This is a genomic window from Pseudomonas sp. MDT1-85 (assembly GCF_054898065.1).
In genome coordinates, this window is the sequence record NZ_CM142715.1 from 2,117,141 (window position 1) to 2,173,424 (window position 56,284).

General features: G+C 58.6%; 57 protein-coding genes (2 of these 57 cut by a window edge). 37 read left to right on the plus strand and 20 right to left on the minus strand.

The genetic code is table 11. The annotated features are described in order from the left end of the window. From fleN to ACYZT2_RS09625, 13 genes are all read left to right on the plus strand, one after another. Positions 1–794, plus strand: partial view of a flagellar synthesis regulator FleN gene (fleN, locus tag ACYZT2_RS09565; RefSeq protein ID WP_008001746.1) — the 3' portion only. Its footprint begins 37 nt before the window's first position; the window shows 794 of its 831 coding nt (coding positions 38–831); its start codon lies off the left edge, out of view; the stop codon is at positions 792–794. Continuing rightward, positions 791–1,531, plus strand: a complete 741-nt coding sequence (fliA, locus tag ACYZT2_RS09570; RefSeq protein ID WP_007894214.1) for an RNA polymerase sigma factor FliA — start codon at positions 791–793, stop codon at positions 1,529–1,531. The genes fleN and fliA overlap by 4 nt, the downstream gene beginning before the upstream one ends. 168 nt (positions 1,532–1,699) lie before the next feature. Then, complete coding sequence (locus ACYZT2_RS09575; protein ID WP_008072643.1) at positions 1,700–2,071, plus strand: chemotaxis response regulator CheY; 372 nt, start codon at positions 1,700–1,702, stop codon at positions 2,069–2,071. Positions 2,072–2,101: 30 nt separating this feature from the next. Next, positions 2,102–2,890 (plus strand): protein phosphatase CheZ, encoded by a 789-nt coding sequence (locus ACYZT2_RS09580; protein WP_461971616.1) that lies wholly within the window; start codon positions 2,102–2,104, stop codon positions 2,888–2,890. A 53-nt stretch (positions 2,891–2,943) separates the two neighbouring features. After that, a complete protein-coding gene (locus ACYZT2_RS09585) occupies positions 2,944–5,184 on the plus strand; it encodes a chemotaxis protein CheA (RefSeq protein ID WP_461971618.1) in 2,241 nt (746 codons plus the stop codon). Between the two features lie 49 nt (positions 5,185–5,233). Further along, positions 5,234–6,364, plus strand: a complete 1,131-nt coding sequence (locus ACYZT2_RS09590; RefSeq protein WP_461971620.1) for a protein-glutamate methylesterase/protein-glutamine glutaminase — start codon at positions 5,234–5,236, stop codon at positions 6,362–6,364. Next, entirely contained in the window at positions 6,364–7,104 is a 741-nt protein-coding gene (locus ACYZT2_RS09595; RefSeq protein ID WP_461973054.1) for a flagellar motor protein, read from the plus strand. Before ACYZT2_RS09590 ends, ACYZT2_RS09595 begins: the two co-directional genes overlap by 1 nt. A gap of 12 nt (positions 7,105–7,116) precedes the next feature. Beyond that, positions 7,117–8,010 (plus strand): flagellar motor protein MotD, encoded by an 894-nt coding sequence (motD, locus tag ACYZT2_RS09600; protein WP_008072648.1) that lies wholly within the window; start codon positions 7,117–7,119, stop codon positions 8,008–8,010. Positions 8,011–8,053: 43 nt separating this feature from the next. Beyond that, on the plus strand, positions 8,054–8,842 hold the full coding sequence (locus ACYZT2_RS09605; protein WP_030130563.1) for a ParA family protein: 789 nt from the start codon (positions 8,054–8,056) through the stop codon (positions 8,840–8,842). A 117-nt stretch (positions 8,843–8,959) separates the two neighbouring features. Continuing rightward, entirely contained in the window at positions 8,960–9,835 is an 876-nt protein-coding gene (locus tag ACYZT2_RS09610) for a CheW domain-containing protein (RefSeq protein WP_461971623.1), read from the plus strand. Between the two features lie 83 nt (positions 9,836–9,918). Continuing rightward, the gene (locus tag ACYZT2_RS09615; protein ID WP_007980742.1) at positions 9,919–10,404 is read left to right on the plus strand and encodes a chemotaxis protein CheW; all 486 of its coding nucleotides are present in this window, start codon (positions 9,919–9,921) and stop codon (positions 10,402–10,404) included. Further along, entirely contained in the window at positions 10,405–10,800 is a 396-nt protein-coding gene (locus ACYZT2_RS09620) for a DUF2802 domain-containing protein (RefSeq protein WP_461971626.1), read from the plus strand. 214 nt (positions 10,801–11,014) lie between these two features. Further along, entirely contained in the window at positions 11,015–12,496 is a 1,482-nt protein-coding gene (locus ACYZT2_RS09625) for a hypothetical protein (RefSeq protein ID WP_461971628.1), read from the plus strand. A gap of 248 nt (positions 12,497–12,744) precedes the next feature. On the opposite strand, the gene ACYZT2_RS09630 is transcribed toward ACYZT2_RS09625, so the two are convergent. The 4 genes from ACYZT2_RS09630 to fliK form a co-directional block, all read right to left on the minus strand. Then, the gene (locus ACYZT2_RS09630; protein WP_461971630.1) at positions 12,745–13,392 is read right to left on the minus strand and encodes a hypothetical protein; all 648 of its coding nucleotides are present in this window, start codon (positions 13,390–13,392) and stop codon (positions 12,745–12,747) included. A gap of 72 nt (positions 13,393–13,464) precedes the next feature. Further along, positions 13,465–15,195, minus strand: coding sequence for a hypothetical protein (locus tag ACYZT2_RS09635; RefSeq protein WP_461971632.1), 1,731 nt, complete (start codon positions 15,193–15,195; stop codon positions 13,465–13,467). Between the two features lie 379 nt (positions 15,196–15,574). Beyond that, positions 15,575–15,904, minus strand: a complete 330-nt coding sequence (locus ACYZT2_RS09640) for an EscU/YscU/HrcU family type III secretion system export apparatus switch protein (RefSeq protein ID WP_461971634.1) — start codon at positions 15,902–15,904, stop codon at positions 15,575–15,577. Next, positions 15,901–17,472 carry a flagellar hook-length control protein FliK gene (gene fliK, locus ACYZT2_RS09645; protein WP_461971636.1) on the minus strand — a complete coding sequence of 524 codons (1,572 nt, stop codon included), beginning with the start codon at positions 17,470–17,472 and terminating at the stop codon, positions 15,901–15,903. The genes ACYZT2_RS09640 and fliK overlap by 4 nt, the downstream gene beginning before the upstream one ends. A 198-nt stretch (positions 17,473–17,670) precedes the next feature. Here fliK and ccmA point away from each other — a divergent pair, with 198 nt between their 5' ends. The 10 genes from ccmA (at position 17,671) to ACYZT2_RS09695 (ending at position 25,050) form a co-directional block, all read left to right on the plus strand. Further along, positions 17,671–18,306 (plus strand): cytochrome c biogenesis heme-transporting ATPase CcmA, encoded by a 636-nt coding sequence (gene ccmA / locus ACYZT2_RS09650; protein ID WP_461971638.1) that lies wholly within the window; start codon positions 17,671–17,673, stop codon positions 18,304–18,306. Further along, positions 18,303–18,971, plus strand: coding sequence for a heme exporter protein CcmB (gene ccmB / locus ACYZT2_RS09655; RefSeq protein WP_427626715.1), 669 nt, complete (start codon positions 18,303–18,305; stop codon positions 18,969–18,971). The genes ccmA and ccmB overlap by 4 nt, the downstream gene beginning before the upstream one ends. Positions 18,972–19,045: 74 nt before the next feature. After that, positions 19,046–19,801 carry a heme ABC transporter permease gene (locus ACYZT2_RS09660; protein ID WP_461971640.1) on the plus strand — a complete coding sequence of 252 codons (756 nt, stop codon included), beginning with the start codon at positions 19,046–19,048 and terminating at the stop codon, positions 19,799–19,801. Next, the gene (gene ccmD / locus ACYZT2_RS09665; RefSeq protein WP_007894243.1) at positions 19,798–19,974 is read left to right on the plus strand and encodes a heme exporter protein CcmD; all 177 of its coding nucleotides are present in this window, start codon (positions 19,798–19,800) and stop codon (positions 19,972–19,974) included. The genes ACYZT2_RS09660 and ccmD overlap by 4 nt, the downstream gene beginning before the upstream one ends. Then, the gene (gene ccmE, locus ACYZT2_RS09670) at positions 19,971–20,426 is read left to right on the plus strand and encodes a cytochrome c maturation protein CcmE (RefSeq protein ID WP_461971642.1); all 456 of its coding nucleotides are present in this window, start codon (positions 19,971–19,973) and stop codon (positions 20,424–20,426) included. Before ccmD ends, ccmE begins: the two co-directional genes overlap by 4 nt. Before the next feature lie 3 nt (positions 20,427–20,429). After that, positions 20,430–22,433 (plus strand): heme lyase CcmF/NrfE family subunit, encoded by a 2,004-nt coding sequence (locus ACYZT2_RS09675; protein WP_461971644.1) that lies wholly within the window; start codon positions 20,430–20,432, stop codon positions 22,431–22,433. After that, positions 22,430–22,966, plus strand: coding sequence for a DsbE family thiol:disulfide interchange protein (locus tag ACYZT2_RS09680; protein ID WP_008073023.1), 537 nt, complete (start codon positions 22,430–22,432; stop codon positions 22,964–22,966). Before ACYZT2_RS09675 ends, ACYZT2_RS09680 begins: the two co-directional genes overlap by 4 nt. Further along, complete coding sequence (locus ACYZT2_RS09685; protein WP_007894247.1) at positions 22,963–23,436, plus strand: cytochrome c-type biogenesis protein; 474 nt, start codon at positions 22,963–22,965, stop codon at positions 23,434–23,436. The genes ACYZT2_RS09680 and ACYZT2_RS09685 overlap by 4 nt, the downstream gene beginning before the upstream one ends. Beyond that, positions 23,429–24,631 carry a c-type cytochrome biogenesis protein CcmI gene (gene ccmI, locus ACYZT2_RS09690; protein ID WP_461971647.1) on the plus strand — a complete coding sequence of 401 codons (1,203 nt, stop codon included), beginning with the start codon at positions 23,429–23,431 and terminating at the stop codon, positions 24,629–24,631. The genes ACYZT2_RS09685 and ccmI overlap by 8 nt, the downstream gene beginning before the upstream one ends. A 14-nt stretch (positions 24,632–24,645) precedes the next feature. Next, positions 24,646–25,050, plus strand: a complete 405-nt coding sequence (locus ACYZT2_RS09695) for a hypothetical protein (protein ID WP_461971649.1) — start codon at positions 24,646–24,648, stop codon at positions 25,048–25,050. A gap of 56 nt (positions 25,051–25,106) precedes the next feature. Here the strand turns inward: ACYZT2_RS09695 and ACYZT2_RS09700 are convergent, their stop codons facing one another. Further along, on the minus strand, positions 25,107–25,682 hold the full coding sequence (locus ACYZT2_RS09700; protein WP_461971651.1) for a PIN domain-containing protein: 576 nt from the start codon (positions 25,680–25,682) through the stop codon (positions 25,107–25,109). Continuing rightward, positions 25,679–26,146, minus strand: a complete 468-nt coding sequence (locus ACYZT2_RS09705) for a helix-turn-helix domain-containing protein (RefSeq protein ID WP_008073029.1) — start codon at positions 26,144–26,146, stop codon at positions 25,679–25,681. The genes ACYZT2_RS09700 and ACYZT2_RS09705 overlap by 4 nt, the downstream gene beginning before the upstream one ends. 258 nt (positions 26,147–26,404) lie before the next feature. On the opposite strand from ACYZT2_RS09705, the gene ACYZT2_RS09710 reads away from it, so the two are divergent. Then, positions 26,405–26,617 carry a type II toxin-antitoxin system HicA family toxin gene (locus ACYZT2_RS09710; protein WP_461973056.1) on the plus strand — a complete coding sequence of 71 codons (213 nt, stop codon included), beginning with the start codon at positions 26,405–26,407 and terminating at the stop codon, positions 26,615–26,617. Then, positions 26,617–27,021, plus strand: a complete 405-nt coding sequence (locus ACYZT2_RS09715; protein ID WP_305505369.1) for a type II toxin-antitoxin system HicB family antitoxin — start codon at positions 26,617–26,619, stop codon at positions 27,019–27,021. The genes ACYZT2_RS09710 and ACYZT2_RS09715 overlap by 1 nt, the downstream gene beginning before the upstream one ends. Before the next feature lie 95 nt (positions 27,022–27,116). On the opposite strand, the gene ACYZT2_RS09720 is transcribed toward ACYZT2_RS09715, so the two are convergent. The 9 genes from ACYZT2_RS09720 to gcl form a co-directional block, all read right to left on the minus strand. Continuing rightward, positions 27,117–28,322, minus strand: coding sequence for an MFS transporter (locus ACYZT2_RS09720; RefSeq protein WP_461971653.1), 1,206 nt, complete (start codon positions 28,320–28,322; stop codon positions 27,117–27,119). Between the two features lie 587 nt (positions 28,323–28,909). Next, the gene (locus tag ACYZT2_RS09725) at positions 28,910–29,908 is read right to left on the minus strand and encodes a sulfate ABC transporter substrate-binding protein (protein WP_461971655.1); all 999 of its coding nucleotides are present in this window, start codon (positions 29,906–29,908) and stop codon (positions 28,910–28,912) included. 228 nt (positions 29,909–30,136) lie between these two features. Beyond that, complete coding sequence (locus ACYZT2_RS09730) at positions 30,137–30,961, minus strand: ion transporter (protein WP_461971657.1); 825 nt, start codon at positions 30,959–30,961, stop codon at positions 30,137–30,139. A 21-nt stretch (positions 30,962–30,982) separates the two neighbouring features. After that, positions 30,983–31,897, minus strand: coding sequence for an urea transporter (locus tag ACYZT2_RS09735; protein WP_461971659.1), 915 nt, complete (start codon positions 31,895–31,897; stop codon positions 30,983–30,985). Positions 31,898–32,194: 297 nt separating this feature from the next. Then, positions 32,195–33,610: a pyruvate kinase gene (pyk, locus tag ACYZT2_RS09740; RefSeq protein ID WP_461971661.1), complete on the minus strand. Its 1,416-nt coding sequence runs from the start codon at positions 33,608–33,610 to the stop codon at positions 32,195–32,197. Beyond that, positions 33,600–34,880, minus strand: a complete 1,281-nt coding sequence (locus ACYZT2_RS09745) for a glycerate kinase type-2 family protein (protein WP_461971663.1) — start codon at positions 34,878–34,880, stop codon at positions 33,600–33,602. The genes pyk and ACYZT2_RS09745 overlap by 11 nt, the downstream gene beginning before the upstream one ends. A 149-nt stretch (positions 34,881–35,029) precedes the next feature. Continuing rightward, positions 35,030–35,920, minus strand: a complete 891-nt coding sequence (locus ACYZT2_RS09750) for a 2-hydroxy-3-oxopropionate reductase (RefSeq protein ID WP_007894261.1) — start codon at positions 35,918–35,920, stop codon at positions 35,030–35,032. Between the two features lie 149 nt (positions 35,921–36,069). Then, entirely contained in the window at positions 36,070–36,852 is a 783-nt protein-coding gene (gene hyi / locus ACYZT2_RS09755; RefSeq protein WP_461971666.1) for a hydroxypyruvate isomerase, read from the minus strand. A gap of 145 nt (positions 36,853–36,997) precedes the next feature. Beyond that, entirely contained in the window at positions 36,998–38,773 is a 1,776-nt protein-coding gene (gene gcl / locus ACYZT2_RS09760) for a glyoxylate carboligase (RefSeq protein WP_038979660.1), read from the minus strand. A 267-nt stretch (positions 38,774–39,040) separates the two neighbouring features. Here gcl and ACYZT2_RS09765 point away from each other — a divergent pair, with 267 nt between their 5' ends. Both ACYZT2_RS09765 and ACYZT2_RS09770 read left to right on the plus strand, forming a co-directional pair. Next, positions 39,041–39,481 (plus strand): GlcG/HbpS family heme-binding protein, encoded by a 441-nt coding sequence (locus tag ACYZT2_RS09765; RefSeq protein ID WP_461971668.1) that lies wholly within the window; start codon positions 39,041–39,043, stop codon positions 39,479–39,481. A gap of 211 nt (positions 39,482–39,692) precedes the next feature. Further along, positions 39,693–40,151 carry an REP-associated tyrosine transposase gene (locus ACYZT2_RS09770; RefSeq protein ID WP_461971670.1) on the plus strand — a complete coding sequence of 153 codons (459 nt, stop codon included), beginning with the start codon at positions 39,693–39,695 and terminating at the stop codon, positions 40,149–40,151. Positions 40,152–40,181: 30 nt separating this feature from the next. Here ACYZT2_RS09770 and ACYZT2_RS09775 read toward each other — a convergent pair whose 3' ends face one another. Continuing rightward, the gene (locus ACYZT2_RS09775; protein ID WP_461971672.1) at positions 40,182–40,790 is read right to left on the minus strand and encodes a TetR/AcrR family transcriptional regulator; all 609 of its coding nucleotides are present in this window, start codon (positions 40,788–40,790) and stop codon (positions 40,182–40,184) included. Positions 40,791–40,924: 134 nt separating this feature from the next. Between ACYZT2_RS09775 and ACYZT2_RS09780 the strand changes: the two genes are divergently transcribed. Further along, entirely contained in the window at positions 40,925–41,839 is a 915-nt protein-coding gene (locus ACYZT2_RS09780) for a DUF808 domain-containing protein (protein WP_461971674.1), read from the plus strand. 168 nt (positions 41,840–42,007) lie between these two features. On the opposite strand, the gene ACYZT2_RS09785 is transcribed toward ACYZT2_RS09780, so the two are convergent. Beyond that, on the minus strand, positions 42,008–42,796 hold the full coding sequence (locus ACYZT2_RS09785; protein ID WP_461971676.1) for an MlaA family lipoprotein: 789 nt from the start codon (positions 42,794–42,796) through the stop codon (positions 42,008–42,010). Beyond that, entirely contained in the window at positions 42,789–44,087 is a 1,299-nt protein-coding gene (locus tag ACYZT2_RS09790; RefSeq protein WP_461971678.1) for a serine/threonine protein kinase, read from the minus strand. Before ACYZT2_RS09790 ends, ACYZT2_RS09785 begins: the two co-directional genes overlap by 8 nt. Before the next feature lie 224 nt (positions 44,088–44,311). Here ACYZT2_RS09790 and ACYZT2_RS09795 point away from each other — a divergent pair, with 224 nt between their 5' ends. After that, positions 44,312–44,680 carry a hypothetical protein gene (locus tag ACYZT2_RS09795; protein WP_461971680.1) on the plus strand — a complete coding sequence of 123 codons (369 nt, stop codon included), beginning with the start codon at positions 44,312–44,314 and terminating at the stop codon, positions 44,678–44,680. A 113-nt stretch (positions 44,681–44,793) separates the two neighbouring features. Here the strand turns inward: ACYZT2_RS09795 and ACYZT2_RS09800 are convergent, their stop codons facing one another. Next, entirely contained in the window at positions 44,794–46,389 is a 1,596-nt protein-coding gene (locus ACYZT2_RS09800) for a glycoside hydrolase family 17 protein (RefSeq protein ID WP_461971682.1), read from the minus strand. A gap of 286 nt (positions 46,390–46,675) precedes the next feature. On the opposite strand from ACYZT2_RS09800, the gene ACYZT2_RS09805 reads away from it, so the two are divergent. The 3 genes from ACYZT2_RS09805 to ACYZT2_RS09815 all read left to right on the plus strand — a co-directional run bounded on the left by ACYZT2_RS09805 (position 46,676) and on the right by ACYZT2_RS09815 (position 49,679). After that, entirely contained in the window at positions 46,676–47,527 is an 852-nt protein-coding gene (locus tag ACYZT2_RS09805; RefSeq protein WP_461971684.1) for a glycine betaine ABC transporter substrate-binding protein, read from the plus strand. Positions 47,528–47,712: 185 nt separating this feature from the next. Further along, complete coding sequence (locus ACYZT2_RS09810) at positions 47,713–48,024, plus strand: DUF485 domain-containing protein (protein WP_038979676.1); 312 nt, start codon at positions 47,713–47,715, stop codon at positions 48,022–48,024. Next, positions 48,021–49,679, plus strand: a complete 1,659-nt coding sequence (locus tag ACYZT2_RS09815) for a cation acetate symporter (protein WP_461971686.1) — start codon at positions 48,021–48,023, stop codon at positions 49,677–49,679. The genes ACYZT2_RS09810 and ACYZT2_RS09815 overlap by 4 nt, the downstream gene beginning before the upstream one ends. Before the next feature lie 365 nt (positions 49,680–50,044). Here the strand turns inward: ACYZT2_RS09815 and gltA are convergent, their stop codons facing one another. Continuing rightward, on the minus strand, positions 50,045–51,334 hold the full coding sequence (gene gltA / locus ACYZT2_RS09820) for a citrate synthase (RefSeq protein ID WP_461971688.1): 1,290 nt from the start codon (positions 51,332–51,334) through the stop codon (positions 50,045–50,047). Between the two features lie 362 nt (positions 51,335–51,696). On the opposite strand from gltA, the gene sdhC reads away from it, so the two are divergent. From sdhC to ACYZT2_RS09845, 5 genes are all read left to right on the plus strand, one after another. Then, on the plus strand, positions 51,697–52,071 hold the full coding sequence (gene sdhC / locus ACYZT2_RS09825) for a succinate dehydrogenase, cytochrome b556 subunit (RefSeq protein ID WP_305448808.1): 375 nt from the start codon (positions 51,697–51,699) through the stop codon (positions 52,069–52,071). Further along, positions 52,065–52,433 (plus strand): succinate dehydrogenase, hydrophobic membrane anchor protein, encoded by a 369-nt coding sequence (gene sdhD, locus ACYZT2_RS09830; protein ID WP_008071469.1) that lies wholly within the window; start codon positions 52,065–52,067, stop codon positions 52,431–52,433. Before sdhC ends, sdhD begins: the two co-directional genes overlap by 7 nt. Before the next feature lie 3 nt (positions 52,434–52,436). Further along, complete coding sequence (gene sdhA / locus ACYZT2_RS09835; protein WP_461971691.1) at positions 52,437–54,209, plus strand: succinate dehydrogenase flavoprotein subunit; 1,773 nt, start codon at positions 52,437–52,439, stop codon at positions 54,207–54,209. A gap of 11 nt (positions 54,210–54,220) precedes the next feature. After that, complete coding sequence (locus ACYZT2_RS09840) at positions 54,221–54,925, plus strand: succinate dehydrogenase iron-sulfur subunit (RefSeq protein ID WP_461971693.1); 705 nt, start codon at positions 54,221–54,223, stop codon at positions 54,923–54,925. A gap of 276 nt (positions 54,926–55,201) precedes the next feature. Beyond that, positions 55,202–56,284, plus strand: the 5' portion of a protein-coding gene (locus tag ACYZT2_RS09845; protein WP_461971695.1) for a 2-oxoglutarate dehydrogenase E1 component. It continues 1,749 nt past the right edge of the window; 1,083 of the gene's 2,832 nt are visible here — the first part of the coding sequence; it begins with the start codon at positions 55,202–55,204; its stop codon lies beyond the right edge, outside the window.

Here is a 56,284-nt window from a genome sequence, read left to right on the forward strand (position 1 = left end):
CCGGCGGCAAAGGTGGCGTCGGGAAGACTAACGTGTCAGTGAACTTGTCCCTGGCTCTAGCTGAGCTCGGCCGGCGCGTCATGCTGCTGGATGCCGATCTGGGACTGGCGAACGTCGACGTCCTGCTGGGGCTGACACCCAAACGTACCCTGGCCGACGTGATAGAAGGCCGCTGTGAGCTGCGCGACGTGCTGTTGCAAGGGCCCGGCGGTATTCGTATCGTCCCGGCCGCGTCCGGCACCCAGAGCATGGTTCATCTGAGCCCGGCCCAGCATGCCGGCCTGATCCAGGCTTTCAGTGACATCGGCGACAACCTCGATGTATTGGTGATCGACACCGCTGCGGGCATTGGTGACTCGGTGGTCAGTTTCGTGCGCGCCGCCCAGGAAGTGCTGCTGGTGGTGTGCGACGAGCCGACCTCGATCACCGACGCCTACGCGTTGATCAAACTGCTTAACCGCGACTACGGCATGAATCGTTTCCGTGTCCTGGCCAACATGGCCCAGAGCCCGCAGGAGGGCCGCAACCTGTTCGCCAAGTTGACCAAGGTCACGGATCGTTTCCTCGACGTCGCCCTGCAATACGTCGGTGCGGTGCCTTACGACGAAAGCGTGCGCAAGGCCGTGCAGAAGCAACGTGCCGTCTACGAAGCCTTCCCGCGTTCCAAGTGTTCCCTGGCGTTCAAGGCCATTGCGCAGAAGGTCGATACCTGGCCGCTGCCGGCCAACCCGCGTGGACATCTGGAGTTTTTCGTCGAGCGCCTCGTGCAACAGACCGCAGGACCCGTCCTATGACAGCCAGTGGCTACAACCTCTACAAGAAGTCGGCACGTGACGCGCAGTACGAGCTGATCGAGCGTTACGCGCCACTGGTCAAACGCATTGCCTACCACTTGCTGGCGCGTTTGCCGGCCAGCGTCCAGGTCGAAGACCTGATCCAGGCCGGGATGATCGGCCTGCTTGAAGTATCAACCAAATACGACGCCAGCAAAGGCGCGAGTTTCGAGACGTACGCGGGCATTCGAATCCGCGGCGCGATGCTCGATGAAGTGCGCAAGGGGGACTGGGCGCCACGTTCCGTTCACCGCAATACCCGCATGGTCAGCGACGCGATTCGCTCGATTGAAGCTAAAACCGGCCGTGACGCTAAAGATCACGAAGTTGCGGCCGAACTCCAATTGAGTCTCGACGATTATTACGGGATTTTGAACGACACCCTGGGCAGCCGGTTATTCAGTTTCGACGATCTGTTGCAGGACGGCGAACACGAAGGGCTGCACGAGGATGGCGCCAGTGCTCATCTCGAGCCGTCACGCGATCTGGAAGATGAACGCTTCCAGGCGGCGCTGGCGGACGCGATTGCCAATTTGCCGGAGCGTGAGCGACTGGTGTTGGCGCTGTACTACGACGAAGAGTTGAATCTCAAGGAAATCGGTGAGGTCCTGGGGGTCAGCGAATCTCGGGTCAGCCAGTTACACAGCCAGTGCGCGGCCCGTTTGCGGGGGCGTTTGGGGGAGTGGCGAGCGCGCTGACAGGCAGTGTGGGGACACTGCGAACGAGGTTGGTACGGCATTTTGCTGCATCAGCCACGGCCCGTTGTAATCCATACAACTGTTGAGTGTTACGCCGAATTGATTGAACGGCGCGTTCAGGTGCTGCGCGCGTTTTAAGACTGCTTGGAGGTCGAATTGGACAAGAATATGAAAATCCTCATCGTTGATGACTTCTCAACGATGCGGCGGATCATAAAAAACCTGTTGCGTGACCTTGGGTTCACCAACACGGTCGAGGCGGATGACGGTATTACCGCGATTCCGGTCCTCAACAGCGGGAGCATCGACTTTCTGGTAACGGACTGGAACATGCCCGGCATGACCGGTATTGATCTGCTGCGCCACGTGCGTGCCGATGAAAAACTCAAACACCTGCCGGTGTTGATGGTCACGGCCGAAGCCAAGCGCGAGCAAATCATCGAAGCCGCTCAGGCGGGTGTGAACGGCTATGTGGTCAAGCCATTCACGGCTCAAGCGTTGAAAGACAAGATTGAAAAGATCTTCGAACGCATCGGTTGATGTGCAAAGCCAGTCCGTCACGGGGGAGCTATGGAGCAAAACGAATCTTCACAGGGCGATTTCGAATCGACCCTGAAAAAACACGCGGTCGAACTGGTCGAAAGCCTTGAAAAAGGCAGGTTCGGCGACGCTGTGCAACTGATCCATGAGCTCAACCAGACCCGTGACCGCGGCCTGTACCAGGAAGTGGGCAAGCTCACCCGCGAGCTGCATAGCGCGATCGTCAATTTTCAGATTGACCCGCACATGCCGCAAGCCGAGGAAGTGTCTCAGATCACGGATGCCACCGAGCGCCTGGGTTATGTGGTCAAGCTGACCGAGGCCGCGGCCAACCGCACCATGGACCTGGTGGAAAACGCCACGCCGCTGATCAACAGCCTGAGCGACGAAGCTCAGGCGCTGAGCACGGATTGGGGACGGTTCATGCGTCGCGAAGTCGGGGCTGAAGAGTTCCGCGAGCTGGCCCGGCGGGTCGACGGTTTCCTGACACGCAGCAGCGAAGACAACCGCGTCGTGTCGAGCAACCTCAACGACATTCTGCTGGCCCAGGATTACCAGGACCTCACCGGTCAGGTGATCAAACGCGTGACCCAGTTGGTCACCGAAGTTGAAAGCAACCTGCTCAAGCTCGTGCTCATGGCCAGTCAGGTCGACCGCTTTGCGGGTATCGAACATGACCGTGAAGCGATGCTGGCTGAAAAAGATCCGCAAAAACATCTCTCGCAGGGTGAAGGTCCGCAGATTCATGCCGATAAAAGAGAAGACGTTGTGTCCGGTCAGGACGATGTGGACGATTTGCTATCCAGCCTAGGATTTTAAATTTTAGAATTTTAGGTTTTTTAGGTTTTTAGACCTGTAGGAGCACCCCCTTAATGAGCTTCGGCGCCGATGAAGAGATCCTTCAGGATTTCCTGGTTGAGGCCGGCGAGATTCTAGAGCAACTGTCCGAGCAGCTGGTCGAGCTGGAAAGCCGACCGGATGATGCGGATTTGCTCAATGCAATTTTTCGCGGTTTTCACACTGTAAAAGGGGGCGCCGGCTTCCTCCAGCTCAATGAGCTGGTGGAGTGCTGTCACATCGCCGAGAACGTGTTCGACATCCTGCGCAAGGGTGAACGACGCGTCGACTCGGAACTGATGGACGTGGTTCTCGAGGCATTGGACGCGGTGAACGGCATGTTCAGCGAAGTCCGCGAACGCAGCCCCATCACGGCTGCCACGCCTGAGTTGCTTGCAGCGTTGGCCCGTTTGGCCGAGCCGCAAACCGCCGACGAAGCGGCACCTGTCGCGCAAGCGGTGCAAGCACCTGCCGCCGAAAGCGAATCAGGTGACATCACCGATAACGAATTCGAACAGCTGCTGGACTCGCTGAACGCCGTCAAGGCTCAGGCCGAGGCTCCCGTGGTTGCTTCGCCGCCTGCCGCTGATGCGGCCACCAGTGACGAAATCACCGATGCCGAGTTCGAGTCGTTGCTCGACCAATTGCACGGCAAAGGCCAGTTCGCCGCCGATGCAGTGGTCGCGGTGCCCGCCGCACCGGCGGCCCCGAAAGCGGCAGGCGACAGCTCCGACATCACCGACGACGAGTTCGAAGCACTGCTCGATCAGCTGCACGGCAAAGGCAACTTTGCGGTTGATGCGCTGGAATCGGCGATTGCTTCGGCCCCGGTCCCGGCTGCGCCAACCGCTAAAGCGGCCGGCAGCGATCTGATCTCCGATCACGAGTTCGAATCGCTGCTCGACGAATTGCATGGCAAGGGCAAGTTCACTGAAGTGGGCACCGGTTCTGCTGCTTCCGCAGTAGCAACCCCAGTTGCCAAGGCACCGGCACCTGTCGCCAAAGCGCCCGAGCCAAAAGCCGAAGCACCCAAGCCTGCCGCCGCTGCTGCACCGGCGCCTGCTCGTGCCCCGGCTGCGCCGCCACCGGAAAAACCGGCCAGCGAAGCCGAGACCACCGTGCGGGTCGATACCGCGCGTCTCGACGAAATCATGAACATGGTCGGCGAGTTGGTGCTGGTGCGTAACCGCCTGGTCCGTCTGGGCCTCAACAGCGGCGACGAAGCCATGTCCAAGGCCGTGTCGAACCTCGACGTGGTCACGGCCGACCTGCAAACCGCGGTCATGAAGACCCGGATGCAACCGATCAAGAAAGTCTTCGGGCGCTTCCCGCGTCTGGTTCGCGACCTGGCTCGCCAGCTCAAGAAAGAGATCAACCTGGAGCTGGTCGGCGAAGAAACCGACCTCGACAAAAACCTCGTCGAGGCCCTGGCCGACCCGCTGGTCCACTTGGTGCGTAACTCGGTCGACCACGGTATTGAAGAGCCGGCCGAGCGTGAAGCGATGGGCAAGCCTCGCAGCGGCAAAGTGATCCTGTCCGCTGAACAGGAAGGCGACCACATCCTGCTGTCCATCTCCGATGATGGCAAAGGCATGGACGCCGATGTTCTGCGCGGTATCGCCGTGAAGAAAGGCCTGATGGACAAGGATGCGGCGGACCGTCTCAGCGAGTCGGATTGCTTCAACCTGATTTTCGCTCCGGGCTTCTCGACCAAGACCGAAATTTCCGACGTCTCCGGGCGCGGCGTGGGCATGGACGTGGTGAAAACCAAAATCGCCCAGCTCAACGGCACCATCAATATCTATTCGACCAAGGGCAAGGGCTCGAAGATCGTCATCAAGGTCCCGTTGACCCTGGCGATCATGCCGACGCTGATGGTCATGCTGGGCAACCAGGCGTTTGCGTTCCCGCTGGTGAACGTCAACGAGATCTTCCACCTCGATCTGTCGCGCACCAACGTGGTGGACGGCCAGGAAGTGGTGATCGTGCGGGACAAGGCGCTGCCTCTGTTCTACCTCAAGCGCTGGCTGGTCAGCTCCGCCGCTCACGAAGAGCAGCGCGAAGGCCATGTGGTGATCCTTTCGGTGGGCACTCAGCGGATCGGCTTCGTCGTCGACCAGTTGGTTGGCCAGGAAGAAGTGGTCATCAAGCCATTGGGCAAAATGCTTCAGGGAACCCCGGGCATGTCCGGCGCCACCATCACCGGTGACGGCCGCATTGCACTGATTCTCGATGTTCCGAGCATGCTCAAGCGTTACGCCGCACGGCGTATTTGATTCTGGGGGAGCGGGGCGACTGAGCCTCGCCCCGTCTAACGGAGTGTTTATGGCAGTCAAAGTCCTGGTGGTGGACGATTCGGGGTTTTTCCGCCGCCGCGTCTCGGAAATTCTTTCAGCGGATTCGAATATCCAGGTTGTCGGTACGGCGACCAACGGTAAAGAGGCGATCGATCAGGCGCTGGCCCTCAAGCCAGACGTGATCACCATGGACTACGAGATGCCAATGATGGATGGCATCACGGCGGTGCGGCACATCATGCAGCGCTGCCCGACCCCGGTGTTGATGTTCTCCTCGCTGACTCACGAAGGCGCGCGGGTCACCCTCGATGCGCTGGACGCCGGCGCGGTGGATTTCCTGCCGAAGAATTTCGAAGACATCTCGCGTAACCCGGAGAAGGTCAAGCAACTGCTGTGCGAAAAGATTCTCAGCATCTCGCGCAGTAACCGTCGTGTCAGCACCTACAGCGCTCCGGCTCCCGTGGCCGCACCAGCCCCGACGCCTGCGCCTTCGAGCGTCAGCAGCTACGGCAGCAGTGCGCCCGCGCGTCCGGCACCGGCGCCGATTCCGGCTCGCAGCCATGCTGCGAGTCCGTCCTCTCCGGCACCAAAACGCAAAGCCTACAAACTGGTCGCCATCGGTACTTCCACCGGCGGTCCGGTCGCCCTGCAACGGGTGCTGACGCAGTTGCCGGCCAACTTCCCGGCGCCGATCGTGTTGATCCAGCACATGCCGGCAGCCTTCACCAAGGCCTTCGCCGAGCGTCTGGACAAGTTGTGCCGCATCAGCGTCAAGGAAGCCGAGGATGGCGACATCCTGCGTCCGGGCCTGGCGTTGTTGGCGCCGGGTGGCAAGCAAATGATGATTGACGGCCGCGGCGCGGTAAAAATCCTGCCGGGCGACGAACGTCTGAACTACAAACCGTGCGTGGACATCACCTTCGGTTCCGCGGCCAAATCCTACGGCGACAAAGTTCTGGCGGTGGTACTGACCGGTATGGGCGCCGACGGTCGTGAAGGCGCGCGTCTGCTCAAGCAGGGCGGCAGTGCGATCTGGGCTCAGGACGAAGCCAGTTGCGTGATCTACGGCATGCCAATGGCGATCGTCAAAGCCGAACTCGCGGACGCGGTGTACAGCCTGGACGATATCGGCCGACATCTGGTCGAGGCATGTCTCTGATGGATGTACTCAGCCTTATCGGGATCATCATGGCGTTCGTCGCCATCATCGGCGGCAACTACCTCGAAGGCGGGCACCTCGGCGCGCTGGCCAACGGCCCGGCGGCATTGATCGTACTCGGTGGGACCATCGGCGCGGCGCTGCTGCAATCGCCGATGAGTGCCTTCAAGCGCGCTATGCAGATTCTTGGCTGGATTCTGTTTCCACCTCGCGTGGACCTGGCCGGCGGCGTTGACCGCGTGGTGAACTGGAGCCTGACCGCTCGCAAGGAAGGTTTGCTCGGTCTGGAAGGGGTGGCCGACGCCGAACCCGACAGCTATTCGCGCAAAGGCTTGCAACTGCTGGTGGACGGCGCCGAGCCGGAAGCGATTCGCAGCATTCTGGAAGTGGATTTCTACACCCAGGAAAGCCGCGACATCGAAGCCGCCAAAGTCTTTGAAAGCATGGGCGGCTACGCGCCGACCATCGGCATCATCGGTGCGGTGATGGGCCTGATCCACGTCATGGGCAACCTGGGCGATCCATCGCAACTGGGCAGCGGCATTGCCGTCGCCTTCGTCGCCACCATCTATGGCGTGGCCAGTGCCAACCTGATGCTGCTGCCGATTGCCGCCAAGCTCAAGTCCATCGCGTTGCGGCAGTCGCGTTATCGCGAGATGTTGCTGGAGGGCATTCTGTCGATCGCCGAAGGTGAAAACCCTCGCTCTATCGAGTTGAAGCTTCAGGGCTTCATGGATTAAGGGAATAACTTCATGGCTCGTCGCAGGCAACCTGAAGAACACGTCAATCACGAACGCTGGCTCGTTTCCTACGCCGACTTCATTACGTTGCTGTTCGCTTTCTTCGTGGTGATGTACTCGATTTCTTCGATCAACGAAGGCAAGTACAAGGTCATTTCCGAGGCGTTGATCGGGGTGTTTACCGATTCCGATCGCGCCCTCAAGCCGATCCCGATTGGTGACGAGCGACCGAAGACCGTGACCCCGGCCAAGCCGCTGGTCAAGGACAGCGAACAGATCGACGCAGGCATCGCCCAGGCCGCCAACGATCCGCTCAAAAGCATTGCCGATGACATCAGCGCGGCGTTCGGCGACTTGATCAGCTCCAACCAGATGACCGTGCGCGGCAATGAGTTGTGGGTGGAGATCGAGCTCAATTCCAGCCTGTTGTTTGGCAGCGGCGACGCCATGCCCAGCGACATCGCCTTCAACATTATCGATAAGGTCGCCGCGATCCTCAGGCCGTTCGACAACCCGATCCACGTCGAAGGCTTTACCGACGATCAACCGATCCGCACCGCGCAATACCCGACCAACTGGGAGCTGTCCTCGGCCCGTTCGGCGAGCATCGTGCGCATGCTGGCGATGCAGGGTGTGAACCCCGGTCGTCTGGCGTCGGTGGGTTACGGCGAGTTCCAGCCGGTAGCCAATAACGCCACCGCCGAAGGCCGGGCGCGTAACCGTCGGGTGGTGCTGGTGGTTTCACGAAATCTCGATGTACGCCGCAGCCTCACCGGTACCGGAACCGCCCATGCGCAACCGGATGCCGCGTTGAAGCGGGCTGGCACACAAACTGCACCGGCTCCGGTCAAGTCGCCGGGACGAGAGAGCGCCGTCAATTCTCCGTCACCCGCATTAATACGTTGAGCTATTTCTCGGTCGACCTTTTCGACCGGGAGGAACAATCCGAATGAGAGTCTGGGCAGTCGCCAATCAAAAGGGTGGTGTCGGTAAAACCACTTCCTCCATCGCTTTAGCCGGTTTACTGGCCGAGGCGGGTAAGCGCGTGGTTGTGGTCGATCTCGACCCGCACGGCTCCATGACCAGCTACTTCGGTTACGACCCCGACAGCCTGGAACACAGCAGTTACGACCTGTTTTTGCACAAGGGCAGCGTGCCGCAAGGTTTGCCCGGTCAGTTGCTGATGCCCACCAGTGACGAACGCATTTCCCTGTTGCCATCGAGTACTGCGTTGGCGACCCTTGAGCGTCAATCGCCGGGCCAGAGTGGTTTGGGCCTGGTGATCGCCAAGAGCCTGGCGCAACTTTGGCAGGACTTCGATTACGCCGTGATCGACAGCCCGCCGTTGCTCGGCGTGCTGATGGTCAATGCCTTGGCGGCCAGCCAGCAGTTGGTGATCCCGGTGCAGACCGAGCACTTGGCGGTCAAAGGCCTGGAACGCATGGTCAACACCCTGGCGATGATCAACCGCTCGCGCAAACAGGCGCTGCCGTTCAGCATCGTGCCGACCCTGTTCGACCGTCGTACCCAGGCTTCCCTCGGCACCCTTCGCGTGTTGCGCGACAAGTACCCGGAAGAAATCTGGCAAGGCTACATCCCCATCGACACCCGCTTGCGTGACGCGAGCCGGGCAGGGCTGACGCCTTCGCAATTCGACGGCAAGAGCCGTGGCGTTCTCGCTTACCGCGCACTGCTCAAGCATCTGCTGGCGGCGCAACTTGTTCCGCAGGTGGCTTGAGATGAACCTAGCCTTTGTAGGAGCGAGGCTTGCCCGCGAAGCAGACGCCGCAGTGCTCACAATTAAATCGCATTATCGTTCTTCGCGGGCAAGCCTCGCTCCTACAGAGGAGTGCGCATGACTCGGCCGGTGAAGATCACCTCGCGTCCGCAATTGGCCCTCCAGTCTTATCTGGACAGCTTGCTGCAAGACGCGACCGAGGAGTTGCCGCCAGAAGTCGAGGCGCTGCCCGAGGTTGTTGAGATTGTCGAGGTTGAAGCCGCGCTGGATGAGTTCCAGGCTGCCGTGCTTGAAGAGCAGGCCCGTGATGCGCAGAAACCGGCCGTGGCCGCTGCACCCATCGTTGCGCCAGTGGTGAAAGCACCAGTGACCGTGATCGACGCGCCGGCACCGATTCTGGCGTCCGTGTCGACGATTGCACCACTGCTGCAAGCGTTGGTGCCGCCAGTGGTGGAAGTTCATCTGCCACCCAGCAACACGCCGCCGCCGGTAGAAACCGACGGTCGTCCGGCATGGGCTGCCGAGCCGTTCGAATGCCTGTTGTTCGACGTCGCCGGGTTGACCCTGGCGGTGCCACTGGTGTGCCTGGGGTCGATTTATTCTTTGGCCGGTCACGAGCTGACGCCGTTGTTCGGTCAGCCGGAATGGTTCCTCGGGATTCTGCCAAGCCAGGCCGGCAACCTGAAAGTGCTGGATACCGCTCGCTGGGTCATGCCGGATCGTTATCGCGATGATTTTCGCCAGGGCCTGCAATACGTTATTTCGGTTCAGGGCTACGAGTGGGGGCTGGCGGTGCATCAGGTCAGCCGCTCATTGCGCCTGGACCCGAACGAAATCAAATGGCGCAGCCACCGGGGTCAACGGCCATGGCTGGCGGGCACGGTGATTGAACACATGTGTGCCTTGCTCGATGTTTCCGCACTGGCCGAGCTGATCGCCAGCGGTGGGGCAAAGCACATGGACGGCGGCAAGCCGACCCATAAAGCGACATAAAGCTGCATAACAGACACGCGACGGCATTCAGTGCCGTCGCACAGAACACACACCGCCAGGGCGGTTTTTTGAGGGGTCAGGGTATGAATGATAAGGCGACAGCTGCAAAGGGTTCCGAAGATCCGATCCTGCAATGGGTAACCTTCAAGCTGGACAACGAAACCTACGGCATCAACGTGATGCGCGTTCAGGAAGTCCTGCGCTACACCGAAATCGCCCCGGTCCCGGGTGCTCCGAGCTACGTGCTGGGCATCATCAACCTGCGCGGTAACGTGGTCACCGTGATCGACACCCGTCAGCGCTTCGGCCTGATGAACGCCGAGATCAGCGACAACACCCGTATCGTCATCATCGAAGCCGACAAGCAAGTCGTCGGGATCATGGTCGACAGCGTGGCTGAAGTGGTTTACCTGCGTCAGTCGGAAATCGAGACCGCGCCAAACGTCGGTAACGAAGAGTCCGCCAAGTTCATTCAAGGCGTGTGCAACAAGAACAACGAACTGCTGATCCTGGTCGAGCTGGACAAGATGATGAGCGAAGAAGAATGGTCGGAACTGGAGAGTATCTGATTGATTCTTGAGGTGGCTGTCATTGTCCTGTTCCTCTTCTGGGCAGGCACGCTGGCGATGTTCCTGACGTACATCCGCGCTCAGCGGCAGGTCGCCGCGCAACAGGCCGAGGGCGATGCGCTGCGCGATCAGCGCATCAAGGACCTGGCCAAACGCGTCGACGACTACCAGAACGGCAACGTGCGCATGGGTGAAGACCTGCACGAACTGCGCGCCGTCGTCGGCCCGTTGCCAGACAAACTGGCTCAGCTGGAACAGCGTGATCCGTCGAGTCTTTCATTCGCTCAGGCAGCACGCCTGGTGGGGATGGGGGCCAGCGTCGATGAACTGACTCAGTCTTGCGGGTTGACCCAGGCTGAGGCGGAGTTGATGAGTAAGTTGCATAAGAGCAGTTAGGAGCTTCGAGCTTCTAGCGGCAAGCAAGATCAAAAGATCGCAGCCTTCGGCAGCTCTTACCTCGGGATGCGTTTCCCTGTGGGAGCTGCCAAAGGTGCGATCTTTTTGTTTGGGTACAAAAGACCGTTTGTCGAGACTGTCAGATCTGACAGTAGATAACGATCTTCCGCACTCAACATACTCAAGATGATATTAACTTCATCAGGGTATGAACATGAAATACTTCCTGTTCTTGAGTATAGTCTTTTCCGCCACTGTGAATGCCATGTCCGGTCAGGCATTAGTGACGGACTTGAATGCAAAATATAAAAGCAATGTCGCGCAGTGTTCAAATGGTACCCCCGCCTATTATTGCTCTGGTAGCCTTTTACGGGCAGTAGACTACAGCACGTTCTTCAAATTTTGGGATTATGGCTCTAAAGCAACAAAACTCGGATCTGTTGCATTCACTTATATTCGTTCGGATGTAGGTATTACGACATTGAATGGCAATAGGAAAAGCGGTTTTATCTTGAAGGATCAAACAACGGCGTTGGCGGAAGGCAAGGCGCTGAGCCTGCGTTGTATCTTTCCTTTTTCGACGGAATCGCTTGACGTACGTGCGGACTTTGGGTGCGGATTCGCCCCCAAGGTCGCGCAAGCCAGCGCAGATCTAGCTAACTGTGCAAAGTTGGCGGTTCCAGCCACAACGGCAGCGGCTTGGTTGAAAAACTTCCAGGAACATAGTTCGCTGCCAAAGAACCAGTGCTCATTAAGTACGGTAGTTGCGACTCAATTCAAAGCGAGTCTTGAAGCGCACAAAATGGTTAACGCTGCCTGGACAGCCAAACCCACCGAAGTCCTGGTTCAGACTTGGGATGAGAAAAAGCCTGAGAAGCTTCCTGTCGAGGCAGTGTTTTATGACGCTGCGACGCCAGCCAAGCTGGCGGATGCACAAAAATTTCAGCGTGAGTATTACCTTGAGACGTCTTTGTATGTCCCTGTTGTGAAAATCAATATGGCTGCGGCCAACAAGGAAATATTCAGTTTTGACGCTAAAGATCAAAGGTTCGGTCAGTTGGTCGCTGAAAGATTGAATGGTAGATACAACAATGTTTCAAACGACTGCAGCGGAAAGCCGGCTTATTATTGCGGTGGTGTGATAGTGCGTACCACGGGGGCCAAGCCGTCTTACCACTCCTGGAATCCAAGCCCTACGGCAATCAACAAGAAGGGGGTTCCTTTTTCTTACTTGCGCAAGGATTTAGGCATCACAACATTGGCTTGGGGCGATCTTCACGGATTTATTTTCAAGGATTTAGCCACCGCCGAAAGATTGGGTACATTCCCGATAAACCTGCTGTGTTCATTTCCTACCGATGGTGGTACCTGGAATCGTGCCGGGGTTGGAGGCTGTGGCGCTTACAATACCTATCCGTCCAATAGTCGATCCTGTCCTGAGGAGGGTGTAGATACGCTCGAAAAATGGATTGCGCATTACCGCTCGATTCCAGGTTCAGGTTATTGGTCCCAGAGAAATATGCGTCAATGTGGGTTTACTTCGGACGTGGTTCAATTTGCCCTAAGCCTTGAAGTCAGAGGTGCTCTCCAAACCGCAGTCGAGGTTGTGCATCATAATGAGATAGTTCTTTCTCTTTGGCCGCAAGATATTCCAAAGCAACTACCGCTTTACGCTTTTTTCTATCTTCAGCATTAGGGAGGCGGTGCGGGCGTGGCGGGGGCGAAGTATATACAGCAAGATTATTTCAATGTGACTGGTGATGTGCTGCCTGTAATCAGGGTGGATCTTGCGCCAGGGGTCGCTACTGTTTTCAGTTTTCACGAAGGAGATCAGGCCACGACGTTGAAAGGTCGTTAAGCGCGACCGTCGCGACTGAGGTAAAAAAAATAAAGACATAAGGTGTGGTTTATCTGCACCTTATGCCTATTTTTTTGCGGAGACATTCAAAGACTGACGCGCAACACGCGAGAAAACATAAGGTTGTCATTCGACCCTGAATGGCGAACGCTGTAGTTAATCGATACAGTTCTTCCAATGTTTTCCTGGACCCAGCTTGCAGGAGTATCGAATGCAATCGATGAACTATCCACGATCGGTTTGGCGTCAGTGTCGTGAACATTTCTTCCATGCCAACGAACTCGAACTGTGTAGCCCGGACGCATATTCAAGAACTTGACAGTTACTTTTTTTCTGTCCGCTGAGAGCCAGGGTTCAACCAAGTCAAACTCCTGAGCATCGACATTCAGCGTTAGCGCGTAGGAGATGATGAGCGGGAGGCCTTGCGCCGTGCGCACGCTATAGTTAACCGTCACCAGGCTGCCGATGGAGTCAATGACCTCCAAGCGAGGAATTTTGAAGTTCTGTGGCGCCGGGACACCAATTGTCAAGGTTTCCGTATCGTACTTATAGCGTCCGCTTACCCATCGAACCCGAACGGTATGCCCCTTGTCCATGCCGACATAATGTGGAATTTGTACGTTGATATGCGTGCTGTTGTAAACGGCGTTGAAGTTTAAGTGGTCTCCGGCAGCACCATAGGCTTCAAGTACTTTCGGAGCAGTGAGATTAAGTTTATTCAGGTCTGCGTTCATGGTTATCGAACTCCATTCGGATAGGTGGCGGCTCGCCAGACCTGTAGATATCAGGAAGGCGGAGCGGCGGTGTTACAGCGCGACTCTCAATACCTGAGAAAACAAGCTGTGTTCATCAATGCCCGGGCGGTTGACGCTGTAGTTGATCGACACGGTTTTGCCCTTGTTTTCAACTATCCAGCTTTGCGGAATCAAGAACTCTGCCGTGACCCAGGTTTTCAGATCTTGCCACTCGGTCTTGCGCGTCACTACCCCGGCCATACGTACGCGTGCCTGGTAACCGGAAGCCATTCCTGGGTATCGAATAGTGACTGTTGTCTGGTCAGGGGTTAGCCTGGGAGGTGTCAGAACAAATGCTTGAGCATCTACGCCCAACTGCAATGGGTTGGAACGATGCAGGGGGCCGTTGGGGTAGGAGCGCACGGTGTAGGTGACCGGCACAGTACTGCCGATGGCATCAACCACCTCTAGACGGGGCACAATAAAATCCATCGGCCCAACGTTCTCAACCCTTGTGATTACGCTGTCATAGGTATTTCGTGCGGACGCCCAGCGTGCTCGAATGGTTTGTCCGACGGCCATCCCCAGATACTGAGGAATCTGGATCGTCACATGCGGGGCATAGTAGATATCGGCCATCTTTAGACGATCGCCTTGATCGCCATAAGCTTCCAGAACCTTGGGTAGCTTGAGATCAATCGTGGTCTTGATGCCTAGTATTTTGGGATCGGAGGGGAGTTCCCGCTCATCGCGTTTGACCTGGTAGGTAATAGTGACGGCACTTTCGTTACTCTCGTTGGCCCAGTTGAGTGGAACCTCGAACGCCAATGGTCCGGTGCCCAAGTACATCTGCGTTGTGGTTTCCCGTTCTACTCGCCCCTGCCATTTAATCCAGACACTATCGCCAACGAATAGCCCTGCGCCAGAGGCAACGACCTGCACTGTCGTCACATAGGCAAGGTCCAACATTCCACCTTCTTCACCGGTTACAGTCGGCGCCGGGAGCGTACTGCGGTTCAAATCCACGTCTACGTTGGTCATCGCTGCCCACGGCGCATGCTCATGGGGTCGGTTACCACAGCGATCAATCACCTGATAGGTCACAGCGTGTGTGCCGTTGCTCGCGCGCTTGATAAGGGCTTCGTCGAACGTGATGAGAATCGGATGGTTTTCTGGATCGTCGATCTGCTCGCGGGTGACGGGATAATGAATGACCTGTTCTTCGTTACCCCAGCGCGCGACGATGCGGTCGAAGACAGTAATGTGTTGATAGGGCTCTATGCGCATCACGATGCCCTTTTTTGCCATCTCTTTATCGACAACCCCATCCTTGATATCAGGAGTCAAGGTGTAGCGCAGTCCGGGGTGACCGAGTGGCTCGGGTTTGTCGAGGAGGCCTCCTGGCAACGTGCGCTTGACCAGTACATTGATATTGTCCGAGTCAGCTGAGTTGTGGCCGGAGCGCGTTACACGGAAAAACACTGGAAAGGCGCTGCCTTCTTGAATCTGGCTTGCCGGCACCTCGAAAAAGAGCCTTTGGTCAACCTTATCCGGTGTATCGATGATCTGCGTGCTGACGGGGAAAGCGTCGTCATCCCAAAAGACGGAGCAGGTATCAGCCAGGGTCATATGGAGCCATGGGTCAACGATGATTAACAGGTTGACTTCCAGGGCCTCAGCCCCTAGGCCGCCATGGTAGCCCTCGTCCCCTTCGAGAGGGGTGATCAAAGCTGGAATGATTGGTCGCCAGAGACGTAACAGAGTGGTGTCACTGTTATTGACGAGGGTAGAGAGAGGGGGCATGGGAGCGCTCCTTTGTTAGGGGCGCGCCGGAAAAGGTAGTTAGACGCTGCCGTCCCTAATAAGGCAACGATGGCTATGATGCTGCTACTGTCAGATATGATAGTAGCGACGAGCGGTAGTCGAGACACTTCATAATCGCGGCATCGCCCGTCCTCAGACCGGGATTACGCTGTCGTAGTCTCCTGCCTACAGCTTTACCGGATTCCACCGACTTGCGATCGCAACGACGGCAGAGTTGATGAGTAAGTTGCACAAGACCTGAGAAGGTCAAAAGATCGCAGCCTCGTTGCACTCGACAGCTCCTACAGGGCGTACACTATCCAAATGTAGGAGCTGTCGAGTGCAACGAGGCTGCGATCTTTTTGCATTCAACAAAGATTCAATAATCATCCCCGCGGTCGGTGATGTCCTTCTCTACCATCACCGCTTCCGGATCATGCCCCGCCGGAAACTTACCCTTCAAATTCCACGCAAACGCAATGATCTCGGCAATCGTGCGGTACAACTCCTCGGGAATACTGTCCCCGAGTTCCATCTGCGCCAGCAGTTTCACCAGTTCGGCGTTTTCGTAGATCGGCACTTCATAATCGCGGGCAATCTGCAGAATGGCTTCCGCCAATTCCTCGTCACCTTTGGCCGTGAGGGTCGGGGCGTGGCTGCCGTCGTATTTGAGGGCAATGGCCTGGCGCGGTGCGGTGGACTCGTTCATGCGGTTTCGTCGACCCAGCGTTGTTCGAGGCGGGTTTGAGGGCCTTGTGGCGGTGTGCCGAGGTGGCAATCCAGATCGCCGACGTTCAGGCCTGACGCCAGCAGACGTTCGCGCAGCCCGGCCAGATTGCTTTCGATCAAGCTTGCGGTGTACGGCCGCTCGGCCCACAGCTGACTGGAGAGGCTGCCTTTGATCAATTGGGCCTGAATCTGCAACGGCCCTAACGGCTCCATATCGAACGCCAGATCCACGCGCCACAGTTGTTGTTTCGGCTCACGTTCGTCGCGGCGTTCGTGCGGTTGTTCTTTTTCGGGTGCTTCTTCGCGCTGGAATTTGACCTGCAACGGCACGATGTCCTGCAGATTGCGCATGGGGATTTCCAGTTGCCAGGTGCTGAGCAGGCGACCGTCGTCGGTGAGGCCGGTCTGTTCCAGGCTCGACAGTTGATGGCTTTGCAGGCGCGAGACGGCCGCCGCTGCCAGACGTAGCAAGTGTTCCAGATCGCCTTCACCGTCCTGACTTTGCAACAGACGCTCTGGGAGCGGAAAACTGGTCGGCAATGGCTTGGCGCTGACTTGCCCCAGCATGCCCAAGGCGCTGCGCACGAAACTGGGTAGCGCTTGCGCCAGTGTATTGGCGGCAATGATCGCGTTGAGATTGGTATTGGCCGGCAGGCCCGGCGTCAGTTGTGCGATCAGTTTGAGCAGGTCGCCTTTCATGTCAGGCGTCAGCGTCGGGTTTTGGCCAGTCAGCAGTTTCGCTTCAAGGAACAGGCCGCTGTTGGCCAACGCCTGGGCCAGGCCTTTGGGCGTGCTCAGTTGCTGAACATCCGGCAGGCCGGCGAGCAATTTGTCTACGGCGGTGCGCAGTTCTTTGGAGGTCTGATCCGACGGAGGCAGGTTTTGCATGAGTTTGATCAAACCATCCAGAGAGCCCTGGCGACTTTGCTGGCTGACCAATTGCTGCGTCACCGCCAACTGTTCCTGACGGCTGCTCAACGGGACGAATTTCAGGGTCTGAGTGTCCTGCACCAAGGCGCTCAATAAGGTGCCGATGCGCAGTGGCGTCGGACTGTCGATGCTCAGCGTGCTGCCACTCAGCGCGGTATTAAGCAAGCTCACCATCGAGCGAAACACCGTCGGCTGGCCCGGCACCTGCGGCATTACCTGAGAGGTCAGTACTTTGCCTTGCAGCAAGGTGCCGACCGGCAGTTGCGCCGTGTCGATGCGGGTGAGGGTCGCGACGCTGGAGGCGATGGCCTGTTGCACCGTGACCGCCAGGTTACCCGCCGACGGCTGAGTGATCGCCAGGCTGGTGCCTTGGGGCAACGGCTGAGAACTGGTGGCCTGGACCGTGGTCTGGCGGCCGCTGTCGAGGGTGACCTTGAGCAACAGTTGAAAAGTCTGATTCGCCTGCTTGAGCGACAGCACTTCCGCCCTGGCAGTCTGACCGGCGCTGATCAGGCCCTCCATCGGCGTCAGCAGCTTGAGCAACTCACCGCTGACCAGCGGACGTGAAGTCGCGGGTGTGGTCTGCGGGAGGGGGAGGATGTTCATTTCGCCTGTCATATGCGGTCACAACCTGAGGAAATTGCACTCTTGAGAGTAGGAGATGGCATGTATAATGCCGCCCCGTTGTATACAGAGTGGCGAAAACATTGCATTTGTTTGACGCAGCTCTCTAGAACAAGCCGTCATTACCTCTATGCTGCATCTCTTTAACGGCCGCGCCAGAGCCGACTTGAACCGTATAAGGCCCGTGATCTCTTGACCAGTCCTGTCCTGCAAACCGTTGCCCTTGCCTGTGAGCGAGACCTTCGGCTGCTCTTCGAAAACCTCGAATTGAGACTGGCCAGTGGCGAAATGTTGCAAATCAGTGGCCCCAACGGCAGTGGCAAGACCAGCCTTTTACGTCTGCTTTGCGGTTTGATGCACCCAACCGCCGGTCAAGTATTGCTCAACGGCCAGCCACTGCATCAGCAGCGCAGCGAACTGGCGCGCAACCTGTTGTGGATCGGCCATGCCGCTGGCATCAAGGACTTGCTGACCCCCGAGGAAAACCTCAGTTGGCTCTGCGCCCTGCATCAACCGGCCTCCCATGAGGCGATCTGGCAGGCGCTGACGGCGGTGGGGCTGCGCGGTTTCGAGGATGTTCCCTGCCACACCCTGTCCGCCGGGCAACAACGCCGCGTCGCGTTGGCGCGCTTGTATCTGGACAGCCCGCCGCTGTGGATTCTCGATGAGCCGTTCACCGCGCTCGACAAACAAGGCGTGGCGCAACTCGAAGAACACCTGGCTGCGCACTGCGAGCGAGGTGGCATGGTGGTTCTGACCACTCACCACACCCTGACCCGGATGCCGGCCGGCTATCGCGATATTGATTTGGGGAGCTGGGCCGTATGAGTGTTTTCGGCCTGTTGGTCGCCCGCGAGGCACGTTTGCTGTTCCGCCGTCCTGCCGAACTGGCCAATCCGCTGGTGTTCTTCGCCATCGTCGTTTCTTTGTTCCCGTTGGCGGTCGGCGCCGGGACTCAATTGTTGCAAACCTTGTCCCCGGGGTTGGTCTGGGTGGCAGCACTTTTATCGGTCTTGCTCTCGCTGGACGGGCTCTTCCGCAGTGATTTCGAAGACGGATCGCTTGAACAGTGGGTCCTTTCGCCGCACCCCTTGCCTATTCTGGTTTTGGCCAAGGTGCTGGCACACTGGGCGTTTTCCGGCCTGGCGCTGGTTTTGCTCGCACCCTTGCTGGCGTTGATGCTTGGTTTGCCTGCCGCCTGTCTGCCGGTGTTGCTGCTTTCATTATTGCTGGGTACACCGGTGCTGAGCCTGCTCGGTGCGGTGGGCGCGGCGTTGACGGTAGGATTGAAGCGCGGTGGCCTGTTACTGGCATTGCTGATTCTGCCGCTGTACATCCCGGTGTTGATTCTCGGCAGTGGAGCCTTGCAGGCGGCATTGCAGGGCATGCCGGCGACCGGTTATCTCTTGTGGCTTGGCAGCCTGACCGCCCTGGCGATAACCCTGACACCTTTTGCAATAGCTGCTGGCCTGAAGATCAGTGTCGGCGAATAATGAGGTCTGATCAAAATTTGATCAGTAAAGACCCTGGCTCTTCGTAGCGAAGAGCAACCGTGATGGAAACAGCAATGAACTGGACCTGGTTTCATAAGCTCGGCTCACCCAAATGGTTTTACGGCATCAGTGGCAAACTGTTGCCGTGGCTGAGCGTCGCGGCGTTGCTGCTGATCAGCATCGGCGTGGTTTGGGGCCTGGCCTTCGCGCCGCCGGACTATCAGCAAGGCAACAGCTTTCGGATTATCTATATCCACGTTCCCGCCGCCATGCTGGCGCAATCCATCTACGTGATGCTGGCCGTGTGCGGCATCGTCGGGCTGGTCTGGAAGATGAAACTGGCCGACGTCGCCCTGCAATGTGCCGCGCCGATCGGTGCCTGGATGACCGCCGTGGCGCTGGTCACCGGCGCGATCTGGGGCAAACCGACCTGGGGTTCGTGGTGGGTCTGGGATGCGCGACTGACGTCCATGCTGATTCTGCTGTTTCTGTACTTCGGTCTTATTGCGCTGGGCAACGCCATCAGCAATCGTGACAGTGCGGCCAAGGCCTGTGCGGTGCTGGCGATCGTCGGCGTGATCAACATCCCGATCATCAAATACTCGGTGGAGTGGTGGAACACCCTGCACCAGGGCGCGACCTTCACCCTCACCGAAAAACCGGCGATGCCCGCCGAGATGTGGCTGCCACTGCTGCTGACGGTGCTGGGGTTCTACTGTTTCTTCGGCGCGGTGCTGTTGCTGCGCATGCGCCTTGAAGTGCTCAAGCGCGAAGCCCGGTCGAGCTGGGTGAAAACCGAAGTGCAGAACAGTCTGGAGGCCGCTCGATGAGTTTCGCTTCATTCGGCGACTTTCTCGCCATGGGCCATCACGGCCTGTATGTCTGGTCAGCCTATGGCATTAGCCTTGCGGTGCTGGCCCTCAACGTGGCGGCGCCGATCCTGGCCCGCAAGCGGTATCTGCAACAAGAGGCGCGTCGTCTGCGCCGGGAGAACGGCAAGTGAATCCGCTGCGTAAAAAGCGTCTTATCATCATTTTCGCGATCCTGGTCGGTGTCGGCGCTGCCGTCGGCCTGGCCTTGAGCGCCTTGAAGCAGAACATCAATCTGTTTTACACCCCGACCCAGATCGCCAACGGCGAAGCGCCGCAAGACACACGTATCCGCGCGGGTGGCATGGTCGAGAAAGGTTCGCTGCGACGTTCCGGCGATTCCCTGGACGTGAAATTCATCGTCACCGACTTCAAAAAATCCGTGACCATCAGCTACCGCGGCATCCTGCCGGATCTGTTCCGCGAAGGGCAGGGCATCGTCGCTCTCGGCAAACTCAACGCTGACGGCGTGGTGGTGGCCGACGAAGTGCTGGCCAAACACGATGAAAAGTACATGCCGCCGGAAGTGACCAAGGCTTTGAAAGACAGTGGTCAATCCGCCCCTACACCCGCAAAGGAGGGTTGATCCATGACTTCCGGCATCTTTATTCCTGTGCTTTTTATACCAGAGCTGGGCCACCTGGCCATGATTCTCGCGCTGTGTTTCGCGCTGGTACAGGCCGTGGTCCCGTTGCTCGGTGCCTGGCGCGGCGATCGCTTGTGGATGAGCCTGGCCCAGCCGGCCGCGTGGGGGCAGTTCGCGTTTCTGCTGTTCGCTTTCGGTTGCCTGACTTACGCGTTCATGGCGGACGACTTCTCCGTCGCCTACGTGGCCAGCAACTCCAACAGCGCCTTGCCGTGGTACTACAAATTCAGCGCCGTCTGGGGCGCTCACGAAGGTTCGTTGCTGCTGTGGGCACTGATCCTCGGCGGCTGGACCTTCGCGGTGTCGGTGTTCTCCCGGCAATTGCCGCAAGTGATGCTGGCTCGCGTATTGGCGGTGATGGGCATGATCAGCACCGGTTTCCTGCTGTTCCTGATCCTGACATCTAACCCGTTCGCCCGAATTCTGCCGCAGATGCCGACGGATGGACGCGACCTCAATCCACTGCTGCAAGACATCGGCCTGATCGTTCACCCACCGATGCTGTACATGGGCTATGTCGGTTTCTCCGTGGCCTTCGCCTTTGCTATCGCCGCGCTGCTGGGCGGTCGTCTTGATGCGGCGTGGGCACGTTGGTCGCGTCCGTGGACCATCGTCGCCTGGGCCTTCCTCGGTATCGGTATTACGTTGGGCTCCTGGTGGGCTTACTACGAACTCGGCTGGGGCGGCTGGTGGTTCTGGGATCCGGTAGAAAACGCATCCTTCATGCCTTGGCTGGTGGGCACGGCGCTGATTCACTCGTTGGCGGTCACGGAAAAACGTGGCGTGTTCAAGAGCTGGACGGTGCTGCTGGCTATCGCCGCGTTCTCGCTGAGCTTACTCGGGACCTTCCTGGTGCGTTCCGGCGTGCTGACGTCGGTTCACGCCTTTGCCTCCGATCCTGAACGCGGTGTGTTCATACTGATCTTCCTGCTGTTTGTGGTCGGTGGCTCGCTGACGCTGTTCGCCCTGCGCGCCCCGGTGGTCAAGAGCCATGTCGGCTTCAATCTCTGGTCCCGGGAAACCCTGCTGCTGGGCAATAACCTGGTGCTGGTGGTGGCCGCTTCGATGATCCTGCTCGGCACCCTGTACCCGCTGATTCTCGATGCGATGACCGGCGCCAAGCTGTCGGTCGGCCCGCCGTACTTCAACGCGCTGTTCATTCCCTTGATGGCGTTGCTGATGGTGGTGATGGCGGTCGGCATGCTGGTGCGCTGGAAAGACACCCCGGTCAAATGGCTGATGAGCATGTTGACACCGGTGTTGCTCGGTAGCGCCGCGTTGGCCGTGGTGGCCGGCGTCGCTTACGGCGATTTCAACTGGGCAGTGCTGGCGACCTTCATGCTGGCTGCCTGGGTGTTGCTGGCCAGTGTGCGGGATATCTTCGACAAGACCCGTCACAAGGGCCTGATCAAAGGCCTGCCAACCCTGACTCGCAGCTATTGGGGCATGCAAATCGCGCATTTGGGTATTGCCGTGTGCGCGCTGGGTGTCGTGTTGTCCAGCCAGAACAGTGCCGAGCGCGATCTGCGCCTGGCGCCGGGTGAGTCCATGAACCTGGCCGGTTACCAATTTGTGTTCGAAGGCGCCAAGCACTACGAAGGGCCGAACTTCACGTCCGACAAGGGCACCATCCGGGTGATCCGCAATGGCAAGGAAATCAGTGTACTGCACCCGGAAAAACGCCTCTACACCGTGCAAAACTCGGTGATGACCGAAGCCGGGATCGACGCCGGTTTCACCCGTGACCTTTACGTCGCATTGGGTGAGCCGTTGGGTGAGGGCGCCTGGGCGGTCCGCGTGCACGTCAAACCGTTCGTGCGCTGGATCTGGTTCGGTGGGTTGCTCACGGGGCTCGGTGGGTTGCTGGCGGCGCTGGATCGTCGTTATCGGGTCAAGGTGAAAAGCCGCGTGCGTGAAGCGCTCGGCATGACGGGAGCCACCGCATGAGACGTTGGTTGATGCTGTTGCCACTGGCGATTTTTCTGGTGGTCGCTGTTTTTCTGTATCGGGGTCTGTACCTGAACCCGGCCGAGCTGCCTTCGGCGATGATCAACAAACCGTTCCCGGAGTTTTCCCTGCCGTCGGTCCAGGGTGACAAAACCCTGACCAAAGCGGACCTACTGGGTAAACCGGCACTGGTCAACGTCTGGGGCACCTGGTGCATTTCCTGCCGGGTCGAGCACCCGGTGCTGAACAAATTGGCTCAGCAAGGCGTGGTGATCTACGGCGTCAACTACAAGGACGTCAACGCCGACGCCTTGAAGTGGCTGGCCGAGTTCCACAACCCCTATCAACTGGACATCCGTGACGATGCCGGCACCCTGGGTCTGAACCTTGGCGTGTACGGCGCTCCGGAAACCTTCTTCATCGACGCCAAGGGCATCATCCGCGACAAATTCGTCGGCGTGATCGACGAGCAAGTCTGGCGCGAAAAACTGGCGGCCAAATATCAGGCGCTGGTCGATGAGGCCAAACCATGAAGCGCTGGATTGCCGCCGCCGTTCTGGGTTTGAGCATGGCCGGTGTGGCCCACGCGGCCATCGACACCTACGAGTTCGCCAAAGAAGGCGACCGTGAGCGATTTCGCGAGCTGACCAAAGAGCTGCGTTGCCCCAAGTGCCAGAATCAGGACATCGCTGATTCCAACGCACCGATCGCCGCCGACCTGCGCAAAGAGATTTTCCGCATGCTTGGCGAGGGCAAGGACAATCAGCAAATCATCGATTTCATGGTCGACCGCTACGGTGATTTCGTCCGCTACAAACCTGCCCTCAACGCCAAAACCGCACTGCTCTGGTTCGGCCCCGCCGGCCTGCTGCTGGGCGGTTTTGTGATCATCGCCGTGATCGTCCGCCGTCGTCGCGTGCAACGCACTGACAGCCCGGACACGCTTTCTGCCGAAGAGCGTGAGCGCCTCGACCACCTGTTGGATAAAACCAAGAATGATTGATTTCTGGCTCGCTGCAGGCCTGCTGCTCCTTATTGCCCTGAGTTTTCTGCTGATCCCCGTTCTGCGTGGGCGCCGCGCTCAGCTTGAAGAGGACCGCACGGCACTGAACGTCGCGCTTTATCAGGAGCGCGTGGCTGAGTTGCAGACTCAGCAGGAAGAAGGCGTGCTCAACGCCGAACAAATGGACACCGGCCGCGCTGAGGCTGCCCGTGAACTGCTCGCCGATACCGAAGGGGTCGAGGCGCCGCGTGTGTCGCGTCTGGGCAAGCCGTTGCCATTGCTGGCGGCGATACTGGTGCCGGTGCTGGGCCTTGGGCTGTACCTGCATTTCGGTGCCAGCGACAAAGTCGAGCTGACCCGCGAATTCGCCCAGGCGCCGCAGTCGATGGAAGAGATGACCCGTCGCCTGGAACGTGCGGTTGCCGCCCAACCGGATTCGGCCGAGGGCCTGTACTTCCTCGGCCGCACCTACATGGCTCAGGATCGTCCGGCCGATGCGGCGAAGATCTTCGAACGCACCGTGGCCCTGGCCGGTCGTCAGCCGGAACTGCTCGGACAGTGGGCCCAGGCGCAATATTTCGCCGACGGCAAGAAGTGGTCGGACAAGGTCCAGGCCCTGACTGACGAAGCGCTGAAAGCTGATCCGAAAGAAGTCACCAGCCTCGGCCTGCTGGGCATCGCGGCCTTTGAAGGCGAGCGTTATCAGGAAGCTATCGACTACTGGAATCGCCTGCTGGCGCAACTGCCGTCGGATGATAAATCCCGCGTCGCGCTGCAAGGCGGCATTACTCGGGCCGCCGAGAAACTCGAAGCCAGTGGTGGCAAGGTTGCCCAGGCGCCTGCGGCCAAAGCTGCGGCACTGCTCAAAGTGCAAGTCGATCTGGCGCCAGAGCTGAAAGCCAAGGTCCTGCCGGGTGACAGCGTGTTCATCTTCGCCCGCGCCATCTCCGGCCCGCCCGCGCCGCTGGCCGCCAAGCGTCTGACCGTTGCCGACTTGCCGGCGACTGTGGAACTGGGTGATGCCGACGCCATGATGCCGCAGTTGAAACTGTCGAACTTCCCCGAAGTCCAACTGGTTGCGCGCATCTCCCGCGCCGGCCAACCGACTGCCGGCGAATGGATCGGTCGCAGCCAACCCTTGGCCACCAGCACCACCGCGCAACAAAAACTGATCATCGACAGCCCGGATAAATAACAGGAAACGCCACCATGACCGCCATCGCTCGTATCACTCTCCTCAGTATGGTTTTGGGGTTAAGCGCCTGTGCGGTCCAGCAGCCCGAGCCCACACGGCTGCCGCCGATCCCGCCTTCGGGGCCAAGCACCAAACCGCCTCCGCCGACGGTACCGAGCAAACCGAGCATCCCGGCCAAACCTTCGAAGCCGGTGCCACGCACCTCCGCCAGCTTCGCCCCGCCACCGGGGGGCAACAGCCATTGGGACGCGAAACTCGGCGTTTACGTCCTCGATGATCAAACCAACACCTTCTACCGCCAGCGCACCTACTACCGCTGGAACAACGGCTGGAGCCGCTCGATCAGCCCCAACGGGCCGTGGGAAGAGACGGACATTCATGGCGTGCCGGGTGGGTTGGGCAGAAAATTCGGGCAGTGAATAGAAACGGCGATCTGAGGATCGCCGTTTTGCGTTTTGGGGGGTGTGAAAGGCGATTAAAGAATCGCCTGATAGTTGGTCAACGCCTTGCTCGACTGAATCAGGCCTTGGCGCAAAAGCAGATCAAGATAGGTGCCGACATCCATCGGCGGCATCTTTAGCTGTTTGCGTTGCCGTTGTGCTGCCGCGACAACCGCTGCCGGGTCCAGGTCAAAGAGGTTATCGACGAACTCGTCGGGATGCTGCGCCTCGATGCCAAAAGGTCCGAGTGTTTCATCGGGAAAGTCTTTCTGATTATACGTCACGATGACACTGGCATTGCAGCGTATGGCGGCAGCCAGAACATGTCGGTCATCGATGTCGGGCAGTGTGAGCCCTTCGATCAGCTTTTCGTAACCGTATACGCAAGCATCGGGTATAGCTTGATCCATCAAGTCGGACGTGCGATCCAGTTGCTCTGTTGTCAGGTCCGGGCGGTTTTTCAGCAGATTGCGCTTCCATTCGTTATGTATCTCCAGTGACCATCGCGCCCTGAAACGTCCGGAGAGCGCGAGCCACATCAGAAAGTCTCTTAGGGGTGCGGGGTACAAAACACATGCGTCATATACAGCGGTAAAAGGGGAATGCCTCACTCGTATCCTGTCCTTAACGCTTGTGCTTGCTCAGCGAGAAGCGTCATTGCTTGCTCGCTGGCGGTGTCGCGCCGGTTTTTATAGTCCATCAAATCGGCAAAGCGCACACGTCGGTGCTTGCCGGTTTTGTGGTAGGACAACTCGCCGGACTCCAGCAGTTTGATCAGGTGCGGGCGTGAGACATTGAGTAAGTCCGCCGCTTCCTGGGTGGTCAGTTCTGCGTGAACAGGGACGACCTTTACCGCATTGCCTTCAGCCAATGCAGCGAGGATGTCGACCAGCAATCGAAGGGCTGAAGTGGGCAGTTCGACGCTGTGAGCTTCATTCTGCTCGTCGAAAATCTGGATGCGTTGGGTTTCGAATTGAGTCGCGAGATAGGCAGCGAGGGCGCGCTGGCCTTCGATAGCAGCCTGAACTTCGCGCGCCATGGGCAGGTTGATCGGTGGGTGGATGACTAGGGACATGATGAAATTCCTACATTCTGAGTAGCGATGCTGGAAGGCTATTCGAATCAAACGAAAATCGCAATAAACGAAACCAGAGCTTGTTTAAGACTCTTTTGCAGCGAGGTCTGGACGTAATCGACAAACGACCGAGCCCTTCGGAGATCCGATCAAAATCACACCCTGTAAAACAACCGAGCGTCGCGATCCGGATTTTTGTGCTTGAGTAAAAGTAACTCTAGGGTTATTTTTGTTTGGGCCGGAGCAAGGAGGCTGGTGGTGCAGAGCAGGTTATTGATCAAGGAACTGATAGAGGCGGGCTGGGCACTGGATTGGGTCACCGGCAGTCATCACATCTTCACTCATCGTTACAACCCTTACACGATACCCGTCCCTCATCCGAAGAAGGATTTGCCGGTCGGGACGGTTAAAAGCATCAGGAGGCGAGCCGGGCTTTATTGCCCGGGAGCCAGTTTGGCAGGAGATCCATAATGCAATACCCAATCTGTATCGAGTGGGGCGACGAGAACACCGCCATCGGTATTCAGATCCCCGATATTCCTGGTGCCGTTACGGCCGGGGATACGTTTGAAGATGCTTACAACGCGGCGGTCGAAATTGCTCACATCATGCTGCAAGAGATCATGGCAGGCGGGGAATCAATTCCGATGCCGACCTCAGCGGCTGCGCACCGCGAAAATCCGGAATTTGCCGACATGGGTTGGGGGATGCTGGAACTCGACATCTCGCCGTATCTGGGCAAGACCGAGAAGGTCAATGTGACGCTGCCTGGCTACGTGATCCAGCGTATTGACCGTTATGTGCGAGAGCACAATGTCAAAAGCCGCTCCTCCTTTCTCGCGGATGCGGCGATGGAGAAACTGGTTCGACATTGAGTGGTATCAGTCGAATCGCCTTCGCGGGCAAGCCTCGCTCCTACAGATACCGGTGAACTGTAGGAGCGAGGCTTGCCCGCGAAGCTTTTAGCGTCCTAAGCCGTCGCCAACGAATGCCTCTGCGAAACACTCAAAAACCGTAACAACGCCAACAGTGGAAACGCACTACCCACAATCACGATCCACAACCAGCCACCATGCTCATACACCGCGCTGGCCACCGAAGAACCAAACGCACCGCCGATGAAGATGCTGGTCATGTACAGCGCATTCTGACGGCCGCGGCTTTTAGCGTCGAGGGCGTAGACCGCGCGTTGACCGAGGACCATGTTCATTTGCACGCAGAAATCCAGCACTACCCCTGTCACGGCCAGGCCGATAACGCTGTAGACCGGGTGGATGAAGGCGGGCAGGAAGCTCAGGCTGGCGAATAGCAGGGCCAGCAGCGAGGCGATGCGGGTATGGCCGGCATCGGCCAGTCGACCGGCGATGGGTGCGGCAATAGCACCGATGGCGCCGACCAGGGCGAAGATCGCGATCTGGGTTTGCGACAAGCCATGATTACGCGACAGTTCCAGCGGCACGGCAGTCCAGAACAGGCTGAAGGTGGCGAACATGCAGGCTTGATAAAACGCCCGTTGACGCAACACCGGCTGCTGACGCAACAGCGTCCAGAGCGAACCCAACAACTGGCCATAAGAAGCGTTGTGATCAGGCTGGCGCTTGGGAATGGTCAGGGCCAGCACGATGCTGATGGCCGCCATCAACACTGCTGCAATGACGAACATCGCGCGCCAGCCGAAGTGGTCGGCTACTACGCTGGACACTGGTCGAGCCAGCAGAATCCCCAGCAGCAAACCACCCATGATGCCGCCAACCACGCGGCCACGGGATTCTTCCGGCGCCAGGTGGGCGGCCAGTGGAATCAGGATCTGCACCGACACCGAGCTGAACCCCACCAGCAACGAGATCAGCAGAAACACGTTCGGCTGATCGGTGAATGCCGCGCCCAACAGACTGGCAATCGCCATTATGGTGGTGATGATCATCAAGCGGCGGTTTTCCAGCAGATCACCCAACGGCACCAGGAAGAACAGACCCAGCGCATAACCAATCTGCGTCAGCGAAACGATCAGGCTGGCCATGGTGTCGGTCAGGCCGATGTCCGGCGCGATCAGGCCGATGATCGGCTGGGCGTAGTAGATGTTGGCCACGATGGCACCGCAACAGAAGGCGAACAGCAGCACCATGCCTCGGGTCATTGTCGCGGCACCGTGGGGCACCTGAGTCGCGGGATTCATAATGTGGCTCGCTGAACAAGAAGGAATGCGGGGAGACTAATCGGCGGGCTAGAACGGCGGAAGAGGGAATAGAGTGATAGTCATCATGCCTCTGAGGAATGATTGAGAGATGGCGGGTAAGGACGCTGTCACACGCCGATGCAATGGCATGACGCAATTCTCCTGTAGGCGCTGCCGAAGGCTGCGATCTTTTGATCTTGACCCTTTTCGAAGCCACTGAAGATCAAGAGCAAGATCAAAAGATCGCAGCCTTCGGCAGCTCCTACGGTGGATCTCGGTCGTACACCGGTTTGTGTTCACAGCACTCACAAAACAGGCGACCGTTGCAGGTTAATGCCAGTCAGTTAAGCAATTTCAGCCGCAACACACTCCGTGTAGCAGCTGCCGAGCCTGCGAGGCTGCGTTCGGCTGCGAAGCAGTCGTAAAGTCAGAAATTACACCCTCGTCAGGCAGGCCGCGTCTGCCGGACTCACGACTGCTTCGCAGCCGAACGCAGCCCCGCAGGCTCGGCAGCTGCTACGGATAACATTACCGCTTAACTGACTGGCATTGACCGTTGCAGGTCGCCTTTTCACTGGAGTCAGAAATTACTGACCGCTGTAAATCTGATCAAAAACCCCACCATCATTGAAGTGGGTCTTCTGCACAGTGCGCCAATCACCAAAGGTCTTCTCCACCGAGAGGAAATCCACTTTCGGGAAGCGATCAGTGTACTTGGCCAATACCGCCGGATCACGCGGACGCAGGTAGTTGGCAGCTGCAATTTCCTGACCTTGCGGCGACCACAGGTACTTCAAATATTCCTCAGCGGCAGCGCGGGTGCCTTTTTTCTCGACCACTTTGTCGACCACGGACACCGGTGGTTCAGCTTCAGCGGAAACACTCGGATAAATCACTTCAAACTGATCACGACCAAATTCACGCGCAATCATTTCCGCTTCGTTTTCGAAGGTCACCAGCACGTCGCCGATCTGGTTGGTCATGAATGTGGTGGTGGCTGCGCGGCCGCCGGTATCCAGCACAGGCGCTTGTTTGAACAGTTTGCCGACGAAGGCTTTGGCCTTGTTCTCGTCACCGCCGTTTTTCAGCACATAACCCCAGGCCGAGAGGTAGGTGTAGCGGCCGTTGCCCGAGGTTTTCGGGTTGGGGACGATCACTTGCACGCCGTCCTTGAGCAGGTCCGGCCAGTCTTTCAAGGCTTTCGGGTTGCCTTTGCGCACGATGAACACCGTGGCGGACGTGAACGGCGCGCTGTTGTTCGGCAGGCGCGTGACCCAGTTGTCCGGGACCAGTTTGCCGTTGTCCGCGAGGGCGTTGATGTCGGTGGCCATGTTCATGGTAATGACGTCAGCCGGCAGGCCATCGATCACTGAGCGCGCCTGTTTGCTGGAGCCGCCGAAGGACATTTGCAGCGTGATGTTTTCGTTGTGCTCGGCTTGCCAGTGTTTCTGGAAGGCAGCGTTGTAGTCCTTGTAGAAATCTCGCATCACGTCGTAGGAAACGTTAAGCAGGGTCGGTGCAGCCTGAACCACGCTGCTTAAGGCCAGGCCAGCGGCGAGAAGTGAGGCGCCAAAGAGTTTTTTCACTGCGCATTCCTTGTGTTGTGTAGAAGCTGGTAGGAGCTGTCGAGTGAAACGAGGCTGCGATCTTTTGATCTTTATGGATTGCTGAAACAAGATCAAAAGATCGCAGCCTCGTTTCACTCGGCAGCTCCTACAGGTTATTTTTCAGTCATTAAAAGAAGTGTTGCCACCGTGCTGCCGGCGACTATAGCCGGGCTCGCATAGTCCTTTAAAGATTAAAAAGCACTTTGCTTATTCCAGTTTTTTGAACAGCGCATTACCGCAACGGGAGCAGAACGCTGCGCTGTGTTCATGGCTGTTTTTCTTGCAGGTCGGGCAATCGTGTTGCAGTTGTTCACCGCGCATGGCATTGGCCAGTTCCGCAGTGAAAATCCCTGTAGGCACGGCGATGATCGAGTAACCGGTGATCATCACCAGCGACGAAACCACCTGACCCAACGGCGTCTTGGGCACGATGTCGCCAAAGCCCACGGTGGTCAGCGTGACGATAGCCCAATAGATGCCTTTGGGGATGCTGGTGAAGCCGTGTTCCGGGCCTTCGATCACGTACATCAGAGTGCCGAACACCGTCACCAGAGTGCTGACGCTGAGCAGAAACACCACGATCTTCTGCTTGCTGCCGCGCAACGCCGTCATCAAATAGTTGGCTTGCTTCAGATACGGGCTGAGCTTGAGCACGCGGAAAATTCGCAGCATCCGAATGATCCGGATGATCAGCAGGAACTGCGCATCGCTGTAATACAGCGCGAGGATGCCCGGCACGATCGCCAGCAAATCCACCAGGCCATAGAAGCTGAGCGCGTAGCGCAGCGGCTTGGGCGAGCAGTACAGCCGCAGACTGTACTCGACGACGAAAATGACGGTGAAGCCCCATTCGATGTAGGCCAGCACGTCGGCGTAGTTCTGATGAACACTGTCGATACTGTCCAGAATCACGATCACCAGGCTGGCGAGGATGATCAACAGCAGAATGCTGTCGAAACGCCGACCGGCCGTGGTGTCGGTCTGGAAAATCATGACGTAAAGCTCTTCACGCCAGTTTTTGCTGCTGTCCATGGAAAACGCCTGAATCGAGAATCAGCGCAGCCTAGGGTGATTCTCCCCGGTAGCGCAAGGCGCGCTGTCCATGGCGGCCTGACGCAGCACCCGAATGCCTGCGCGAATCAGCCAGCAGGCGAGGATGAAAGGCGCGGTCAACGTTGCCAGCCCCAGTGCGGCGAAGCCCGGTGTGAGTAACACCGCCAGCAGGATTCCCAGCAATGGCAGCCAGGGCTGGCGACGATTCTGGCTGAAGGCGAGGGCGGCGAGCACGGCGTTGTAGCCGCTCAAACCCAGCAGCGCGGTTGATGTTTCGTGATACAGAAGGGCGAATCCGAGGCCGGCAGCGGAGCCGAGCAGCGCCCACAGGAAGGCACGACGGTCAGCGATCAGCAAACCGACTGCAATCAGAGCACCGGCCTGCGGATGACCAAGAAACAGCACCTGACCGAGCCCTTTCAATGACGCGGCGAGCAGGTTGAGTGTGGTCATTTCGATCAGCGGCGCGGGTTGTTGGGGGGCGGCAAATGACAGTAGCAACCAACTCATCCCGACGAAGGGCGCGGTGTAGGCGGGAAGGCAATGATGATCGCGGGAACGCTTGAGCCATTGCTGGATCAGCATCGCGCTCAGGCCCCCAGCGGCAATGATCAGCGGTGGCAACAGCACTGACCATGGGAAATGAAGGCTCAGCAGCAGACCGAGCAGAATACCGTTGTAACTGAATAGCCCGGCCTGGCGATCAGCCTTGGTGTACCCGCGACGTTGCGCGGTGAGCAACCCGGCGACCCCTCCCAGCAACGCACCGCCGAGCAAGGCCGGCGCGCTGAACAGAATCGCCAACAGACACAGCAGGCCGCACAGCGGATGGCGCTGGAGAAAGATCTGGCTGAAGCCGTTGAGCAGGGCAGTGGCCCAGTCGGGGCAGTGGGTGTTGAAGTGGTTGGCGGGCATTTTAGGTCTGTGTGTCAGAGGAACCGAGTCGCCTGCATCGCGAGCAGGCTCGCTCCCACAATGAATCTTTGTTCAGTCGTCAGATTTGTGAACAACACAAATCAACTGTGGGAGCGAGCCTGCTCGCGATGGGGCCGGAGCGGGCGCTAAATCAATGTGGCGAGGGGGCTTGCCCCCGTTGGGTCGCGAAGCGGCCCTAAAATCAGCAATGCGGTCTTTCTGTTGAAACCGTCATGCCAAAGCGACGACTGCTACGCAGCCGAACGGGGGCAAGCCTCCTCGCCACAAAAGCTGTCTTTAAATCAACGTCTCAATGCGCAACGAATTGGTCGACCCCGGCTGCCCAAACGGCACACCCGCAGTGATCAACAACGTATCCCCCCGCTGAGCCATCCCCTGTGCCTGTGCAATCTCCAGCGCCGTCGAGCACACTTCATCCACTTGGCGCAGTCGATCGTTGACTACCGAATGCACACCCCACGCCACCGTCAAACGCCGCGCGGTTTGCAAGTTCGGCGTCAGGTTGAGGATCGGCACCGTCGGCCGTTCCCGCGCTGCACGCAGACTCGACGTGCCAGACTCGCTGTAATTCACCAGCACCGCCACCGGCAGCACGTTACTGATGCGGCGGATGGCGCAGCTGATCGCGTCCGACACCGTGGCCTCGGCTTTCGGTCGGCTCACGTCCAGTTGGGCCTGATAGTCCGGGCCGTTTTCGACCTGACGGATGATCTTGCTCATCATCTGCACAGCTTCCAGCGGGTACTCGCCGGACGCGGTTTCCGCCGACAGCATCACCGCGTCCGCACCTTCGGCCACCGCGTTGGCGACGTCAGTGACTTCGGCGCGGGTCGGAGCGGGGGAGAAGCGCATCGACTCCAGCATCTGCGTCGCCACCACCACCGGTTTGCCGAGTTGGCGACAGGTACTGATGATGTTTTTCTGAATCTGCGGCACGCTTTCGGCCGGGACTTCAACGCCCAGGTCTCCGCGAGCGACCATGATCGCATCACTCAATTCGGCGATTTCCCGCAGTTGAGTCACGGCCGATGGCTTCTCGATCTTCGCCATCAAATACGCCTTGTCGCCGATCAGTGCGCGAGCTTCGCGGATGTCTTCCGGGCGTTGCACGAACGACAGCGCGACCCAATCCACCCCCAGCTCCAGACCGAAACTCAAGTCGCGACGATCCTTGGCGGTCAATGGGCTCAGATCCAGCACCGCTTGCGGCACGTTGACGCCTTTGCGATCCGACAGCTCGCCGCCATTGAGCACCGTGGTGTCGATGGCGTCGGCGTATTTGGTCACCACCCGCAGGCGCAGCTTGCCGTCGTCCAGCAGCAGGTCCATGCCTGGCGTAAGCGCCGCGATGATTTCCGGGTGAGGCAGGTTGACCCGGCGCTCATCGCCCGGCGTCGGGTCCAGATCCAGACGCAAGGCCTGACCGCGATGCAGCTGCACTTTGCCTTGGGCGAATTTGCCGACCCGCAATTTCGGGCCTTGCAGGTCCATCAGAATCCCCAGCGGGTAATTCAGCTGGCGCTCGACTTCACGAATCCACTGATAGCGCTGGGCATGATCGGCGTGATCGCCGTGGCTGAAGTTCAGGCGAAAGATATTGACCCCGGCTTGCACCAGCTCACGGATGTCATCGATCCCGTTGGTGGCCGGGCCAAGGGTGGCGAGGATTTTGACCTTCTTGTCAGGCGTCATGTTTAGTGCTCTCGAGAATCAGGATGGCGCGGAAGTCGTTGACGTTGGTGCGGGTCGGCTCGGTGACGATCAGCGCATCCAGCGCGGCGAAATAGCCGTAGCCATTGTTGTTGTCCAACTCATCGCTGGCGCTCAGGCCGAGGGCGGCGGCGCGGGCGTAACTGCCCGGGGTCATGATGGCGCCGGCGTTGTCTTCGGAGCCGTCGATACCGTCGGTGTCACCGGCCAGCGCGTAGACGCCGGGCAGGCCTTTGAGGCTGTCGGTCAGGCTCAGCAGGAATTCGGCGTTGCGCCCGCCACGGCCATTGCCTCGCACGGTGACGGTGGTTTCGCCGCCGGACAGAATCACGCACGGCGCTGCCAGCGGCTGGCCATGCTGGACGATCTGCCGCGCAATACCGGCGTGGACTTTCGCCACGTCCCGGGATTCGCCTTCCAGATCGCCGAGAATCAACGGACTGAAACCGGCCTGACGGGCTTTCACCGCCGCCGCTTCCAGCGATTGCTGTGGGCGCGCGATCAACTGGAAATGACTGCGGGCCAGGCTCGGATCGCCGGGTTTGACCGTTTCCGATTCCGGGCTTTGCAGCCAGTTGCGCACCGAGACCGGGACTTCGATGCCATAGCGCTTGAGGATCGCCAGCGCTTCGGCCGAGGTGCTTGGGTCGGCCACGGTGGGGCCGGACGCGATAACGGTAGCGAGGTCGCCTGGTACATCGGAAATCGCATAGGTATAAACAGTGGCCGGCCAGCAGGCTTTGCCGAGGCGGCCGCCCTTGATCGCCGAGAGGTGCTTGCGCACGCAGTTCATTTCGCCGATGGTCGCGCCGGATTTGAGCAGGGCTTTGTTGATCGACTGCTTGTCGGCGAGGGTAATGCCGGCGGCGGGCAAGGCGAGCAGGGCAGAGCCACCGCCAGACAGCAGAAAGATCACGCGGTCGTCTTCGCTCAGGTCGCTGACCAGTTCCAGTACCCGTTTCGCGACAGCCAGACCGGCAGCATCCGGCACCGGGTGCGCGGCTTCGACCACTTCGATTTTTTCGCACGGGGAGCCGTGGCCGTAACGGGTCACCACCAGGCCGGACACTTCGCCCTGCCAGCAGCGCTCGACCACCTGGGCCATGGCCGCTGCGGCTTTACCGGCGCCGATGACGATCACCCGACCGCTGCGATCTTTGGGTAGATGGGCTTCGAGGACGTGCTGCGGATGGGCCGCGTCGATGGCTGTGGCAAACAGCTCGCGCAGCAGTTGTTGCGGATCGACCGACATGGCGGGCTCCCGGAATTCTTGTTATTGGGGAAAGCTGCTTGCCCCTGTAGGAGCGAGGCTTGCCCGCGAACCGGGCACCTCGGTGTTTCTGCTGCACCGAGGCGATCCTTTCGCGGGCAAGCCTCGCTCCTACAGGGGCGGGTGATGGCTTATTTATCGCGAATCGAGAAATTCGCCATATGTTCCAGGCCCTTGATCAGCGCCGAGTGGTCCCAGTTGCTGCCACCGATAGCCGCGCAGGTGCTGAACACTTGCTGGGTATTGGCGGTGTTCGGCAGGTTGATGCCCAGTTCGCGAGCGCCGGCCAAGGCCAGGTTCAGGTCCTTCTGGTGCAGGCTGATGCGGAAACCCGGGTCGAAGGTGCCCTTGATCATGCGTTCGCCGTGAACCTCAAGAATCTTCGATGACGCGAAACCGCCCATCAACGCTTCACGCACCTTGGCTGGATCAGCCCCGTTTTTCGAGGCGAACAGCAGCGCTTCGGCCACGGCCTGGATGTTCAGCGCGACGATGATCTGGTTCGCCACTTTCGCGGTTTGACCGTCGCCGTTGCCCCCGACCAGAGTGATGTTCTTGCCCATGGCCTGGAACAGCGGGAGGGCGCGTTCGAACGCATCGGCATCGCCGCCGACCATGATGCTCAAGGTCGCAGCCTTGGCGCCGACTTCACCGCCGGACACAGGTGCGTCGAGGTACTGCGCGCCTTTCTCGTTGATTTTGGCAGCGAAGGCTTTGGTGGCGGTTGGCGAGATCGAGCTCATGTCGATTACGACTTTGCCCTTGCTCACGCCCGCTGCAACGCCGTCGGCGCGGAACAGCACGTCATCGACCTGCGGGGTATCCGGGACCATGACGATGATGAATTCGGCTTCCTGGGCCACTTCTTTCGGGTTCGCCAGCGCGATGGCGCCAGCGGCGACCAGATCGGCAGGGGCTGGGTCGTGGTGCGCCGACAGGAACAGGCTGTGACCGGCTTTCTGCAGGTTCAACGCCATTGGGTGGCCCATGATGCCGGTGCCGATAAATCCGATTTTAGCCATGAGAAAATCCTCTTGTTTTTATAGCTCTGTTCGCAAATTCGTGGGGTGACAGCGAGGACGCCTTCGCGGGCAAGCCTCGCTCCTACAGACAATTCTGGCCCCCTGTAGGAACTAGGCTTGCCCGCGAAGAACGATAACGCGGTGTCAGATCAAATCGCGTTATGGGTTTTCAGCCAGCCCAGACCCGCTTCAGTGGTGGTGAGCGGCTTGTATTCACAGCCAACCCAACCCTGATAACCGATGCGATCCAGGTGTTCGAACAGGAAGCGGTAATTGATTTCACCGGTGCCCGGTTCGTTGCGTCCTGGGTTGTCGGCCAACTGGATGTGGTTGATCTCGCCCAAGTGCGCAGCGATGGTCCGAGCCAGGTCGCCCTCCATGATTTGCATGTGATAGATGTCGTATTGCAGAAACAGGTTGGCGCTGCCGACCTGCTCGCGAATCGACAGGGCTTGCGCCGTGTTGTTCAGGTAGAAGCCCGGAATGTCGCGGGTGTTGATCGCTTCCATTACCAGTTTGATGCCCGCCGCTTGCAGCTTGTCGGCCGCGTATTTGAGGTTGGCGACAAAGGTTTTTTCCACGGTGGCATCGTCGACGCCTTGTGGACGAATACCGGCCAGGCAGTTGATCTGGGTATTGCCCAGCACTTTGGCGTAAGCGATGGCCAGATCGACACCGGCGCGGAATTCTTCGACCCGATCCGGCAAGCACGCGATACCGCGTTCGCCCTTGGCCCAGTCACCGGCCGGCAGGTTGAACAGCACCTGGGTCAAGCCATTGGCATCGAGCTTGGCCTTGATTTCGGCGGAGCTGAAATCGTAGGGGAACAGGTATTCGACACCACTGAAGCCGGCCTTGGCGGCAGCGTCGAAACGGGCAAGAAAATCCTGCTCGGTGAACAGCATGGACAGGTTGGCTGCGAAACGCGGCATGGTGGTCTCCCGTAAATATAAAATCCCTGTAGCAACTGCCGAGGCACGAGGCTGCGTTGGGCTGCGAAGCGGCCCCCGACGGCGGTCCTGCGGACACGCAACGCAGCCTCGTGCCTCGGCAGCTGCTACAGGTATCAGGTCATTCTTAATCGAGCAACGAAATCGCCGTTGGCGCATCGTTGCCGACCAGCGCCAGGTCTTCGAATTCGTTGACGGCGTTGATCTCGGTGCCCATGGAAATATTGGTCACGCGCTCCAGAATGATCTCGACGATCACCGGCACCTTGAACTCCTCGATCAGTTCCTGAGCCTTGCGCAGGGCAGGCTGGATCTGATCCGGTTCGAACACCCGGAGCGCCTTGCAACCCAGGCCTTCGGCGACAGCGACGTGGTCGACACCGTAACCGTTGAGTTCCGGCGCGTTGAGGTTGTCGAAGGACAACTGCACGCAGTAGTCCATTTCGAACCCGCGCTGGGCCTGACGGATCAGCCCAAGGTACGAGTTGTTCACCACCACGTGGATGTACGGCAGCTTGAACTGCGCGCCCACCGCCAACTCTTCGATCATGAACTGGAAGTCGTAGTCCCCGGACAGCGCCACCACTTTGCGGGTCGGATCAGCCTTGACCACGCCGAGTGCTGCCGGAATGGTCCAGCCCAGCGGGCCGGCCTGGCCGCAGTTGATCCAGTGACGCGGTTTGTAGACGTGCAGGAACTGCGCGCCGGCAATCTGCGACAAACCGATAGTGCTGACGTAGCAGGTGTCTTTGCCGAACACCTGGTTCATCTCTTCGTAAACACGTTGCGGTTTGACCGGCACGTTGTCGAAGTGAGTCTTGCGCTGCAGGCTGGCTTTACGCTGCTGGCAGTCTTGCAGCCAGGCACTGCGGTTTTTCAGCTTGCCGGCGGCTTGCCATTCGCGAGCGACTTCGATGAACACGGTCAACGCGGCAGCGGCGTCGGACACGATGCCCAGGTCCGGGGTGAACACGCGGCCGATCTGAGTCGGTTCAATGTCGACATGGATAAATTTGCGGCCTTCGGTGTAAACGTCGACCGAACCGGTGTGACGGTTAGCCCAACGGTTACCGACGCCCAGCACCACGTCGGACTTAAGCATTGTCGCGTTGCCGTAGCGGTGCGAGGTTTGCAGACCGACCATGCCAACCATCAGCGGGTGATCGTCCGGGATGGTGCCCCAGCCCATCAGGGTCGGGATCACTGGAATACCGGTCAGCTCTGCGAACTCCACGAGCAACTCGCTGGCGTCGGCATTGATGATGCCGCCACCGGCCACCAACAGTGGGCGCTCAGCCTGATCAAGCATGGCCAGGGCCTTCTCGATTTGCACGCGGTTAGCGGTAGGCTTGGCCAGCGGCAGTGGCTCGTAGGCGTCGATATCGAATTCGATTTCGGCCATCTGCACGTCGAACGGCAGGTCGATCAGCACCGGGCCTGGGCGCCCGGAGCGCATTTCATAGAAGGCTTTCTGGAACGCGTAAGGCACTTGGCCCGGTTCCATAACGGTGGTCGACCACTTGGTGACCGGCTTGACTATGCTGGTGATGTCGACGGCCTGGAAGTCTTCCTTGTGCATCCGGGCCCGCGGTGCCTGGCCGGTGATGCACAGGATCGGGATCGAGTCAGCCGAGGCGCTGTAGAGCCCGGTGACCATGTCGGTGCCGGCCGGGCCGGAGGTGCCGATGCACACGCCGATGTTGCCGGCCTTGGTGCGGGTGTAACCCTCGGCCATGTGCGAGGCGCCTTCAACGTGGCGAGCGAGGACGTGATCGATGCCACCGACCTTCTGCAAGGCGGAGTACAGCGGGTTGATCGCGGCGCCCGGGATGCCAAAAGCGGTATCAACCCCTTCACGGCGCATCACCAGAACGGCGGCTTCGATTGCTCTCATTTTGCTCATGGTTTTGGTGCCTCTTACGTTTTGTAATTGTATACAAGTGGCTTTGCGCAGAGTGTATTCACGGCGGACGGCGCAGGTCAATCCATTTTCTCAAGCAGCTGTTTCATTCGTCGGAAGCCCGAAGGACTGTGGCTTTTCGTCGCATGTGGCGCTTTTCGAAAATTATTGTATACAAAAAAATAATTCATTGTGTTCTATTTGTTGCATCGGGTTGCGCAACAGAAAGCAATCCAACGGCTTTCCCAATAACAAAATGAGGACGGCACCATGAGCGCTTTAACCTTGAACGTCGCAGTCAACCTGGCCAATCAGGCCATCTCCGCGGGCCGTGCAATCTCTGCCGCGCCCTTGACCGTTGCCGTGCTGGACGCCGGCGGGCACTTGATAACGCTGCAACGCGAAGACGGCGCCAGCCTGCTGCGCCCGCAGATCGCCATCGGCAAAGCCTGGGGCGCCATCGCCTTGGGCAAAGGCTCACGCCTGCTGGCACAGGACGCCCAGCAACGCCCGGCCTTCTTCGCCGCATTGAATAGCCTGGGGCAGGGCAGCGTCGTCCCGGTACCGGGTGGCGTGCTGATTCGGGATCAGGATGGGAGTGTGTTGGGGGCGGTGGGCATCAGTGGCGATTTGTCTGATGTCGATGAGCAATGTGCGATCAGGGCGGTTGAGGCGCAGGGGTTGAGGGCGGATGCGGGGATGGCTGGTTGATCTTCAGCGTCTGATCGAATGTCATCGCGGGCAAGCCCGCTCCCACAGGTTCCTGCTGGTGAACACAAAGTCTGTGAACACCCTCGATCCTTGTGGGAGCGGGCTTGCCCGCGATGGCGGCCTCATGGACACATCCAGATAACGGATTGTCGCGGTCTATGGGCCGCTCAGGTCTAATCTTCTGATGAATCCATCATGAAGGGGCAACGGATTGCCTGATCTTCCCGCTTCACATCGCCTACGAACGGGGCGCTATGCCGAACCCAATCGAATCTATTTACTGACTACCAATACACTTGATCGCGAGCCGGTTTTTGCGGATTTCGCATTGGGCAGATTGGTTGTTCATCAATTTCGCCAAGCACAAAATACAGGGTTAGTGAATTCACTGGCATGGGTCGTTATGCCTGATCACTTCCATTGGCTTGTCGAATTGGAGAAATGTTCGCTCAGTAATCTGATGCGTCAAACCAAGTCACTGATTACGCGAGAGGTGAATCTTTCCAGTAACAGGTGTGGACCACTTTGGCAGCAGGGCTATCACGACCGGGCATTGAGGCGAGAAGAAGACTTGGTGAAGATGGCACGATATGTAGTGGCGAATCCATTGCGGGCAGGTCTTGTAGAGCGGCTTGGCGACTATCCGTTGTGGGATGCTATCTGGCTTTAAGACTTCAGATCGAGTCGCCTTCATCGCGGTCTACCCGTCCAACTCACACCCCTTGAGCACCAACCGGATAATCGTCTGCGCCGCCGCTTCATAATCGGCCTCGTCCAGCTTGGCCTTGCCGGTAACCGCAGAGATCTGCCAGTCGAAGTCGGCGTAGGTCTGGGTCGCGGCCCAGATGCTGAACATCAGATGGTTGGGGTCAATGGGGGCGATTTGGCCGCGGTCGATCCAGGTCTGGATGCAGTCGATGTTGTGCCTGGCCTGGCCGTTGAGTTGCTCGACCAGGTCGGGGCTCAGGTGGGGGGCGCCGTGCATGATTTCGCTGGCGAACACCTTGGAGGCGAAGGGCAGGTCACGGGAGATGCGGATTTTCGAGCGAATGTAGCCGCTCAGCACTTCGCTGGGCACGCCGTCGGCGTTGAACGGCGTCGAGGCCTGCAGAATCGGCTCGATGATGCTTTCCAGGACCTCGCGGTAGAGATTTTCCTTGGATTTGAAGTAGTAGTAGACGTTAGGCTTGGGTAGCCCTGCCTTGGCCGCGATGTCACTGGTTTTGGTCGCAGCGAAGCCCTTGTCGGCAAATTCTTCGCTGGCGGCACGCAGGATCAGTTCTTTGTTGCGCTCGCGGATAGTGCTCATAAACCAAGGAGTTCCTTGCCTGTTCTGGCGGTTGCGCATGGTAGCACCGGCCTCGCGCGACGCTCAAGAATGCCCCGTGTAGCCTCGGGTCGCGCTATGCTGCGCACCATTCATTCAAGAAGGAAACCTGATTCATGGCAGGAAGCAGTTTGCTGGTGCTGGTCGACGACATCGCCACCGTACTGGACGATGTGGCGTTGATGACCAAAATGGCCGCGAAGAAAACCGCTGGCGTGCTTGGCGACGATCTGGCGCTCAACGCCCAGCAGGTTTCCGGCGTGCGTGCCGAGCGGGAAATCCCGGTGGTGTGGGCGGTGGCCAAGGGCTCGTTCCTCAACAAGCTGATCCTGGTGCCGTCGGCCTTGGCCATCAGCGCGTTCATTCCGTGGCTGGTCACGCCATTGTTGATGGTCGGCGGCGCTTACCTGTGCTTCGAAGGTTTCGAGAAACTCGCCCACAAATTCCTGCACAGCAAAGCTGAAGATCAGGCTGAACACGCAGAATTGGTCGAGGCTGTAGCCAACCCTGCGGTCGATCTGGTGGCGTTCGAGAAGGACAAGATCAAAGGTGCGATCCGTACCGACTTCATCCTCTCGGCGGAAATCATCGCCATCACCCTTGGCACCGTGGCTGCCGCTTCGCTGACCCAGCAAGTGATCGTGCTCTCGGGCATCGCCATCGTCATGACCATCGGCGTCTACGGCCTGGTGGCCGGCATCGTCAAACTCGACGACCTCGGTCAGTGGCTGGCCCTGAAGCCCGGCCAGATGGCCAAAAGCATCGGCGGCGGGATTCTGCGTGCGGCGCCGTACATGATGAAAAGCCTGTCGGTGATCGGCACCGCGGCGATGTTTTTGGTCGGTGGCGGGATTCTGACCCACGGCGTGCCAGTGGTTCATCACTGGATCGAGAGTGTCAGCGCGAGTGCCGGTGGTGGCGGATTTATCGTGCCGACGTTGCTGAATGCGGTGGCCGGGATTGTGGCGGGCGCGGCGGTGTTGGTTGGGGTGATGGCTGTCAGCAAGGTTTGGAAAACGGTAAAAGCCTGAACTGTGGGAGCGAGCCTGCTCGCGATGAGGTCATAACATTCAACATCCATGTTGACTGTCAGACCGTTATCGCGAGCAGGCTCGCTCCCACAGTGGATTGTGGTGTGGCATGAATATGAAAAAGGCCATTCGGCGCAAATCGAATGGCCTTTTTTGTTGCCTTCGGAATTACTCGGCAACCTGCAGCTTGCGCGACTCGGTGTACACGTAACGCACCTTCTCATACTCGAACGGCGTGTTCAGCTGGCCGTAGCGGAAGCTGGTCTGATAGCGCTTGTCGATGATGCGCAGTGCCAGGACTTCCGGGTGGTTAGAGCTGACTTCGGAAACGTTCAGGAAGTTGATCGCCGATTCGGCCGTGTAATCGACCGCCAGGCCCGCGGTGTCACGCAGGTTCGACGGGCCGAGGATCGGCAGCACGAAGTAGGCGCCGCCCGGTACGCCGTAGAAGCCCAGGGTCTGGCCGAAGTCTTCGCTCTGGCGCGGCAGCCCCATGGAGGTGGCCGGATCCCACAGGCCGGCGACACCGATGGTGGTGTTGAGCAGCAGGCGCGCGGTGGTTTCCATCGAACGCTGCCCCTTGAATTGCAGCAGGCTGTTCATCAGGTTCGGTACATCGCCGACGTTGTTGAAGAAGTTGCTGACGCCGGTGCGCAGGAAACTTGGGGTGACGTAGCGATAACCGTTAACCACGGGCAGGAACACCCATTGGTCGAAACGGTAGTTGAAGTGGTAGACGCGGCGGTTCCACTCCTCCAGCGGGTCGTAGACGTTCAACGCGTTGAGCGTCGAGCGTTCGAACTCGCGCTGATCCAGCCCCGGGTTGAATTTGAGTTTGCTCAGCGGTTCCTTGAAGCCGTCACTATCGACCACCACAGGTGCATTGGCTTTGCTGTTGTCGGCGTTGGCGACGCCTGCACAGAGTAACGCTGCGATCAGCAGGGGGTATTTAGCCACGGAAAAACTCCAGCATGGCGTCGCTGTTGACGCGATAGTTGAGGTTGCCGCAATGGCCGCCCAATGGATAAACAGTCAAACGGTCGCCGAAGGTTCGGCGCAGAAACCCCAGGTCGCCAGGGCCGAGGATCACGTCGTCGGCGTTGTGCATGACGGCGATTTTCGGGCTGTCGTGCAGGTAATCCTTGAGTGCATACAGGCTGACCTGATCGATCAGTTGCAGCAGGCTGCCGCCGTCGGTGCGGGCACGCCACATCGGGATGACCTGTTCGGTCAGGTAGCAGTCGAAGTCGCATTGCAGTGCGCGTTTGAGGAACGGCGTGAGGGTGGTGCCTTCGGTGATCGGGTATTTCGGTGGCGTAATCAAGCCGCGGCGGTTGATCAGGTCCGAGGTGAAGGCGATGTCGGCCGCCGAGAAACGGAATGAAGTGCCAATCAGCATGGCCATCTGTTCGTTGCTCAAGTGCTGCTTGGACTGCTGGAAGTCATAGAGCAGGGCATCGTTGAGGTCGATGTAGCCCTTCTGTTGGAAGTAGCGGGTCAGTTTGTCCAGCACCAGCTCATAGAAGGTGGTGCTGTTGTTGATGCCCTTCACCTCTGTTTGAACCAGCTTGTCCAGGTTGGTGATCGATGTGTAAAGGTTGACCGGCGGGTTGAGCAACAAGACTTTCTTGAAATTGAAGCTGCGACGGGTTTCATCCAGATGCGCCACAAAGGCCGCATCCAGGGCACCGAGGCTATAGCCACTCAGGTAAAAGTCGGTGACCGGCAGTTTCGGGTTTTGCGCCCGCACGGCCTGCATCACGCGGTACATGTCTTCGGCATCTTCCTTGGTCACGCCGGGGGTGGCGAAACGCGAAGCAGCGGTCATGAAGTCGAAGCTGGTCGGCGACGACAGCTGCACCACGTGATAACCGGCTTTGTAGTAGAGCTTTTTCAGGTACTCGTTGAGGGTGCTGTCATAGCGTGCACCGGTGCCGGAAATCAGGAAGATCAACGGTGCCGCTTGATCTTGCGTGGCGATGCGGTAGGTGAGTTGCTTCACCGGCCAGAAGTTGTCCGGCAGGCTGAATTCACGCTCGGGACGCATCGTGACGCTGCGGTCCGACTGATTGATGTCGTCGTCCAGCGGCAATTCCGGGCGTAACTCCGGCGGTGTCGTGGCGATGGTCGCCTCGAACGGGTTGGTCAGGGGGTAGCCGTAACTGGCGGCATCAATGTCGGCCGCCAGTGCGGACGCACTTAAAAACAAGCCGCCAAACAGGGCGGCGCAGCGCAAGGAACGGAGCATGACTAGATCCCTTAGAGGAAGGTGCGGAATGAAGTTCCGCAGCCTATGACCATCGGATTTGCGCCAAAGTGCCATGATGGGCACTAAACAGGCCTGATTTCGGAGCAACGGTAGCGGGACGATACACTTTGCAGCTATTTCATGAACAGTTATCTGTTGATGTCACTTGCTTACCGCAGGCGGGGGATTAAGCTGGCCGCCGATTTCGTTTATTGGAGTGCTTCATGTCCCGCCGTTTACCCGTGATTCTGTTGCTCGTTCTTCTGCCATTGTGGCTGGCTGCCAGTTATGGCGCGCGTTATGGCTTCATGGAGGATGCTCAATGGGTCGGCATCTGCGTTGATGAGGCCAGCCGCTGGGAATGTCTGGTCCGGTCAAACCTGGGCCTGATGATTCATTTCAAGGTATTGGGTTGGACGGCATTGGCCGCCGCCGTGATCGGTTTTGTGCTGCCGGGGCGAGCGGGATGGTGGTTGGCGGTGCTGGCGCTGGTGTTCGGATTTCCGGCGCTGGCGTTGTACAACACCACGTTGGCGGTGTTTGCGGTAGTGATTGCGGCTTTGCGTCTGGTCCGGGCTTCTCGTAGCGCCTGATAGTCCGTCATCGCGAGCAGGCTCGCTCCCACATTCGACCGCATCTAGCATGAGAACGCGGTTACATGTGGGAGCGAGCTTGCTCGCGATGGGGCCGGTAGCCGCGCAGAAGATCAGCCCTTGCGAACCCGCAAGCTGCGCCACAACGCCGCCACCATCAACACACTCACCAGCGCCCAACCCCAGGCCTGCTGGTTCTGCAAACCTTCTTGATACAGTTGCGGCGCAATGCCGGCGCCGATAATGAAGGTCAGCAGGGCGATTTCCCGACGCGGTGCGCTGACCGGGCGGCACAGGTATACCAGCGCCGGCAGGATGAACGCGGCACTCGGGAAGCTGCGATAACGCGGGTCAAACACCAGCTCCAGCATCATCACCGCCGCGGCAAAACCTGCCGCTGCCAGCCACCAGCCGGCACGACGCTCCAGTGCATTGAAGGCGCGTTCACGCCAGCCGGTACGGGCACTCAAGGCCAGCGCGGCATGCGCCAGCACCAACAGATTCAGCCCCGTCAGCAAGGCGACCCACAGCCACTCACTGGCAAATCGGGTGGTGACACGGGCCAGATCGCCCCAGGCGCCAATCGAACAGGCCGCCAACGCGCCGAGCAGTGGCAGCACCCACGCCGCGCGGGTGCTGCGAACGCGACCGCCGATAATCAGCGTGCCGATGAAGATCAAACTACCCACCGCCAGCCATTGCGACCAATACGGTACGTTCGAGACGGGCCCGGCGAGCACACCCTTATCCTGACGATCGGCGTCGAACAGTCCCCAATAACCCCCGACCGCACCTTCACTGGCGCGTTTCCAGGGCTGGTCAAATGCCTCGATCAGGTTGTAATGCCAGCCTTGCTGTTCGGCCATGATCACAAAGCTACGAATGAACTTGGCTTCATTGACCCGGCTCGGCAAAGCGGTTTCGCGCTGACGGCCTTCGCTTGGCCAGCCAGTTTCACCGATCATCACGTCTTTGGGCGCAAATTTGTTGCCGAACACCTGGCGCACTTCGGCCACATGCTGCAGTGCCGCGTCGATGTTCGACGGATCATCTTCCCAGTACGGCAGCAAATGGATGGTCAGGAAGTCCACCGCCGGAGCGATTTCGGGGTGCTTGAGCCAGAATTCCCAGACGTCGGCGTAGGTCACCGGTTGTTTGACCTGGCTTTTGACCTTGTTAATCAGGGTCGCCAACTGTGGGCCGGTGACTTCCTTGCGCAGCAGGGTTTCGTTACCTACGATCACCGAGGTCACTACATCGGCGTTGGCATTCGCCGAGGCGATCAGCAGGTCGACTTCCTTGGCGGTGTCTACCGGGTTGCCGTTGACCCAGGCGCCGATCATCAGCTTCAAGCCGTGTTTGCGTGCCAGATCGGGCAGGGCCTCGAGGCCGGTCATGGAATAGGTGCGGATGCATTCGAACCGGGTTGCCAGCAGCGCGAGGTCGGCGTCCATACGCTCGGGGCGCAGTTTGAACGGTACATCGAACGGCGATTGGTCTTTGTCGAACGGGGTGTAGGAGGCACATTGCAGCTTGTGCGTTGCGCTGGCCACGTCGGGCAGGATCACCGGTTTGCCGAGTCCATACCAGAAGCCGCCGAGGGCAAAAAACCCCAGCAGGCAGGCAAATAAATAAGCAAAAAAAGGAAAGCGGGATGTCGCGGGCATGGTCAGGCCGTCTGGGAACAAAGCCGCGCATGTTACCTGCATTTGTCCCGGGCTTGGTGGCCTGCATAATTTTGACATGCAAAGTTCGGGCGGGGTGGCGGATGGATTGGCGACGGTTGCAATTAATGGCCTTCTGATGTCGTTTCTCGATGCCTTGAGGTCGCTGGCAGAGCAGGTGATCGTGGGCGTCAGGTTGATCATCCAATCGTCAGTACTCCGCTGATGTTTGAACGAGTTTGCGGTGAGGCGTGATGGGGGCGCTGTGCACCATAACAATACGTTGAGCGGCTCGGCATCCGTCGAGCGCAGCACTTTCGGGGAAGTAACGATGAAGATGCGACGACTCTTGGGCGCAGGTGCCGCTTTGGTGCTGGCGATCAGTTCTACGGTGGCCAGCGCTGAAGGCAAGGCAGTGACGATCGGTTATGTAGACGGCTGGTCGGACAGCGTCGCCACGACCAACGTGGCCGCCGAGGTGATCAGGCAGAAACTCGGTTATGACGTGAAGCTGCAAGCCGTTGCCACCGGGATCATGTGGCAGGGTGTGGCCACTGGCAAACTCGACGCCATGCTATCGGCGTGGCTGCCTGTGACGCACGGTGAATACTGGACCAAAAACAAGGATCAGGTCGTCGATTACGGCCCGAACTTCAAGGATGCGAAAATCGGCCTGATCGTGCCGGAGTACGTCAAGGCCAAGTCTATCGAGGATCTGAAAACCGACGACAGCTTCAAAAATCGTATCGTCGGCATCGATGCCGGTTCAGGCGTGATGCTCAAAACCGATCAGGCCATCAAGGATTACGGCCTGGACAACTACACCCTCAAGGCCAGTTCTGGCGCCGGCATGATTGCCGAGTTGACCCGTGCCGAGAAGAAAAATGAATCCATTGCCGTCACCGGTTGGGTGCCGCACTGGATGTTCGCCAAGTGGAAGCTGCGCTTCCTGGACGACCCGAAAGGCGTTTATGGCGCGGCTGAAACCGTGAACAGCATCGGTAGCAAAGAGCTGGCAACCAAAGCGCCGGAAGTTGCGAAGTTCCTGAAGAACTTCCAGTGGGCATCGAAAGACGAAATCGGCGAAGTCATGTTGGCGATTCAGGACGGCGCCAAGCCTGAAGCCGCAGCGAAGGATTGGGTGGCCAAACACCCGGATCGCGTTGCCGACTGGATCAAATGATTTAACCTGAGGCGTCTAGTCAGCACCTCTAAAGGCCCCTTGGCATTTATGCCAAGGGGCCTTTTGCTTTTTTATGTGGGAGCAACTGTCATGTCGTTCTAATACTAAGGTCGTCTGGAACCTGTCCCGCAGCCGCATAGAGTGGATACCGTTCCAACTAAATCTGTGCTGCGAGGATAAAAACAATGAACGACAGCATTTACCTCTCGATTCAAAACAGCTCGCGCTTCAAGGAGCTGGTCAGCAAGAGAGAACGATTCGCCTGGATTCTTTCAGCGATCATGCTTGGGCTGTACTCCGGATTCATCCTTTTGATTGCTTACGGGCCGCATATCCTGGGCGCGAAAATCAGCCCTGAGTCTTCGATTACCTGGGGCATTCCGATCGGTGTCGGGCTGATCATTTCGGCCTTTATCCTGACGGGCATCTACGTGCGACGCGCCAACGGCGAATTCGACGACTTGAACAATGCGATTCTCAAGGAGGCTCAGCAATGATCCGGCGTCTAATGGCTCTATTGAGCATCGCAGCGTTCGCACCTGGCGCCTGGGCGGCTGACGCCTTGACCGGTGCAGTGACCAAACAACCCCTGAACGTCGCGGCGATCCTGATGTTTGTGGCGTTCGTCGGCGCGACTTTATATATCACTTACTGGGCTTCCAAGAAAAACAACTCGGCCGCCGACTACTATGCGGCGGGCGGCAAGATCACCGGTTTCCAGAATGGTCTGGCGATTGCCGGTGACTACATGTCCGCGGCGTCCTTCCTGGGTATTTCCGCCCTGGTGTTCACCTCTGGCTACGACGGCCTGATCTACTCGATCGGCTTCCTGGTGGGCTGGCCGATCATTCTGTTCCTGATCGCCGAGCGCCTGCGCAACCTGGGCAAGTACACCTTTGCCGACGTGGCGTCCTACCGCCTGGGGCAAACCCAGATTCGCTCGTTGTCCGCTTGCGGTTCGCTGGTGGTGGTAGCGTTCTACCTGATCGCGCAAATGGTCGGTGCCGGCAAGCTGATTCAGCTGCTGTTCGGTCTCGACTATCACGTTGCGGTAATCCTGGTGGGTATCCTGATGTGCGCCTACGTGCTGTTCGGTGGCATGCTGGCGACTACTTGGGTACAGATCATCAAGGCTGTATTGCTGCTGTCCGGTGCCTCGTTCATGGCGCTGATGGTGATGAAGCACGTCAACTTCGACTTCAACGCGCTGTTCTCCGAGGCGATCAAGGTTCACCCTAAGGGTGAAGCGATCATGAGCCCGGGCGGCCTGGTGAAAGATCCGATCTCCGCCTTCTCCCTTGGTCTGGCGCTGATGTTCGGTACCGCTGGTCTGCCGCACATCCTGATGCGCTTCTTCACCGTGAGTGACGCGAAAGAAGCTCGTAAGAGTGTGTTGTATGCAACCGGCTTCATTGGCTACTTCTACATCCTGACCTTCATCATCGGCTTCGGCGCGATCCTGCTGGTCAGCACCAACCCGGCCTTCAAAGATGCGGCTGGCGCGCTGTTGGGCGGCAACAACATGGCGGCGGTGCACCTGTCCAACGCGGTCGGGGGCAGTATCTTCCTGGGCTTCATCTCGGCGGTGGCGTTCGCAACCATCCTGGCGGTGGTGGCGGGTCTGACCCTGGCCGGTGCTTCGGCGGTGTCCCATGACCTGTATGCCAGTGTGATCAAGAAGGGCAAGGCCAACGAGAAGGACGAGATCCGTGTCTCGAAAATCACCACCATCGCTCTGGCGGTGCTGGCGATCGGCCTGGGCATTCTGTTCGAGAAGCAGAACATCGCGTTCATGGTGGGCCTGGCGTTCTCCATCGCGGCGAGTTGTAACTTCCCGGTGCTGCTGCTTTCCATGTACTGGAAGAAGCTGACGACTCGCGGTGCGATGATCGGCGGATGGTTGGGTCTGATCAGTGCTGTTGGCTTGATGGTGTTGGGGCCAACCATTTGGGTGCAGATCCTGGGTCACGAGAAAGCGATCTTCCCGTACGAATACCCGGCACTGTTCTCCATGGCCATTGCGTTTGTCGGGATCTGGTTCTTCTCGGTCACTGACAAGTCCGCCGAGGGTGTGAACGAACGTGCGCTGTTCTTCCCGCAGTTCGTTCGTTCGCAGACCGGGTTGGGGGCGAGTGGGGCGGTTTCGCACTAAGGCTTTGAGTTTCTATATATAAGCTGAGCCACACAAAATGCCCCCGGTCGAGAGACTGGGGCATTTTTTATTGGGCGGTTATCGCACTCTGTATGGCTTTTCCGCAGAGGTGGCCTGTTCTTTGATCGGGTACATATCCGTTCCTGCGGTTATGGCCGCTTATGGTTTCGCTTTTACAGCGAGTCACTTTCGAAAAGCGCGAAAGTAACTCGCTGTAAAAGCGAAACCAATAGAAGCCGTTACCGCAGAAACGGATATGTACACAACCAAAGAGCCAGGCCCACAAGGCCCCACAAACAAAAACGGCCCCTATCTAAATAGAGGCCGTTTCCAGTACAGCTTAAGACGCTATCGCAAGACAGCTCTTATTCGCGATCTTCCAGCTTGATGATGTCACGCGACTCATAGCCGGTGTACAACTGACGCGGACGGCCAATCTTGTACGGGCTGGAGAGCATTTCCTTCCAGTGGGAAATCCAGCCGACAGTCCGCGCCAGGGCGAAGATCACGGTGAACATACTGGTCGGAATGCCGATCGCCTTGAGGATAATCCCCGAGTAGAAGTCGACGTTCGGGTACAGCGAGCGTTCGATGAAGTACGGGTCGGTCAGGGCGATCTCTTCCAGGCGCATGGCCAGTTCGAGTTGCGGATCGTTGGTAATACCCAGCTCTTTCAGTACTTCGTCGCAGGTCTGCTTCATGACGGTGGCGCGTGGGTCGCGGTTTTTGTAAACCCGGTGACCGAAGCCCATCAGTTTGAATGGATCACTCTTGTCCTTGGCCTTGGCGATGTACGTGTCGATGTTGGAAACATCGCCAATCTCGTCAAGCATGGTCAGAACGGCTTCGTTCGCACCGCCGTGGGCAGGGCCCCACAGTGCGGCGATACCGGCGGCGATACAGGCGAACGGGTTGGCCCCCGACGAACCGGCCAGACGTACGGTAGAAGTCGATGCGTTCTGCTCGTGGTCGGCATGAAGGATGAAGATCCGGTCCATGGCCTTGGCGAGTACCGGGCTGATCGGTTTGATCTCGCACGGGGTGTTGAACATCATGTGCAGGAAGTTTTCCGCGTACGACAAATCGTTGCGCGGGTACATCATGGGTTGGCCCATGGAGTACTTGTAAACCATTGCGGCCAGGGTCGGCATCTTGGCAACCAGGCGGATCGCGGAGATTTCGCGATGCTGCGGGTTATTGATGTCGAGGGAGTCGTGGTAGAAGGCCGAGAGGGCGCCCACTACGCCGCACATGACGGCCATCGGGTGGGCGTCGCGACGGAAGCCGTTGAAGAAGGTCTTCAACTGCTCGTGAACCATGGTGTGGTTCTTCACGGTGCCGACGAACTGGGCCTTCTGTTCTGCGGTCGGCAATTCGCCGTTCAGCAGCAGATAGCAGGTTTCCAGGTAGTCCGACTTTTCAGCCAGCTGTTCGATCGGGTAGCCGCGGTGCAGCAGAATGCCGTTGTCGCCGTCGATATAGGTGATCTTCGACTCGCAGGAGGCAGTCGACATGAAACCAGGGTCAAAGGTGAAACGGCCCGTGGCCGTCAGGCCCCGAACGTCGATAACATCGGGACCAACGGTGCCGGTTAAAATGGGCAGCTCGACGGGGGCTGCGCCCTCGATGATCAACTGCGCTTTTTTGTCAGCCATGTGGCCTCCTATTTATGCTTGAAATCATCAGACAGACCCCCCACGCAGGGCCCGCACCACTATAGTGAGATAAATTCGAATGTCAATTTGCCTAAAGTCTTGCTCCAGAAGGCTTTAACCGGACTTTTTCCTCGAAATTGACTGCCATTTACGCCTTTTATCCCGCTTGTGCAATCAGCTATTAGGGGAAGGTGAACGCGTTGTCATTAGTAGCCTAACTGTCTATACTCGGCCACCGACCGCCAGGGGCTTTTGGGCCTGCTTTATTGGGGGTCGCATCCCTGGGTGGTGGTTACCTGACCAGTGCACTCCCCAACAACTTTGCCCTGATTGTTAGGGGCTCTTCAGTGTGAAAAAAAGCCGTGAAAAGCCAACGACCTGTAAACCTAGACCTAAGGACCATCAAACTCCCCATCACCGGCGTTACGTCGTTTCTTCACCGTGTTTCCGGCATCATCCTCTTCCTGGGCCTTGGCTTCATGCTGTATGCATTGGGCAAGTCTCTGGGTTCCGAGGAAGGTTTTGCCGAGGTGAAGGCATGCTTGACCAGTCCGCTGGCCAAGTTCGTAGCATGGGGCCTCCTGTCCTCTCTTCTGTATCACCTGGTAGCCGGTGTGCGCCATTTGATTATGGATATGGGCATCGGTGAGACGCTGGAAGGCGGCAAACTGGGCTCGCAAATCATTATCGCCGTGTCTGCGGTGTTGATCGTTCTGGCGGGAGTTTGGATATGGTAACCAGCGTTACGAACCTGTCGCGTTCGGGCCTCTATGACTGGATGGCACAGCGTGTGTCTGCGGTCGTTCTCGCGGCTTATTTCATCTTCCTGATCGGATACCTCGTCGCGAATCCAGGCATTGGCTACGACCAATGGCATGCCCTGTTCGCCCACAACGGGATGCGTATCTTCAGTCTGCTGGCCCTTGTAGCCCTGGGGGCTCACGCCTGGGTCGGCATGTGGACCATCGCGACTGACTACCTGACGCCGATGGCGCTGGGCAAGTCCGCGACTGCAGTACGTTTCCTTTTCCAGGCAGTATGCGGCGTTGCGATGTTCGCTTACTTCGTCTGGGGTGTGCAGATTCTCTGGGGTATCTGATCCATGGCTAACATTCCAACGATTTCTTTCGACGCCATCATTATTGGTGGCGGCGGTGCCGGCATGCGCGCAGCGCTGCAACTGGCACAGGGCGGTCACAAGACTGCCGTGATCACCAAGGTTTTCCCGACCCGTTCGCACACCGTGTCGGCCCAGGGCGGCATCACCTGCGCCATCGCGTCTGCCGATCCGAACGATGACTGGCGCTGGCACATGTACGATACCGTCAAGGGTTCCGACTACATCGGTGACCAGGACGCGATCGAATACATGTGTCAGGAAGGCCCGGCTGCAGTTTTCGAACTGGACCACATGGGTATGCCGTTCTCCCGTACCGAACAGGGCCGTATCTACCAGCGTCCATTCGGCGGTCAGTCGAAGGATTACGGTAAAGGTGGCCAGGCCGCCCGTACCTGCGCCGCTTCCGACCGTACCGGTCACGCGCTGCTGCACACCCTTTATCAGGGCAACCTGAAAGCCGGCACCACATTCCTTAACGAGTACTATGCTGTTGATCTGGTGAAAAACCAGGACGGTGCATTCGTTGGTGTGATTGCCATCTGCATCGAAACCGGTGAAACCACCTACATCCGCGCCAAGGCTACTGTATTGGCCACCGGCGGTGCAGGTCGTATCTACGCATCCACCACCAACGCGCTGATCAACACCGGTGACGGCATTGGTATGGCGCTGCGTGCTGGCGTACCGGTACAAGACATCGAAATGTGGCAGTTCCACCCGACCGGCATCGCCGGCGCCGGTGTGCTGGTTACTGAAGGTTGCCGTGGTGAAGGTGGTTACCTGATCAACAAGCACGGCGAGCGTTTCATGGAGCGTTATGCTCCGAACGCCAAAGACCTTGCCGGTCGTGACGTTGTTGCCCGTTCGATGGTTAAGGAAATCATCGCCGGCAACGGTTGCGGTCCGAATGGCGACCACGTGATGCTCAAACTCGACCACCTGGGCGAGGAAGTGCTGCACAGCCGTCTGCCAGGCATCTGCGAATTGTCCAAGACTTTCGCACACGTCGACCCGGTGGTCGCTCCGGTTCCCGTCGTTCCGACCTGCCACTATATGATGGGCGGCGTTGCCACCAACATTCATGGTCAGGCGATGACTCAGGACGCCGACGGCGTAGACACTATCATCCCAGGCCTGTTCGCGGTCGGTGAAGTGGCTTGCGTATCGGTTCACGGTGCCAACCGTCTGGGCGGCAACTCGTTGCTCGACCTGGTGGTCTTCGGTCGTGCCGCAGGTCTGCACCTGGAAAAAGCGCTGACCGACGGTATCGAATACCGCGACGCCACCGACACCGACATCGATGTGGCACTGGCGCGTCTGGCCAGCCTCAACGAGCGTACCGAAGGTGAAGACGTGGCAACCCTGCGTCGTGAACTGCAAAACTGCATGCAGAACTACTTCGGTGTGTTCCGTACCGGCGAATACATGCAGAAGGGTATTGCTCAGCTGGCTGATCTGCGTGGCCGTATCGCCAACGTCAAGATCAACGACAAGAGCCAGGCGTTCAACACTGCGCGTATCGAGGCACTGGAACTGCAGAACCTGCTGGAAGTGGCCGAAGCCACCGCCATCGCTGCAGAAGTGCGCAAAGAGTCCCGCGGTGCTCACGCCCGTGAAGACTTCGAAGACCGTGACGACGAAAACTGGCTGTGCCACACCCTGTACTTCCCGGGTGACAAGCGCGTCACCAAGCGTGCTGTGAACTTCTCGCCGAAGACTGTTCCGACTTTTGAACCTAAGATTCGGACTTATTAAGGGTGGCCGCCATGTTGCAAGTCAGTGTTTATCGTTACAACCCTGATCAGGACGCTGCGCCGTTCATGCAGGAATTCCAGGTTGATACCGGTGGTAAAGACCTGATGGTGCTGGACGTACTGGCCCTGATCAAAGAGCAGGACGAAGGTTTCTCCTATCGTCGCTCTTGCCGTGAAGGTGTTTGCGGTTCCGACGGCATGAACATCAACGGCAAGAACGGTCTGGCGTGCATCACGCCGCTGTCTGCCGTTGTAAAACGTAACAAGTTGATCGTTCGTCCATTGCCAGGTTTGCCGGTTATCCGTGACCTGGTCGTCGATATGAGCATCTTCTACAAGCAATACGAAAAGGTTAAGCCATACCTGCAGAACGACACGCCGGCTCCGGCCATCGAGCGTCTGCAGTCCCCTGAAGAGCGTGAAAAGCTCGACGGTCTGTACGAGTGCATCCTGTGCGCTTGCTGCTCGACCTCGTGCCCGTCCTTCTGGTGGAACCCGGACAAGTTCCTGGGGCCGGCTGCTCTGCTGCAAGCGTACCGCTTCCTGGCCGACAGCCGCGACACCAAGACATCCGAGCGTCTGGCTTCGCTGGATGACCCGTTCAGCGTATTCCGCTGCCGGGGCATCATGAACTGCGTCAACGTTTGTCCGAAAGGCCTGAACCCGACCAAGGCCATCGGTCACATCCGTAACATGTTGCTTTCAAGCGGCGTGTGATTCAGCTGCTGTAACCCGGCTGTTGTAAAAGTAGGACCGCTGTACCCGTAGATGCTGCGGCGCAGGCTTCAACCGGCGCCGTAGTTTTAACCTGGGCAGCAGCTTAAAAGGCTGCCGCTCTTATTTTGAAGAAATGAGACAAGCAGGGGCATCCGGGCTGGTACCCGGACTATCAGCGTGATCCTAAGTGGCTTGTTTTAGTCGCTGCATTCGGACTTCTGCAAGTTTGCTCGGTGTCGACGCCGGTGGTGTTCCCCTAACCGAGGGTGACCAAGCATGCAAGAAAGCGTGATGCAGCGCATGTGGAACAGCGCCTACCTATCCGGTAGTAACGCTGCCTATGTGGAAGAGCTCTACGAGCTCTACCTGCACGACCCTAACGCTGTGCCAGAAGAGTGGCGCACCTACTTCCAGAAGTTGCCTGCTGACGGCAACCCTGCCACCGATGTTTCGCACTCCACAATTCGCGATCATTTCGTCTTGCTGGCAAAGAACCAGCGCCGCGCCCAACCGGTTTCCGCCGGCAGCGTGAGCAGTGAGCACGAGAAGAAGCAAGTTGAAGTGTTGCGATTGATCCAGGCCTACCGTATGCGTGGCCACCAGGCAGCCCAGCTTGACCCGCTGGGGCTGTGGCAGCGTCCTGCACCTGCAGACCTGTCGATCAATCATTACGGCTTGACCAATGCCGATCTTGATACGACCTTCCGTGCCGGCGACCTGTTCATCGGCAAAGAGGAGGCGAGCCTACGCGAAATTCACGAAGCGTTGCAGCAGACATATTGCCGCACCATCGGCGCTGAATTTACGCATATCACCGATTCCGAGCAGCGCCAGTGGTTCCAGCAGCGTCTGGAAAGCGTGCGCGGCCGTCCGACGTACTCCGCCGACATCAAGGGCCACCTGCTCGAACGCGTCACCGCCGGCGAAGGTCTTGAAAAATACCTCGGGACCAAATACCCGGGTACCAAGCGTTTCGGTCTGGAAGGCGGCGAGAGCCTGATTCCGATGCTCGACGAGCTGATCCAGCGTTCCGGCTCCTACGGCACCAAGGAAATCGTCATCGGCATGGCCCACCGTGGTCGTCTGAACGTACTGGTCAACACCTTCGGCAAGAACCCGCGCGAGCTGTTCGACGAGTTCGAAGGCAAGAAGAAGGTCGAGCTGGGGTCCGGTGACGTTAAATATCACCAGGGCTTCTCGTCCAACGTGATGACCACCGGCGGTGAAGTTCATTTGGCCATGGCGTTCAACCCCTCCCACCTGGAAATCGTTTCCCCGGTGGTCGAGGGTTCGGTTCGCGCCCGTCAGGATCGTCGTAACGACCCTACCGGCGAGAAGGTTTTGCCGATCTCCATCCAC

Excerpts from the sequence above, each read along its gene's own strand:
- ACYZT2_RS09610 (WP_461971623.1), top strand. The coding sequence starts at position 8,960 with ATGACTCGGCCGGTGAAGATCACCTCGCGTCCGCAATTGGCCCTCCAG.
- ACYZT2_RS09640 (WP_461971634.1), bottom strand. The coding sequence starts at position 15,904 with ATGAACGAGTCCACCGCACCGCGCCAGGCCATTGCCCTCAAATACGAC.
- ACYZT2_RS09615 (WP_007980742.1), top strand. The coding sequence starts at position 9,919 with ATGAATGATAAGGCGACAGCTGCAAAGGGTTCCGAAGATCCGATCCTG.
- ccmI (WP_461971647.1), top strand. The coding sequence starts at position 23,429 with ATGATTGATTTCTGGCTCGCTGCAGGCCTGCTGCTCCTTATTGCCCTG.
- ACYZT2_RS09735 (WP_461971659.1), bottom strand. The coding sequence starts at position 31,897 with ATGCCCGCCAACCACTTCAACACCCACTGCCCCGACTGGGCCACTGCC.
- ccmD (WP_007894243.1), top strand. The coding sequence starts at position 19,798 with ATGAGTTTCGCTTCATTCGGCGACTTTCTCGCCATGGGCCATCACGGC.
- ACYZT2_RS09805 (WP_461971684.1), top strand. The coding sequence starts at position 46,676 with ATGAAGATGCGACGACTCTTGGGCGCAGGTGCCGCTTTGGTGCTGGCG.
- ACYZT2_RS09635 (WP_461971632.1), bottom strand. The coding sequence starts at position 15,195 with ATGCCCCCTCTCTCTACCCTCGTCAATAACAGTGACACCACTCTGTTA.
- ACYZT2_RS09575 (WP_008072643.1), top strand. The coding sequence starts at position 1,700 with ATGAAAATCCTCATCGTTGATGACTTCTCAACGATGCGGCGGATCATA.
- ACYZT2_RS09625 (WP_461971628.1), top strand. The coding sequence starts at position 11,015 with ATGAAATACTTCCTGTTCTTGAGTATAGTCTTTTCCGCCACTGTGAAT.
- sdhA (WP_461971691.1), top strand. The coding sequence starts at position 52,437 with ATGGCTAACATTCCAACGATTTCTTTCGACGCCATCATTATTGGTGGC.
- ACYZT2_RS09775 (WP_461971672.1), bottom strand. The coding sequence starts at position 40,790 with ATGAGCACTATCCGCGAGCGCAACAAAGAACTGATCCTGCGTGCCGCC.
- ACYZT2_RS09745 (WP_461971663.1), bottom strand. The coding sequence starts at position 34,880 with ATGTCGGTCGATCCGCAACAACTGCTGCGCGAGCTGTTTGCCACAGCC.
- fliK (WP_461971636.1), bottom strand. The coding sequence starts at position 17,472 with ATGACAGGCGAAATGAACATCCTCCCCCTCCCGCAGACCACACCCGCG.
- sdhD (WP_008071469.1), top strand. The coding sequence starts at position 52,065 with ATGGTAACCAGCGTTACGAACCTGTCGCGTTCGGGCCTCTATGACTGG.
- ACYZT2_RS09595 (WP_461973054.1), top strand. The coding sequence starts at position 6,364 with ATGGATGTACTCAGCCTTATCGGGATCATCATGGCGTTCGTCGCCATC.
- ACYZT2_RS09605 (WP_030130563.1), top strand. The coding sequence starts at position 8,054 with ATGAGAGTCTGGGCAGTCGCCAATCAAAAGGGTGGTGTCGGTAAAACC.
- gltA (WP_461971688.1), bottom strand. The coding sequence starts at position 51,334 with ATGGCTGACAAAAAAGCGCAGTTGATCATCGAGGGCGCAGCCCCCGTC.
- ACYZT2_RS09815 (WP_461971686.1), top strand. The coding sequence starts at position 48,021 with ATGATCCGGCGTCTAATGGCTCTATTGAGCATCGCAGCGTTCGCACCT.
- ACYZT2_RS09795 (WP_461971680.1), top strand. The coding sequence starts at position 44,312 with ATGTCCCGCCGTTTACCCGTGATTCTGTTGCTCGTTCTTCTGCCATTG.
- hyi (WP_461971666.1), bottom strand. The coding sequence starts at position 36,852 with ATGCCGCGTTTCGCAGCCAACCTGTCCATGCTGTTCACCGAGCAGGAT.
- ACYZT2_RS09720 (WP_461971653.1), bottom strand. The coding sequence starts at position 28,322 with ATGAATCCCGCGACTCAGGTGCCCCACGGTGCCGCGACAATGACCCGA.
- ACYZT2_RS09680 (WP_008073023.1), top strand. The coding sequence starts at position 22,430 with ATGAGACGTTGGTTGATGCTGTTGCCACTGGCGATTTTTCTGGTGGTC.
- gcl (WP_038979660.1), bottom strand. The coding sequence starts at position 38,773 with ATGAGCAAAATGAGAGCAATCGAAGCCGCCGTTCTGGTGATGCGCCGT.
- ACYZT2_RS09580 (WP_461971616.1), top strand. The coding sequence starts at position 2,102 with ATGGAGCAAAACGAATCTTCACAGGGCGATTTCGAATCGACCCTGAAA.
- ACYZT2_RS09810 (WP_038979676.1), top strand. The coding sequence starts at position 47,713 with ATGAACGACAGCATTTACCTCTCGATTCAAAACAGCTCGCGCTTCAAG.
- ACYZT2_RS09705 (WP_008073029.1), bottom strand. The coding sequence starts at position 26,146 with ATGTCCCTAGTCATCCACCCACCGATCAACCTGCCCATGGCGCGCGAA.
- ccmB (WP_427626715.1), top strand. The coding sequence starts at position 18,303 with ATGAGTGTTTTCGGCCTGTTGGTCGCCCGCGAGGCACGTTTGCTGTTC.
- fliA (WP_007894214.1), top strand. The coding sequence starts at position 791 with ATGACAGCCAGTGGCTACAACCTCTACAAGAAGTCGGCACGTGACGCG.
- ACYZT2_RS09790 (WP_461971678.1), bottom strand. The coding sequence starts at position 44,087 with ATGCTCCGTTCCTTGCGCTGCGCCGCCCTGTTTGGCGGCTTGTTTTTA.
- pyk (WP_461971661.1), bottom strand. The coding sequence starts at position 33,610 with ATGACGCCTGACAAGAAGGTCAAAATCCTCGCCACCCTTGGCCCGGCC.
- ACYZT2_RS09685 (WP_007894247.1), top strand. The coding sequence starts at position 22,963 with ATGAAGCGCTGGATTGCCGCCGCCGTTCTGGGTTTGAGCATGGCCGGT.
- ACYZT2_RS09630 (WP_461971630.1), bottom strand. The coding sequence starts at position 13,392 with ATGAACGCAGACCTGAATAAACTTAATCTCACTGCTCCGAAAGTACTT.
- ACYZT2_RS09840 (WP_461971693.1), top strand. The coding sequence starts at position 54,221 with ATGTTGCAAGTCAGTGTTTATCGTTACAACCCTGATCAGGACGCTGCG.
- ACYZT2_RS09590 (WP_461971620.1), top strand. The coding sequence starts at position 5,234 with ATGGCAGTCAAAGTCCTGGTGGTGGACGATTCGGGGTTTTTCCGCCGC.
- ACYZT2_RS09730 (WP_461971657.1), bottom strand. The coding sequence starts at position 30,961 with ATGGACAGCAGCAAAAACTGGCGTGAAGAGCTTTACGTCATGATTTTC.
- ACYZT2_RS09800 (WP_461971682.1), bottom strand. The coding sequence starts at position 46,389 with ATGCAGGTAACATGCGCGGCTTTGTTCCCAGACGGCCTGACCATGCCC.
- ACYZT2_RS09695 (WP_461971649.1), top strand. The coding sequence starts at position 24,646 with ATGACCGCCATCGCTCGTATCACTCTCCTCAGTATGGTTTTGGGGTTA.
- ACYZT2_RS09780 (WP_461971674.1), top strand. The coding sequence starts at position 40,925 with ATGGCAGGAAGCAGTTTGCTGGTGCTGGTCGACGACATCGCCACCGTA.
- ACYZT2_RS09715 (WP_305505369.1), top strand. The coding sequence starts at position 26,617 with ATGCAATACCCAATCTGTATCGAGTGGGGCGACGAGAACACCGCCATC.
- ACYZT2_RS09750 (WP_007894261.1), bottom strand. The coding sequence starts at position 35,920 with ATGGCTAAAATCGGATTTATCGGCACCGGCATCATGGGCCACCCAATG.
- ACYZT2_RS09585 (WP_461971618.1), top strand. The coding sequence starts at position 2,944 with ATGAGCTTCGGCGCCGATGAAGAGATCCTTCAGGATTTCCTGGTTGAG.
- ACYZT2_RS09765 (WP_461971668.1), top strand. The coding sequence starts at position 39,041 with ATGAGCGCTTTAACCTTGAACGTCGCAGTCAACCTGGCCAATCAGGCC.
- ACYZT2_RS09660 (WP_461971640.1), top strand. The coding sequence starts at position 19,046 with ATGAACTGGACCTGGTTTCATAAGCTCGGCTCACCCAAATGGTTTTAC.
- ACYZT2_RS09675 (WP_461971644.1), top strand. The coding sequence starts at position 20,430 with ATGACTTCCGGCATCTTTATTCCTGTGCTTTTTATACCAGAGCTGGGC.
- motD (WP_008072648.1), top strand. The coding sequence starts at position 7,117 with ATGGCTCGTCGCAGGCAACCTGAAGAACACGTCAATCACGAACGCTGG.